The organism is Azospirillum halopraeferens DSM 3675 (assembly GCF_000429625.1).
Lineage (GTDB): Bacteria > Pseudomonadota > Alphaproteobacteria > Azospirillales > Azospirillaceae > Azospirillum > Azospirillum halopraeferens.
The window spans coordinates 1-57123 of the sequence record NZ_AUCF01000032.1 but is presented as its reverse complement, the minus strand read 5'-3'; the positions used below and the strand labels follow the sequence as shown (position 1 = coordinate 57123).

Annotated in this window: 50 protein-coding genes (1 of these 50 only partly in view); 30 read left to right on the top strand and 20 right to left on the bottom strand. The window is 70.5% G+C overall.

Features of this window, described 5'->3' with window-relative positions; genetic code table 11:
- From G472_RS0121510 to G472_RS34790, 14 genes are all read left to right on the top strand, one after another.
- Nucleotides 1-649, top strand: the 3' portion of a protein-coding gene (locus tag G472_RS0121510) for a branched-chain amino acid ABC transporter permease (RefSeq protein ID WP_029010026.1). The gene continues 425 nt to the left of window position 1, outside the view; 649 of the gene's 1074 nt are visible here — the last part of the coding sequence; its start codon lies off the left edge, out of view; its stop codon occupies nucleotides 647-649.
- Between the two features lie 58 nt (nucleotides 650-707).
- Nucleotides 708-1988, top strand: a complete 1281-nt coding sequence (locus G472_RS0121505; RefSeq protein WP_029010025.1) for an ABC transporter substrate-binding protein — start codon at nucleotides 708-710, stop codon at nucleotides 1986-1988.
- A gap of 73 nt (nucleotides 1989-2061) precedes the next feature.
- The gene (locus G472_RS0121500; RefSeq protein WP_029010024.1) at nucleotides 2062-2919 is read left to right on the top strand and encodes an ABC transporter ATP-binding protein; all 858 of its coding nucleotides are present in this window, start codon (nucleotides 2062-2064) and stop codon (nucleotides 2917-2919) included.
- A 33-nt stretch (nucleotides 2920-2952) separates the two neighbouring features.
- On the top strand, nucleotides 2953-4182 hold the full coding sequence (locus G472_RS0121495; RefSeq protein ID WP_029010023.1) for a phenylacetate--CoA ligase family protein: 1230 nt from the start codon (nucleotides 2953-2955) through the stop codon (nucleotides 4180-4182).
- A 36-nt stretch (nucleotides 4183-4218) separates the two neighbouring features.
- The gene (locus G472_RS0121490) at nucleotides 4219-5715 is read left to right on the top strand and encodes an aldehyde dehydrogenase family protein (RefSeq protein WP_029010022.1); all 1497 of its coding nucleotides are present in this window, start codon (nucleotides 4219-4221) and stop codon (nucleotides 5713-5715) included.
- 151 nt (nucleotides 5716-5866) lie between these two features.
- Nucleotides 5867-7039 carry an isovaleryl-CoA dehydrogenase gene (locus tag G472_RS0121485; protein ID WP_029010021.1) on the top strand — a complete coding sequence of 391 codons (1173 nt, stop codon included), beginning with the start codon at nucleotides 5867-5869 and terminating at the stop codon, nucleotides 7037-7039.
- A gap of 13 nt (nucleotides 7040-7052) precedes the next feature.
- A complete protein-coding gene (locus G472_RS0121480; protein WP_029010020.1) occupies nucleotides 7053-8234 on the top strand; it encodes an acetyl-CoA C-acetyltransferase in 1182 nt (393 codons plus the stop codon).
- A 65-nt stretch (nucleotides 8235-8299) separates the two neighbouring features.
- Complete coding sequence (locus G472_RS0121475) at nucleotides 8300-9436, top strand: acyl-CoA dehydrogenase (RefSeq protein WP_029010019.1); 1137 nt, start codon at nucleotides 8300-8302, stop codon at nucleotides 9434-9436.
- Nucleotides 9437-9455: 19 nt separating this feature from the next.
- Nucleotides 9456-11063 carry a carboxyl transferase domain-containing protein gene (locus tag G472_RS0121470; protein ID WP_029010018.1) on the top strand — a complete coding sequence of 536 codons (1608 nt, stop codon included), beginning with the start codon at nucleotides 9456-9458 and terminating at the stop codon, nucleotides 11061-11063.
- A gap of 10 nt (nucleotides 11064-11073) precedes the next feature.
- On the top strand, nucleotides 11074-11853 hold the full coding sequence (locus G472_RS0121465) for an enoyl-CoA hydratase/isomerase family protein (RefSeq protein ID WP_029010017.1): 780 nt from the start codon (nucleotides 11074-11076) through the stop codon (nucleotides 11851-11853).
- A 5-nt stretch (nucleotides 11854-11858) separates the two neighbouring features.
- Nucleotides 11859-13856, top strand: coding sequence for an acetyl-CoA carboxylase biotin carboxylase subunit (locus G472_RS0121460; protein ID WP_029010016.1), 1998 nt, complete (start codon nucleotides 11859-11861; stop codon nucleotides 13854-13856).
- A 1-nt stretch (nucleotide 13857) separates the two neighbouring features.
- Entirely contained in the window at nucleotides 13858-14757 is a 900-nt protein-coding gene (locus tag G472_RS0121455; RefSeq protein ID WP_029010015.1) for a hydroxymethylglutaryl-CoA lyase, read from the top strand.
- 23 nt (nucleotides 14758-14780) lie between these two features.
- Complete coding sequence (locus G472_RS0121450) at nucleotides 14781-15611, top strand: universal stress protein (protein ID WP_029010014.1); 831 nt, start codon at nucleotides 14781-14783, stop codon at nucleotides 15609-15611.
- Between the two features lie 118 nt (nucleotides 15612-15729).
- The gene (locus tag G472_RS34790) at nucleotides 15730-16056 is read left to right on the top strand and encodes a MoaD/ThiS family protein (RefSeq protein ID WP_035693339.1); all 327 of its coding nucleotides are present in this window, start codon (nucleotides 15730-15732) and stop codon (nucleotides 16054-16056) included.
- Here G472_RS34790 and G472_RS0121440 read toward each other — a convergent pair whose 3' ends face one another.
- Complete coding sequence (locus G472_RS0121440) at nucleotides 16057-17106, bottom strand: hypothetical protein (RefSeq protein WP_156927203.1); 1050 nt, start codon at nucleotides 17104-17106, stop codon at nucleotides 16057-16059. It abuts the gene before it with no gap.
- Between the two features lie 347 nt (nucleotides 17107-17453).
- On the opposite strand from G472_RS0121440, the gene G472_RS34785 reads away from it, so the two are divergent.
- The 5 genes from G472_RS34785 (at nucleotide 17454) to G472_RS0121415 (ending at nucleotide 24217) form a co-directional block, all read left to right on the top strand.
- Entirely contained in the window at nucleotides 17454-17900 is a 447-nt protein-coding gene (locus G472_RS34785; protein WP_035693336.1) for a MerR family transcriptional regulator, read from the top strand.
- Complete coding sequence (locus G472_RS0121430; protein ID WP_029010012.1) at nucleotides 17897-19033, top strand: thiolase family protein; 1137 nt, start codon at nucleotides 17897-17899, stop codon at nucleotides 19031-19033. The genes G472_RS34785 and G472_RS0121430 overlap by 4 nt, the downstream gene beginning before the upstream one ends.
- An 8-nt stretch (nucleotides 19034-19041) precedes the next feature.
- Nucleotides 19042-21381, top strand: coding sequence for a 3-hydroxyacyl-CoA dehydrogenase/enoyl-CoA hydratase family protein (locus tag G472_RS0121425; RefSeq protein ID WP_029010011.1), 2340 nt, complete (start codon nucleotides 19042-19044; stop codon nucleotides 21379-21381).
- A 16-nt stretch (nucleotides 21382-21397) separates the two neighbouring features.
- Complete coding sequence (locus tag G472_RS0121420) at nucleotides 21398-23188, top strand: acyl-CoA dehydrogenase C-terminal domain-containing protein (protein WP_029010010.1); 1791 nt, start codon at nucleotides 21398-21400, stop codon at nucleotides 23186-23188.
- Between the two features lie 369 nt (nucleotides 23189-23557).
- Nucleotides 23558-24217: a response regulator gene (locus tag G472_RS0121415; RefSeq protein WP_029010009.1), complete on the top strand. Its 660-nt coding sequence runs from the start codon at nucleotides 23558-23560 to the stop codon at nucleotides 24215-24217.
- A gap of 109 nt (nucleotides 24218-24326) precedes the next feature.
- On the opposite strand, the gene G472_RS0121410 is transcribed toward G472_RS0121415, so the two are convergent.
- The 4 genes from G472_RS0121410 to G472_RS0121395 form a co-directional block, all read right to left on the bottom strand.
- Nucleotides 24327-24761, bottom strand: coding sequence for a CBS domain-containing protein (locus G472_RS0121410; RefSeq protein ID WP_029010008.1), 435 nt, complete (start codon nucleotides 24759-24761; stop codon nucleotides 24327-24329).
- Between the two features lie 143 nt (nucleotides 24762-24904).
- Nucleotides 24905-25588: an OmpW/AlkL family protein gene (locus G472_RS0121405; RefSeq protein ID WP_029010007.1), complete on the bottom strand. Its 684-nt coding sequence runs from the start codon at nucleotides 25586-25588 to the stop codon at nucleotides 24905-24907.
- A gap of 168 nt (nucleotides 25589-25756) precedes the next feature.
- Nucleotides 25757-26203 carry a hypothetical protein gene (locus G472_RS0121400; RefSeq protein WP_029010006.1) on the bottom strand — a complete coding sequence of 149 codons (447 nt, stop codon included), beginning with the start codon at nucleotides 26201-26203 and terminating at the stop codon, nucleotides 25757-25759.
- Nucleotides 26200-27369 carry an NAD(P)/FAD-dependent oxidoreductase gene (locus tag G472_RS0121395; protein ID WP_029010005.1) on the bottom strand — a complete coding sequence of 390 codons (1170 nt, stop codon included), beginning with the start codon at nucleotides 27367-27369 and terminating at the stop codon, nucleotides 26200-26202. Before G472_RS0121395 ends, G472_RS0121400 begins: the two co-directional genes overlap by 4 nt.
- Before the next feature lie 139 nt (nucleotides 27370-27508).
- Between G472_RS0121395 and G472_RS39040 the strand changes: the two genes are divergently transcribed.
- Nucleotides 27509-28921, top strand: coding sequence for a matrixin family metalloprotease (locus tag G472_RS39040; protein ID WP_156927202.1), 1413 nt, complete (start codon nucleotides 27509-27511; stop codon nucleotides 28919-28921).
- A 14-nt stretch (nucleotides 28922-28935) separates the two neighbouring features.
- Nucleotides 28936-29883 (top strand): MBL fold metallo-hydrolase, encoded by a 948-nt coding sequence (locus G472_RS34775; RefSeq protein WP_084536822.1) that lies wholly within the window; start codon nucleotides 28936-28938, stop codon nucleotides 29881-29883.
- A 5-nt stretch (nucleotides 29884-29888) separates the two neighbouring features.
- Here G472_RS34775 and G472_RS34770 read toward each other — a convergent pair whose 3' ends face one another.
- From G472_RS34770 to G472_RS0121360, 5 genes are all read right to left on the bottom strand, one after another.
- Nucleotides 29889-30908, bottom strand: coding sequence for a 4-(cytidine 5'-diphospho)-2-C-methyl-D-erythritol kinase (locus G472_RS34770; RefSeq protein ID WP_035693335.1), 1020 nt, complete (start codon nucleotides 30906-30908; stop codon nucleotides 29889-29891).
- A gap of 3 nt (nucleotides 30909-30911) precedes the next feature.
- Nucleotides 30912-32666: a tetratricopeptide repeat protein gene (locus G472_RS34765; RefSeq protein WP_051341116.1), complete on the bottom strand. Its 1755-nt coding sequence runs from the start codon at nucleotides 32664-32666 to the stop codon at nucleotides 30912-30914.
- A gap of 73 nt (nucleotides 32667-32739) precedes the next feature.
- Entirely contained in the window at nucleotides 32740-33744 is a 1005-nt protein-coding gene (locus tag G472_RS0121370; protein WP_051341115.1) for a phosphotransferase, read from the bottom strand.
- On the bottom strand, nucleotides 33741-34280 hold the full coding sequence (gene moaB / locus G472_RS0121365) for a molybdenum cofactor biosynthesis protein B (RefSeq protein ID WP_029010003.1): 540 nt from the start codon (nucleotides 34278-34280) through the stop codon (nucleotides 33741-33743). The genes G472_RS0121370 and moaB overlap by 4 nt, the downstream gene beginning before the upstream one ends.
- Nucleotides 34267-36219, bottom strand: coding sequence for a lytic transglycosylase domain-containing protein (locus tag G472_RS0121360; protein ID WP_245593552.1), 1953 nt, complete (start codon nucleotides 36217-36219; stop codon nucleotides 34267-34269). Before G472_RS0121360 ends, moaB begins: the two co-directional genes overlap by 14 nt.
- A 287-nt stretch (nucleotides 36220-36506) precedes the next feature.
- Between G472_RS0121360 and G472_RS0121355 the strand changes: the two genes are divergently transcribed.
- On the top strand, nucleotides 36507-36863 hold the full coding sequence (locus G472_RS0121355; protein ID WP_029010001.1) for a Lin0512 family protein: 357 nt from the start codon (nucleotides 36507-36509) through the stop codon (nucleotides 36861-36863).
- An 18-nt stretch (nucleotides 36864-36881) separates the two neighbouring features.
- On the opposite strand, the gene G472_RS0121350 is transcribed toward G472_RS0121355, so the two are convergent.
- Entirely contained in the window at nucleotides 36882-37727 is an 846-nt protein-coding gene (locus G472_RS0121350) for a uracil-DNA glycosylase (protein ID WP_029010000.1), read from the bottom strand.
- A 148-nt stretch (nucleotides 37728-37875) separates the two neighbouring features.
- Here G472_RS0121350 and G472_RS0121345 point away from each other — a divergent pair, with 148 nt between their 5' ends.
- The 4 genes from G472_RS0121345 (at nucleotide 37876) to G472_RS0121330 (ending at nucleotide 41993) form a co-directional block, all read left to right on the top strand.
- On the top strand, nucleotides 37876-39519 hold the full coding sequence (locus G472_RS0121345) for an electron transfer flavoprotein-ubiquinone oxidoreductase (RefSeq protein ID WP_029009999.1): 1644 nt from the start codon (nucleotides 37876-37878) through the stop codon (nucleotides 39517-39519).
- A 275-nt stretch (nucleotides 39520-39794) separates the two neighbouring features.
- On the top strand, nucleotides 39795-40298 hold the full coding sequence (locus tag G472_RS34760) for a thioesterase family protein (protein ID WP_035693350.1): 504 nt from the start codon (nucleotides 39795-39797) through the stop codon (nucleotides 40296-40298).
- Nucleotides 40299-40375: 77 nt separating this feature from the next.
- A complete protein-coding gene (locus tag G472_RS0121335; protein ID WP_245593551.1) occupies nucleotides 40376-40858 on the top strand; it encodes a pentapeptide repeat-containing protein in 483 nt (160 codons plus the stop codon).
- A gap of 103 nt (nucleotides 40859-40961) precedes the next feature.
- The gene (locus tag G472_RS0121330; RefSeq protein WP_029009997.1) at nucleotides 40962-41993 is read left to right on the top strand and encodes a GGDEF domain-containing protein; all 1032 of its coding nucleotides are present in this window, start codon (nucleotides 40962-40964) and stop codon (nucleotides 41991-41993) included.
- A gap of 63 nt (nucleotides 41994-42056) precedes the next feature.
- Here G472_RS0121330 and G472_RS39035 read toward each other — a convergent pair whose 3' ends face one another.
- The 4 genes from G472_RS39035 to G472_RS34750 form a co-directional block, all read right to left on the bottom strand.
- On the bottom strand, nucleotides 42057-42905 hold the full coding sequence (locus tag G472_RS39035) for a hypothetical protein (RefSeq protein WP_156927200.1): 849 nt from the start codon (nucleotides 42903-42905) through the stop codon (nucleotides 42057-42059).
- A gap of 104 nt (nucleotides 42906-43009) precedes the next feature.
- Nucleotides 43010-45058 (bottom strand): molybdopterin-containing oxidoreductase family protein, encoded by a 2049-nt coding sequence (locus G472_RS0121320; RefSeq protein ID WP_029009996.1) that lies wholly within the window; start codon nucleotides 45056-45058, stop codon nucleotides 43010-43012.
- A 33-nt stretch (nucleotides 45059-45091) separates the two neighbouring features.
- Nucleotides 45092-46564 carry a tetratricopeptide repeat protein gene (locus G472_RS40670; protein WP_051341114.1) on the bottom strand — a complete coding sequence of 491 codons (1473 nt, stop codon included), beginning with the start codon at nucleotides 46562-46564 and terminating at the stop codon, nucleotides 45092-45094.
- Between the two features lie 60 nt (nucleotides 46565-46624).
- A complete protein-coding gene (locus tag G472_RS34750; protein ID WP_084536820.1) occupies nucleotides 46625-47839 on the bottom strand; it encodes a pentapeptide repeat-containing protein in 1215 nt (404 codons plus the stop codon).
- Between the two features lie 399 nt (nucleotides 47840-48238).
- On the opposite strand from G472_RS34750, the gene G472_RS34745 reads away from it, so the two are divergent.
- Together G472_RS34745 and G472_RS34740 are read left to right on the top strand one after the other, a co-directional pair.
- On the top strand, nucleotides 48239-48790 hold the full coding sequence (locus G472_RS34745; RefSeq protein ID WP_051341113.1) for a hypothetical protein: 552 nt from the start codon (nucleotides 48239-48241) through the stop codon (nucleotides 48788-48790).
- A complete protein-coding gene (locus G472_RS34740) occupies nucleotides 48787-49407 on the top strand; it encodes a hypothetical protein (RefSeq protein WP_051341112.1) in 621 nt (206 codons plus the stop codon). The genes G472_RS34745 and G472_RS34740 overlap by 4 nt, the downstream gene beginning before the upstream one ends.
- A gap of 29 nt (nucleotides 49408-49436) precedes the next feature.
- Here G472_RS34740 and mobB read toward each other — a convergent pair whose 3' ends face one another.
- From mobB to G472_RS0121280, 4 genes are all read right to left on the bottom strand, one after another.
- Nucleotides 49437-49943, bottom strand: coding sequence for a molybdopterin-guanine dinucleotide biosynthesis protein B (gene mobB / locus G472_RS0121295; protein ID WP_029009995.1), 507 nt, complete (start codon nucleotides 49941-49943; stop codon nucleotides 49437-49439).
- Nucleotides 49940-50545, bottom strand: coding sequence for a CDP-diacylglycerol--glycerol-3-phosphate 3-phosphatidyltransferase (gene pgsA, locus G472_RS0121290; protein ID WP_029009994.1), 606 nt, complete (start codon nucleotides 50543-50545; stop codon nucleotides 49940-49942). The genes mobB and pgsA overlap by 4 nt, the downstream gene beginning before the upstream one ends.
- 63 nt (nucleotides 50546-50608) lie before the next feature.
- Complete coding sequence (gene uvrC, locus G472_RS0121285; protein WP_245593550.1) at nucleotides 50609-52603, bottom strand: excinuclease ABC subunit UvrC; 1995 nt, start codon at nucleotides 52601-52603, stop codon at nucleotides 50609-50611.
- Between the two features lie 356 nt (nucleotides 52604-52959).
- Nucleotides 52960-53730, bottom strand: coding sequence for an SDR family oxidoreductase (locus G472_RS0121280; RefSeq protein ID WP_029009992.1), 771 nt, complete (start codon nucleotides 53728-53730; stop codon nucleotides 52960-52962).
- A gap of 63 nt (nucleotides 53731-53793) precedes the next feature.
- Here G472_RS0121280 and G472_RS0121275 point away from each other — a divergent pair, with 63 nt between their 5' ends.
- Both G472_RS0121275 and G472_RS34735 read left to right on the top strand, forming a co-directional pair.
- Entirely contained in the window at nucleotides 53794-54603 is an 810-nt protein-coding gene (locus G472_RS0121275) for a hypothetical protein (RefSeq protein ID WP_029009991.1), read from the top strand.
- A 387-nt stretch (nucleotides 54604-54990) separates the two neighbouring features.
- Entirely contained in the window at nucleotides 54991-56538 is a 1548-nt protein-coding gene (locus G472_RS34735; RefSeq protein ID WP_051341111.1) for a M10 family metallopeptidase C-terminal domain-containing protein, read from the top strand.
- Nucleotides 56539-56586: 48 nt separating this feature from the next.
- On the opposite strand, the gene G472_RS0121265 is transcribed toward G472_RS34735, so the two are convergent.
- Nucleotides 56587-57123, bottom strand: a 537-nt coding sequence (locus G472_RS0121265; protein ID WP_029009990.1) for a hypothetical protein, incomplete at its 5' end; no start/stop codon positions are given.

Sequence of the window (57123 nt, the reverse complement as noted above, 5' to 3'; positions counted from 1 at the left end):
CATCCTGCAGGACTTCTTCGCCCGCGCCGGCTGGTTCACCGGCGGCGTGGCCGGCACCATCGCCGAGCCGTTCTCGCTGTTCGGCTACGACTTCGACACCGACGCCAGCTACTTCTACGTGGTGCTGGCCTACGTGGTGGTGATGTTCCTGCTGGCCACCAACCTGATGCGCACCCGCGACGGCCGGGCGCTGGTGGCGGTCCGCGACCACTACCTGTCGGCCGAGATCATGGGCATCAACCTGACCAAGTACCGCACCATGTCGTTCGGCATCTCGGCCTTCTACGCCGGGATCGGCGGTGCCCTCTACGCCCATTACCTGCAGTTCGTGTCGGTGGAAGGCTTCACCATCCTCTTCTCGATCCAGTTCCTCGGCATGATCATCATCGGCGGCCTGGGCTCGATCATGGGCTCGCTGATGGGGACCGCGTTCATGGTGCTCCTGCCGGAGACCATGCAGGCGCTGACCGACAGCCTGTCGGGCACCGTCATCGACCGCGCACTGAACCTGAAGGACTCCGTGGCCTTCCTGCGTGAAATGGCCATCGGCGTCGTCATCATCCTCTTCCTGGTGTTCGAGCCCGACGGGCTGGCCCACCGCTGGAAGCAGATCAAGGCGTACTGGAAACTCTATCCCTTCTCCCACTGAGTTCCCGGGCATCGGGCGCTCCAACACCGTCAGACAGCCAACCGGAGGAAACGAGAACATGCTCACCAGGAAGACCGCGCTGCTCGCGACCGTCGCCGCGCTGACCTTCGCCGCCCCGGCGCTCGCCGCCGACATCCCGGTCGGCCACCTCGCCGACTATTCCGGCGCGACCTCCGACGTCGGCCAGCCCTTCGGCCAGGGCGTCGCCGACGCGCTCGCCTACATCAACAAGCAGGGCGGGGTGAACGGCAACCGTCTGGCGGTGGAGACGGTCGACTACTCCTACCAGGCGCCGCGCGCCATCAGCCAGTACAAGAAGTGGGCGTCGGGCAGCGGCAAGGCGGCGGCCATCCAGGGCTGGGGCACCGCCGACACCGAGGCGCTGACCGCCTTCGTCGCCAAGGACGAGATCCCCTACTACTCCGGTTCCTACTCCGGCCATCTGACCGACCCGACGGGCGCGGCCGGCCACGGCAAGGGCGCGCCGTACAACTTCTTCTACGGCCCCTCCTACTCCGACGCGGTGCGCGCCATGCTGATGTGGGCGGCCGACGACTGGAAGGCCAAGGGCGGGCAGGGCAAGCCCAAGTACGTTCACATGGGCGCCAACCACCCCTACCCCAACGCCCCCAAGGAGGCCGGCGAGAAGCTGGCGGCGGAGCTGGGCTTCGACGTGCTGCCGGCGGTGCAGTTCGCCCTGACCCCCGGTGACTACACGGCCCAGTGCCTGACGCTGAAGGACTCCGGCGCCAACTACGCCTATCTCGGCAACACCGCGGGCTCCAACATCTCGGTGCTGAAGGCGTGCGACACGGTCGGCGCCAAGGTGCAGTTCCTCGGCAACGTCTGGGGCATGGACGAGAACGCCATGAAGGCGGCCGGCAAGGCGGCCGACGGCGTGGTCTTCCCCGTCCGCACCGGCGCCATCTGGGGCGGCGACGCGCCGGGCATGAAGACGGTGCAGGAGATCTCGGCCGTCTCCGACTCCTCGGGCAACGCCTACCGTCCGGTGCACTATGTGGCCGGCATCTGCTCGGCCTTCTACATGAAGGAGGCGATGGACTGGGCGGTGCAGAACGGCGGCGTCAACGGTCCGAACATCAAGAAGGGCATGTACCAGAAGACCGACTGGGTGCCCGCCGGGCTGGAGGGCGTGTGCGTTCCCTCGACCTGGACGGACGCCGATCACCGCGGCACCAACGTGGTGAACCTGTACCGTGCCAAGGTCACCGGCCCGACCGAGGCGGCGGTGCCGGAGCTGATGAAGAGCGGCGCCACGGCCCTGGAGAAGATCGCCACCATCGAGGTGCCGCGCAAGGCCGAGTGGCTGGGCTGGTAATCCCGCGTCCCGTGGAACCGCCCGCCGCCGGGCGGGCGGTTCCACCCCTTCCGAGCAACGTTCCAGGTGCCGCATGACCCACGCCGCCACGGCCGTTCCGGCTGCCCCCAAATCCGCCGCGCAAGCCACCGTCCCGGCCAGGGCTCCGCTGCTCAGCGTCAACAACATCGAGGTCGTCTACAACGACGTCATCCTGGTGCTCCGCGGCCTGTCGCTGGAGGTGCCGGAGGGCGAGATCGTCGCCCTGCTGGGCGCCAACGGCGCCGGCAAGTCGACGACGCTGAAGGCCATCTCCGGCCTTCTCAAGACCGAGGACGGCGAGGTCACGCGGGGCGACATCACGTTCGCCGGCGAGCGCATCAACGGCATCGACCCCGACGCCATCGTGCGCCGCGGCATCTTCCAGGTGATGGAGGGGCGCCGCATCATCGGCGACATGACCTGCCAGGAGAACCTGCGCCTGGGCGCCTTCACCCGCTCCGACGGGGCGGTGAAGAACGACATCGACATGGTCTACCACTACTTCCCCCGCCTGAAGGAGCGCACGGGTCTGGCCGGCTACCTGTCGGGCGGCGAGCAGCAGATGCTGGCCATCGGCCGCGCCATGATGGCGCGCCCCAAGCTGATCCTGATGGACGAGCCGTCCATGGGCCTGTCGCCGCTGATGGTGAAGGAGGTGTTCTCCATCATCCAGCGCATCAACCGCGACCTGGGCGTCACCATCCTGCTGGTGGAACAGAACGCCCGCATGGCTTTGCAGGCGGCGGTGCGCGGCTACATCATGGAAAGCGGCAAGGTCGTGCTCGACGGCACCGCCGAGGACCTGAAGAACAACGAGGACGTGAAGGAGTTCTACCTCGGCGGCGGCAACGAAGAGCGCAAGAGCTTCAAGAACCTGAAAAGCTTCAAGCGCCGCAAGCGGTGGATCTGAGCCGCCGCGCCGGACAAGGGAAAACGAATACCCATGGGCGATTTCTACGACACTCTCGAAACGCGCACCCCGGACGAACGGGAGACCGCGCTGTTCGCGGCCCTGCCGGAGCAGATCGCCCACGCCAGGGCGAGCGCCCCCTACTTCGCGTCCCTGCTGGCCGAGGTGGACCCGGCCTCGGTGCGCGACCGGGCGGCGCTGGCGGCCCTGCCGGTGACGCGCAAGGCGGACCTGATCGCCCTGCAAAAGGCGGCGCCGCCCTTCGGCGGGCTGGCGGCGGTCGCGGTCGGTGAGCTGGCGCGCGTCTTCGCGTCCCCCGGCCCGATCCACGACCCGGAGCCCCACGGCCGTGACCCCTGGCGCACGGCGCGCGCCCTCTACGCCACCGGCCTGCGCAAGGGCGACCTGGTGCAGAACTGTTTCGCCTACCACCTCACCCCGGCCGGCTCCATGTTCGAGACGGGGGCGCACGCCATCGGCTGCGCCGTCATCCCCGCCGGCACCGGCAACACCGAGATGCAGGCGCAGGTCGCCGCGGCGTTGCGGCCGCGCGGCTACATCGGCACGCCCGACTTCCTCAAGCTGATCCTGGAGAAGGCGGACGAGCTGGCGCTCGACGCCTCCTGCCTCGCCGTCGGCCACGTCACCGGCGGCCCCTACCTGCCCGACGCCCGCGCCTTCTACCAGAGCCGCGGCATCGACGTGTACCAGAGCTACGGCACCGCCGACCTGGGCATCGTTGCCTACGAGACCGCCGCGCGCGCCGGCCTGGTGGTGGACGAGGGGGTGATCGTGGAGATCGTGCGTCCCGGCACCGGCGACCCCGTCCCGGACGGCGAGGTGGGGGAGGTGGTGGTCACCACCTTCAACCGCGCCTACCCGCTGGTCCGCTTCGCCACCGGCGACCTGTCCGCCGTGCTGCCGGGCACCAGCCCGTGCGGGCGCACCAACATGCGCCTGAAGGGCTGGATGGGCCGCGCCGACCAGACGACCAAGATCAAGGGCATGTTCGTCCACCCCGGGCAGGTGGCGGAGGTGGTGCGCCGCCACCCCGAGATTGCCCGCGCCCGCCTGGTGGTCGGACGGGCCGACGCCAATGACACCATGACGCTTCGTTGCGAGGTGCCGGACCCCGGCGATACACTGGCGGCGGCCGTGCGCGAGACGCTGGCCTCCGTCACCAAGCTGAAAGGGGTGGTGGAGTTCGTCGCCCCCGGTGGCCTGCCCAACGACGGCAAGGTCATCGAAGACGCCCGCGCCTGAACCAAAAAGACACGAACGACACCAAGGACGCACCCTATGACCGCCGATCTCGCCATCCAGCTCGACCCCTTCGCGCTGGCCCGCAGCCTGTCCGGATACAATCTGGTGGACGGCGCCTTCCGCCCCGCCGCGTCCGGCCGGACCTTCCCCGTCGTCAACCCGGCCACCGGCGAGGAGGTGGCGCAGGCCCCCTTCAGCGAGGAGGCCGACGTGGACGCCGCCGTCGCCGCGGCGAAGGTCGCCCAGAAGGCGTGGGCCAAGCGCCCGGCGCGCGAACGCGGCAAGTTGGTCGCCGCATGCGGTCAGGCGCTGATGGAGCGGGTGGAGGAGCTGGGGCGCCTGGTGGCGCTGGAGACCGGCAAGGCCCTGCGCACGGAATCGCGGGTCGAGGCGTCGGTGCTGGCCGACATGTTCGTCTTCTTCGGCGGTCTGGCGTCGGAGCTGAAGGGCGAGACGGTGCCCTTCAACCCCAACATGCTGACCATGACCGTGCGCGAGCCGGTGGGCGTGGTCGGCTCCATCATCCCGTGGAACGTGCCGCTGCTGCTGATGGCGATGAAGATCGCCCCGGCGCTGGTCGCCGGCAACGCCGTGGTGGTCAAGTCGGCCGAGGAGTCGCCGCTGACCGTGCTGCGCGTCGTGCAGATCATGAACACGATCCTGCCGGCCGGCCTCGTCAACATCCTCGCCGGCTACGGGCCGGAGTGCGGTGCGCCGCTGGTCGCCCACAGGGACGTGAAGAAGGTGACGTTCACCGGTTCGGTGGAAACCGGCCGGATCGTCTACAAGGCGGCCGCAGAGAAGCTGATCCCGGTGACGCTGGAACTGGGCGGCAAGAGCCCGATGATCGTCTGCGCCGATGCCGACCTGGCGCGGGCGGTGGACGGCGCCATCGCCGGCATGCGCTTCACCCGCCAGGGGCAGAGCTGCACGGCGTCGTCGCGCCTGTTCGTCCATGACAGCATCCACGACGCCTTCGTCGAGCGGCTGAAGGCCAGGGTCGACGCCATGAAGATGGGCGACCCGCTGGACGAGGCGACCGACATCGGCACCATCGTGTCGCCCCAGCAGCTCGACCGCGTGCGCTCCTACATCGCGCTGGGCAAGCAGGGGGCGGGCGTCACGGCGCACGAATGCTCGGCCATGCCCGACGACCCGAAGCTGGCCAAGGGGCTGTTCGTGCGCCCCGTCATCTTCACCGGCGTCACCAACGACGACCGCGTCGCGCGCGAGGAGATCTTCGGCCCCGTCTGCTGCGTCATCCGCTGGACCGACTACGAGGAGGTCATCGCCGCCGCCAACGACAGCGAGTACGGCCTGGCCGCCACCGTGTGGACCAACGACCTGAAGCTGGCCCTGGACGCCGTCCACCGGCTGGAGGCGGGCTTCGTGCAGGTCAACCAGAACCTGGTGGTGCAGCCCAACCTCAGCTACGGCGGCGTCAAGACCTCGGGCCTGGGCAAGGAGGCGTCCCTGGAGTCGATGCTGGAGCACTTCACCCACAAGAAGACGATCATCATCAACATGACGTGATGGCTGACCGTCGTTCCCTCCCCCGGCTTCGCCGGGGGAGGGAACGACGGATGCGGCACTTGTCCCGTGCCTGACCATACGGTACCGTATGGACCGTGTCGCCCCGGCGGTTCCGGGGCCAAGAACGTCCTTCGATGGGGAGGCCCTGCGCATGCTGTCCAACCAGTACCCGACGCTGAACTTCGATCTCGGCGAGACCGCCGACATGCTGCGTTCCTCGGTGGCGTCCTTCGCCGCCGACGAGATCGCGCCGCGGGCGGCCGACATCGACCGGGAGAACGACTTTCCCGCCGATCTCTGGCGCAAGATGGGCGACCTCGGCATCCTCGGCGTGACCGTGGAGGAGGAGTACGGCGGCGCCGGCATGGGCTATCTGGAGCATGTGGTGGCGATGGAGGAGGTCTCCCGCGCCTCGGCCTCCGTCGGCCTCAGCTACGGCGCCCACTCCAACCTCTGCGTCAACCAGATCCGCCGCAACGGCAACCAGGCGCAGAAGACGAAGTACCTGCCCAAGCTGATCTCGGGAGAGCACGTCGGCGCGCTCGCCATGTCGGAGCCGGGGGCGGGCTCGGACGTGGTCTCCATGCGCCTGCGCGCGGAGAAGAAGGGCGACCGCTACGTCCTCAACGGCACCAAGATGTGGATCACCAACGGGCCGGAGGCCGACACGCTGGTGGTCTACGCCAAGACCGACCCCGAGGCCGGCCCCCGCGGCATCACCACCTTCATCATCGAGAAGGGGATGAAGGGCTTCTCGGTGGCGCAGAAGCTGGACAAGCTGGGCATGCGCGGCTCCAACACCGGCGAGCTGGTGTTCGAGGATTGCGAGGTGCCGGAGGAGAACGTGCTGGGCGCCGTCGGCAAGGGCGTCAACGTGCTGATGTCCGGTCTCGATTACGAGCGGGCGGTGCTGGCCGCCGGACCCGTCGGCATCATGCAGGCGTGCATGGACGTGGTCATCCCCTACATCCACGACCGCAAGCAGTTCGGCCAGTCGATCGGCGAGTTCCAGCTCATGCAGGGCAAGATCGCCGACATGTACACGACCATGAACGCCTGCAAGGCGTACGTGTACGCCGTCGCCAAGGCGTGCGACCGCGGCGAGACCACCCGCAAGGACGCCGCCGGCGTGATCCTGTACGCCGCCGAAAAGGCCACCTGGATGGCGCTGGAGGCCATTCAATGCCTGGGCGGCAACGGCTACATCAATGAGTATCCGACCGGCCGCCTGCTGCGCGACGCCAAGCTCTACGAGATCGGGGCCGGCACCAGCGAGATCCGCCGCATGCTGATCGGCCGCGAACTGTTCAACGAGACGAAGTAAGGACGCCCATTCCATGACCGATCCCATCGTCATCGCCGGCGCCGCCCGCACGCCCATGGGCGGCTTCCAGGGGGACCTGCAGGCCCTGACCGCTTCGGAGCTGGGGGCGGCCGCCATCCGGGCCGCGGTCGAGCGGGCGCGCATCGCGCCCGAGGACGTGGGCGAGGTGATCATGGGCTGCGTCCTGCCGGCCGGCCAGGGCCAGGCCCCGGCCCGCCAGGCGGCGCTGGGCGCCGGCCTGCCGCAGGGCACCGGCTGCACCACCGTCAACAAGATGTGCGGCTCCGGCATGAAGGCCGCCATGTTCGCCCACGACCTGATCGCGGCGGGCAGCGCCGACATCATGGTCGCCGGCGGCATGGAGAGCATGACCAACGCCCCCTACCTGCTGGACCGGGCGCGCGGCGGCTACCGCATGGGGCATGGCCGGGTGCTGGACCACATGTTCCTGGACGGGCTGGAGGATGCCTACGACAAGGGCCGCCTGATGGGCACCTTCGCCGAGGACTGCGCCCGGTCCTATCAGTTCACCCGCGAGGCCCAGGACGCCTACGCCATCGCGAGCCTGGAGCGGGCGCGCCGCGCCACCCTGGACGGCGGGTTCGCGGCCGAGATCGTCCCCGTCACCGTCGCCGGCCGCAAGGGCGACACGGTGGTGGACCGGGACGAGCAGCCGCTGAAGGGCCAGCCCGACAAGATCCCGCTGCTGAAGCCGGCCTTCCGCAAGGACGGCACGGTGACGGCCGCCAACGCCTCCTCCATCTCCGACGGTGCGGCGGCGCTGGTGCTGATGCGCCGCTCGCAGGCGGAGCGGCGCGGCCTGCCGGTTCTGGCGGAGATCCGGGGCCACGCGACCCATGCTCAGGCGCCGGCCCTGTTCACGACCGCCCCCGTCTTCGCCATCCGCACGCTGCTGGAAAAGACGGGCTGGGACGCCCGCGACGTGGACCTCTACGAGGTGAACGAGGCGTTCGCCGTGGTCGCCATGGCGGCCATGCGCGACCTGGACCTGCCGCACGACAAGGTGAACGTCCACGGCGGGGCGTGCGCGCTGGGCCACCCCATCGGCGCTTCGGGTGCGCGCATCCTGGTGACGCTGCTGGCGGCCATGGAGAAGTACGGCCTGAAGAAGGGCGTGGCGTCGCTGTGCATCGGCGGCGGCGAAGCCACGGCCATGGCGGTGGAGCGGGTGTAACGCACGTCACTCCCTCCCCCGCCGGAGGCGGGGGAGGGAGAAGAAGAACAAGGGGGGAGGAAACCATGCGCCTCAGCGAAGAGCAGACGATGGTGCGCGACATGGCGCGCGCCTTCGCCACGGAGCGGCTGGCCCCGACCGCGGCGGAGCGGGACCGCACGCACGCCTTCCCGAAGGAGGAACTGGCCGAGATGGGCCGGCTCGGCCTCATGGGCATGGTGGTGCCGGAGGAGTGGGACGGGGCGGGGACCGACTACGTCTCCTATGCCCTGGCGATCGAGGAGATCGCCGCCGGCGACGGCGCCGTCTCCACCATCATGAGCGTGCACAACTCCGTCGGCTGCATGCCGATCCTCAGGTTCGGCTCGACCGAGCAGAAGCAGGAGTGGCTGCGCCCTATGGCGCGCGGCGAGAAGCTCGGCTGCTTCTGCCTGACCGAGCCGGCGGCCGGCTCCGACGCCGCCGCCATCAAGACCAGGGCGCGGCGTGACGGCAACCACTGGGTGCTCAGCGGCACCAAGCAGTTCATCACGTCCGGCCGCAACGCCGACCTCGCCATCGTCTTCGCGGTGTCCGACCCGGAGCGCGGCAAGAAGGGCATCACCGCCTTCCTGGTGCCGACGGACACGCCGGGGTTCCGGGTGGCGCGGGTCGAGGACAAGCTGGGGCAGAACTGCTCCGACACCTGCCAGATGACGCTGGACGAGGTGCGCATCCCCGCCGACCTGATGCTGGGTGACGAGGGGGCGGGGTACCGCATCGCGCTGGCCAACCTGGAGGGCGGGCGCATCGGCATCGCCGCCCAGGCCGTCGGCATGGCCCGATCCGCGTTCGAGCACGCCCGGCGCTACGCCCTGGAGCGGCAGAGCTTCGGCACCGTCATCGCCAACCACCAGGCGGTGGCCTTCCGCCTGGCCGACATGGCGACGCAGGTCGAGGCGGCGCACCAGCTCGTGCTGCACGCGGCGTCCTTGCGCGACGCCGGGGAGCCGTGCCTGAAGGAGGCGTCCATGGCCAAGCTCTTCGCCTCGGAGATGGCGGAGCGCGTGTGCTCCGACGCCATCCAGATCCACGGCGGCTACGGCTATCTCAACGATTTCCCGGTGGAGCGGATCTACCGCGACGTCCGGGTCTGCCAGATCTACGAAGGCACCAGCGACATCCAGCGGCTGGTCATCGGCCGCGCGCTGCTGGCCGAATGAGAAACGGGAGAGCAGGGGAATGACCGTCCTGAAGAGCGCCGTCAGCGTGCGCTCGCCCGAGTTCCAGGCGAACGCCGAGGCGATGGCCGGGCTCGTCGCCGATCTGCGCGCCACCGTGGCGCGGATCAAGCAGGGCGGCGGCGACAAGGCGCGCGACAAGCACCTGTCGCGCGGCAAGCTGCTGCCGCGCGAGCGCGTCCGCCAGCTCCTCGACGTGGGCTCGCCGTTCCTGGAGCTGTCGCAGCTCGCCGCCCACGGGGTCTACCCCGAGGACGTGCCGGCCGCCGGCATCATCACCGGCATCGGCTCGGTCTGCGGGCGCGAGGTGATGGTGGTGGTCAACGACGCCACCGTGAAGGGCGGGACCTATTTCCCCCTCACCGTCAAGAAGCACCTGCGCGCCCAGGAGATCGCGGAGCAGAACAACCTGCCCTGCGTCTACCTGGTGGATTCCGGCGGCGCCAACCTGCCCAACCAGGACGAGGTCTTCCCCGACCGCGACCATTTCGGCCGCATCTTCTTCAACCAGGCCACCATGTCGGCGAAGGGCATCCCGCAGATCGCCGTGGTGATGGGAAGCTGCACCGCCGGCGGCGCCTATGTGCCCGCCATGTCGGACGAGGCGGTGATCGTGCGCAACCAGGGCACCATCTTCCTGGGCGGCCCGCCCCTGGTGAAGGCGGCGACCGGCGAGGTGGTGTCGGCCGAGGATCTGGGCGGCGCCGACGTCCACTCCCGCACCTCGGGCGTGACCGACCATTACGCGCTGAACGACGCCCACGCCCTGGCCACCGCCCGGCGCATCGTCGGCAACCTGAACCGCGTCAAGTCCGTCGGCCTCGACATCCGCGCGCCGGAGGAGCCCCTGTACGACCCGCGCGAGCTGTACGGCATCATCCCCGCCGACCCGCGCAAGCCCTTCGACGTGCGCGAGGTGATCGCCCGCGTGGTCGACGGCTCCCGCTTCGACGAGTTCAAGCCGCTCTACGGCAGCACGCTGGTCACCGGCTTCGCCCACATCTTCGGCTATCCCGTGGGCATCATCGCCAACAACGGCATCCTGTTCTCCGAAAGCGCGCTGAAGGGCGCCCACTTCGTGGAGCTGTGCTGCCAGCGCCGCATTCCGCTGATCTTCCTGCAGAACATCACCGGCTTCATGGTCGGCCGCAAGTACGAGGCCGGCGGCATCGCCAAGGACGGCGCCAAGCTGGTGACGGCGGTGGCCTGCGCGCAGGTGCCGAAGTTCACCATGATCATCGGCGGCTCCTTCGGGGCCGGCAACTACGGCATGTGCGGGCGCGCCTACTCCCCGCGCTTCCTGTGGATGTGGCCCAACGGCCGCATCTCCGTCATGGGCGGCGAGCAGGCGGCCAACGTGCTGGCGCAGGTCCGGCGCGACAACCTGGAGGCCCGGGGCGAGACCTGGCCGGCCGGGGAGGAGGAGGCGTTCAAGGCCCCCATCCGCCGCCAGTACGAGACGCAAGGGCATCCCTACTACGCCTCCGCCCGGCTGTGGGACGACGGCATCGTCGATCCGGCCGACACGCGCATGGTGCTGGGGCTGGGCCTCTCCGCCTCCCTCAACGCCCCCGTTCCCGCGACGCCGTTCGGCGTCTTCCGCATGTGAGGAGTCGGGCATGAGCAACATTCTCGTCACCCGCGCCGGCGGCGTCGCCACCATCGCGCTGAACCGGCCGGAGCGGCACAACGCCTTCGACGACGTGCTGATCGCCGACCTCACCGGGGCCTTCGCCGGGGTGGGCGAGGACCCGGAGGTGCGCGCGGTCGTGCTGGAATCCGCGGGCCCCAGCTTTTCCGCCGGGGCCGATCTCGGCTGGATGAAGCGCATGGCCGGCTACTCCCACGAGGAGAACCTGCGCGACGCCATGGCGCTCGCCGCGCTGATGCAGACCATCGACCGCTGCCCGAAGCCGACGCTGGCGGTGGTGCAGGGCGCGGCCTACGGCGGCGGCGTCGGGCTGATCGCGGCCTGCGACATCGCCGTGGCGTCCGACGCCGCGGTGTTCTCCCTGTCGGAGGTGAAGCTGGGGCTGATCCCCGCGGTCATCAGCCCCTACGTGATCGCCGCCATGGGCGAGCGCGCCTGTCGCCGCTACTTCCTGACGGCGGAACGCTTCACCGCCGCCGAGGCGCACCGGCTGGGGCTGGTGCACGAGATCGTCGCGGCGGACGGGCTGGCCGGGGCGCGCGACCGCATCCTCAAGCGCCTGTTCGAGTGCGGCCCGGCGGCGCAGGCCGCGGCCAAGGACCTGATCGCCGCGGTGGCCCGCCGGCCGACCGACGAGGCGGTGATGGCCGACACGGCGCGCCGCATCGCGGCCGTCCGCGCCTCGGACGAGGGGCGCGAGGGCGTGGGCGCCTTCCTGGAGAAACGTGACCCGAAGTGGCGGAGCTGACCGGCATGTTCGACAAGATCCTGATCGCCAACCGCGGCGAGATCGCCTGCCGGGTGATCAAAACCGCCCGCCGGCTGGGCATCCGCACCGTGGCCGTCTATTCCGAAGCCGATGCCCGTGCCCGCCACGTGGAGATGGCCGACGAGGCCGTGTGCATCGGCCCGGCCCCGGCCGCCGAAAGCTATCTGCGCGGGGAGCGCGTGCTGGAGGTGGCGAAACGCACCGGCGCGCAGGCCATCCACCCCGGCTACGGCTTCCTGTCGGAGAACGCCGGCTTCGCCGAGGCGTGCGCCGCCGCCGGCGTCGTCTTCATCGGCCCGCCGACCGAGGCGATCCGCGTCATGGGCTCCAAGGCGGAATCCAAGCGCGTCATGACCGGCGCCGACGTGCCGCTGGTGCCCGGCTTCCACGGGCAGGCGCAGGACCTCGACACCCTGGCGGCGGAGGCGGAGCGCATCGGCTTCCCCGTGCTGGTCAAGGCGTCGGCCGGCGGCGGCGGCAAGGGAATGCGCGTGGTGCGCGAGGCGGCGGCCTTCGCCGACGCCGTGGCGGGCGCCAAGCGGGAGGCCAGGGCGGCCTTCGGTGACGACAGCGTGCTGCTGGAAAAGTACCTGACCCGGCCGCGCCATGTGGAGATCCAGGTCTTCGCCGACACCCACGGCAACTGCGTCTATCTGTTCGAGCGCGACTGCTCCCTCCAGCGCCGCCACCAGAAGGTGATCGAGGAGGCGCCGGCCCCCGACCTGCCCGACGCCCTGCGCACCCGCATGGGCGAGGCGGCGGTGGCGGCCGCCCGGGCCGTCGGCTACGTCGGCGCCGGCACGGTGGAGTTCCTCTACGAAGACGGCGGCTTCTACTTCATCGAGATGAACACCCGCTTGCAGGTGGAGCATCCGGTGACCGAGATGATCACCGGCCTGGACCTGGTGGAGTGGCAGATCCGCGTGGCCGCCGGGGAGCCCCTGCCGCTGACCCAGGACCGGCTGACCCGCCGCGGCCACGCCTTCGAGGCGCGCCTCTACGCCGAGGACCCGCAGCGCGACTTCCTGCCGGCCATCGGCCGGCTCGTCCACCTGCGCCCGCCGGAGGAGAGCGCCCATGTGCGCGTCGACACCGGCGTGCGCCAGGGCGACGAGGTGTCCATGTACTACGACCCGATGATCGCCAAGCTGATCGTCTGGGACGAGACGCGCGACGCCGCCCTGCGCCGCCTGCGCACCGCCCTGGCCGCCTACGAGGTGGTGGGGGTGACGACCAACGTCGCCTTCCTCGGCGCCATCGCCGGGCATCCGGCGTTCCGGGCGCGGGAGATCGACACCGGCTTCATCGACCGTTACCGCGCCGACCTGGTGCCGGCGCCGGCGCCGGTGCCGGCGCGCGGGCTGGTGCTGGCGTCGCTGGCGGTGCTGCTGGCCCGCGGTGCCACGGCGGTGCGCACGGCCGGCGACCCCTGGTCGCCCTGGCGCATGGTCAACGGCTGGCGGCTCAACGACGACAACCACCACGACCTGCGTTTCCGGGATAGCGACGAGCTGCGGGCGGTGACGCTGCACTTCCGGCCCGAAGGGTACGAGGTGGAACTGGGCGGCGCGGCGCCGGTCCGCGTCACCGGGGCGCGGTACGAGAGCGGGGCCCTGGCGGCGGTGATCGACGGGGTGCGGGTGCGCGCCACCGTGGTGGCGCAGGGGCATGACCTGACCATCCTCAGCGACGGTTCGGTGTGGCGCCTGACCCTGGACGACCCGTCGGCCCGCGCGGCGGACGCCGAGGGCGGCTCCGGCCGTCTCACGGCACCCATGCCGGGGACGGTGGTGCGGGTGCTGGCCGAGCCCGGACAGGCGGTGGAGCGCGGCACCCCGCTGATGCTGTTGGAAGCCATGAAAATGGAACACACCATCACCGCCCCCGGACGCGGTACGGTGCGATCGGTCAGCTACGCCGCCGGCGACCAGGTGTCGGAAGGCGTTGAGCTGCTGGTGATCGACATCGAAGAGGAGGGCTGAGGTGCGCATTCCCGCTCGCGTCCGCATGGTGGAGGTGGGGCCGCGCGACGGCCTGCAGAACGAGAAGACCATGGTTCCCACCGCGGTAAAGGTGGAGCTGGTCGACCGCCTGTCCGCCGCCGGCCTGCCGGTGGTCGAGGCCGGCAGCTTCGTGTCGCCCAAGTGGGTGCCGCAGATGGCCGACAGCGCCGAGGTGATGCAGGCCATCGCCCGGCGTCCCGGCACCCGCTACGCCGTGCTGACCCCCAACCTGAAGGGGCTGGAGGGAGCGCTGGAGGCCCGCGCCGACGAGGTGGCGGTGTTCGGCGCGGCGTCGGAGAGTTTCTCGCGCAAGAACATCAACTGCTCGATCGCCGAGAGCCTGGAGCGCTTCGCGCCGGTCATGGAGCGGGCGCGGGCGGCGGGCGTGCCGGTGCGCGGCTATGTTTCCTGCGTGCTCGGCTGCCCCTACGAAGGGGAGATCGCGCCGGCTGCCGTCGCCGGCGTGGCGGCGCGCCTGATGGAGATGGGGTGCTACGAGGTGTCGCTGGGCGACACCATCGGCACGGGCACGCCGGGCAAGGCGCAGGCGATGATCGCCGCCGTGGCCGAGCGGGTGCCGCCGGAGAAGCTGGCCGTCCATTTCCACGACACCTACGGCCAGGCGCTGGCCAACATCCTGGCGGCGCTGGAGATGGGGGTGGCGGTGGTCGACAGCTCGGTCGCCGGCCTGGGCGGCTGCCCCTACGCCAAGGGGGCATCCGGCAACGTGGCCAGCGAGGACGTGCTGTACATGCTGAACGGTCTGGGCGTGGAGACGGGGGTCGACCTGGACGCCCTGATCGCCGCCGGTGCCTTCATCGGCGAGGCGCTGGGCCGGCCGACCGCATCGAAGGTGGCGCGCGCCCGCGGGTGTGCCTGAACCGATAGGGAAGGGGGGAAGCGATGGCCTTGAAGAACATCCTGGTGCACCTCGACGACGGCGAGCGCAGCGCCGAGCGTCTCGATCTGGCGGTCCGGCTGGCCGGAGTCCACGGTGCCCGCCTGACCGGCCTGTTCGCGCAGAGCGAAACGCTGGGTCCGGGGCTGGTGGCCCGCCGCCCCAGCGACCGGCTGGTGGACGCGGCGGAGCGGGCGAAGGCCGCCTTCACCGCGCGCACGGCGGAGGCCGGCGTGCCGGCCAAGTGGTGGCAGCTCGCCCACGGGGAATACGGCCACGTCATCGGCGAAACGGTGATCTGCAGCCGCTATTGCGACCTCGCGGTGCTGGGCCAGCACGACCCGGAGGCGCCGGCCCGCGTCCCCTCGCAGTTGACGGAGGAGGTGATCCTGCACGCCGGGCGTCCGGTGCTGGCGGTCCCCTACGCCGGGACGTTCGCCCATGTCGGCCACCGCGTCGTCGTCGCCTGGAACGCCAGCCGCGAGGCGGCGCGCGCCATCAACGACGCCATCCCGCTGATGCAGGGGGCCAAATCGGTGCTGGTGCTGGCCCTGCACGGTCACCACGGCACCGGCGAGAAGGGGCCGGTGCCGCAGGTCGACATCGTCGACCATCTGGCGGCCCACGGCATCGCCGCGACGCAGGAGCGCATGACGGTGGAGGACATGATGCCCATGGACGCCGTGCTCAACCGCATCTCCGACGAGGGTGCGGATCTTCTGGTGATGGGCGGCTTCGGCGGCTACGGCAGCGGCCCGTTCGGCCTGTTCGGCCGCGGTGCCAACACCCGCCACATTCTGCGTCAGATGACGGTGCCGGTGCTGTTCTCGCACTGACGGCGGCGCGCGGCGGCGGGGCGCGATGTGCGAACAATCGGAAAGGCTTGACCTCAGTCAAGGCCGCCGCCCCGCCACCCGGCGATCCTGCACCGGTCCATAAGGAGGGGAGCAGGACATGCAGACCGCACGGGCCGCCATCGGTCACAATTCCCGCAGCACCCGGATCGCCGTGGAGGTCAAGCTGTTCAACAGCCTGTCCCGGCACGGCAACGGCAAGCCGTTCCACGCCCTGGCCCTGAGCGCCGGCGCGACGGTGGGGGACGTGGTCCGACATTTCGCGATCCCGGCGGATTCGGTTTATCTGGTCCTGGTCAACGGGCGCGACGTCACGCGCACGCTGGGCGACGGCGTCAACCTCGACCGGGAACTGGACGACGGCGACGTGGTGGCCCTGTCCGGACCGGTTCCCTTCTCCTGGGGCTATGGCGCGGCCGTGGTATGATCACCCGTTGGCGGCCGGCTTTTCCACCGGCCCGGCCTCGGCACGCGGTTTGGCCGTCGTGTCGCCGGGCGAGAAGGCCGTCACGGTGCGGTCCAGCAGGTTGAACACCATCTCGCTGCCATAGCCACCGACGAAGGACAGGGCGTAGCGCGACAGGTTGTGCAGGGCGTTCATCGTCGTGTCCTCCAGCCCGGCCCCGCCGGCCATGTCGGGCGAGCGGATGAACCAGTGGATGGCCAGCCCGGCGACCACCCCGATGCTGACCCGCAGCCCGAAGCGCAGGCTGGCGTCCTCGGCCAGGGAGCCGCTGCGCAGGTCGTCGGAGAACCGGCGCAGGATGAAGACACTGGCGCCCAGCGCCCCGTAGAGTGCCGGCAGGATAAACACCTCCACGAAATGGGTGGCGTTGACCAGGGCACCGTAGTCGGCGAAATGCTGCGCGGTGTCGATCTCCCGCACCTGGCGGAGCGCCTCGTAATCGGTCGCCCCATCGACCGGGTCGACGCCACCCGGCAGCACCGTCAGGTACGATTGCATGACATGATCGTAGCCCTGGAGCTTGCTCAGAGCCAACTGGTACTCCGTCCGGGAGACCCGGCGGGTCGGGCAGCCGTCCGGACCGATGGCCGCGGCCGCACCGGCGGAGGCGGAGGGGGTGGCGGGCACGCTCCGCGCGGCGGCGCCGGTCCCGTCCGGCCGGCACTCCGGGCTGTCGCCGATCAGGTAGGCGGTCACCGTTTCACGCTGGTTGTGCATCGCGGTGACGAGCCCGGACATCGAAATGAACAGGCCCTGAACCGCCATCACCAGTAAAAGCAGCGCGATGAATCCGAGGTTGTAGCGGTTGCGCAGGGTCGTGGCCGCGATCACGTTGGCGCGCAGATAGCGGTAGGCGTGCCAGAAGCGCACCTCCAGCTCCGCCGGAAGCCCGCCGCCGGCCAGGGCGCGTTCGGTGGCGATGATCGTCTGGACCGTGTCGTCGGGTATCGGCACGAAACGGTCGGCCGCCAGGTGCAGCAGGTTGCGCGCTTCCGCCAAACGATCACGCACGTGGACCGCTCCGTTGCCCCCGTCATCCGCCGGAGAACCGGCCAGCGCGGTTGAGCCCATCAAGGGGGCGGGCAGGGTCGCATCACTCATGACGGCCTCGCGGAAAGGGGCGGATACGCATGCGCACGTATGCGGAATGACTGCAAAATTAGTGTCGATTGCTTATCGATACGCGAGCATCGGAGCGGTTTCAACATCCATGCGATCCCCGACCGAACGTCGTTCGGTTGTCACGAACCGCGGACCTGCCGTGGCACGGATTATTCCGAACGCACCCTTGACGGGACCGGCCGCCCACTCTTACCTTTACGTAAACGTCATTGACGGTCCGAAAGGAGTCGGGTGTGATGTCGGACCTTCATGCGTCCCCGCCGGTCAGCGGCGAGCGCACCTACGGGATCGGCGAACTGGCGGCGGAGTTCGGGCTGACGCTGCGCACCATCCGCCATTACGAGGACGAGGGGCTGCTGGTGCCGGCCCGCGACGGGCAGGCCCGCGTCTACACCCACCGCGACCGGGCGCGGCTGGCCCTGATCTGCCGCGGCAAGCGCCTCGGCTTCAGCCTCGCCGAGGTCAAGGAGTTCCTGAACCTCTACGACGTCGACGATGCGCAGGCGGAGCAGATGCGCTACCTGCAAAAGGCTGCCCGGCAGCGCATCGCCGCGCTGGAACGCCAGCTTCAGGACGTGCAGCAGACACTGGCCGAATTGCGCGCCATCGACGCCGAGATCGACGACCATCTGAACCGCCGGAGCCGGCACGAAGCGACCTCCAGGGAGGACAGCAACCGATGAAATCCGTGGTCATCGCGGGCTATGCCCGCTCCCCGTTCACCTTCGCCACCAAGGGAGAGCTGGCGCGGGTGCGCCCGGACGATCTGCTGGCCGGCGTCATGGCGGCGCTGGTGGCGCGCACCGGCCTCAACCCCGACGATCTGGAGGACGTGGCGGTGGGCTGCGCCTTTCCGGAAGGGGAGCAGGGCCTGAACGTCGCCCGCCTCGCCTCGTTCCTGGCCAAACTGCCGGAGACCGCGGGCGCCACCACGGTCAACCGCTTCTGCGGGTCGTCCATGCAGGCGATCCATCAGGCGGCCGGCGCCGTCGCCATGGGGGCGGGCGACCTGTTCCTGTGCGCCGGCGTGGAGTCTATGAGCCGGGTGCCCATGATGGGCTTCAACCCCATGCTCCACCCCGGTCTGGCGGAGGGCTATCCGGAAGCCTACTGCTCCATGGGCATCACGGCCGAGAACGTGGCCCGGCGCTATGGCATCGCCCGGGCGGAGCAGGAGGCGCTGGCCGCCGCCTCCCACGCCAGGGCTGCGGAAGCGCGCCTGCAGGGTCGGCTTGAGGCGGAGATCGTCCCGGTCGACGCTCCCGGCGGCCGCATCGCCGAGGACGGCTGCATCCGACCGGAAACGTCGGCGGAGTCCCTGGCCGCCCTGAAGCCGGCCTTCCTGGCCGAGGGCACGGTGACCGCCGGCACCTCCTCGCCGCTCACCGACGGGGCGGCCGCCGTCCTGGTGGCGAGCGAGGAATACGCCCGCGCCAACGGACTGCCGGTGCTGGCCCGCATCCGCTCCATTGCCGTTGCCGGCTGCGCGCCCGACGTCATGGGGCTGGGCCCCGTCCCGGCCGCGCGCAAGGCATTGGCGCGCGCCGGCCTGACCATCGGCGACATGGGCGTGGTGGAACTGAACGAGGCCTTCGCCTCCCAGGCCATCGCCTGCATCCGCGAACTGGGCGTCGACGAAGCGACCCTCAACCTCGATGGCGGTGCCATCGCGCTCGGCCATCCGCTGGGGGCGACGGGCGCGCGCATCACCGGCAAGGCGGCGGCGCTGCTGAAGCGCGAGGGCAAGCCGTTCGCCCTGGCCACCCAGTGCATCGGCGGCGGGCAGGGCATCGCCACCGTCCTCGAAGCGGTGTGAGGTCCGTCATGCAGATCCAACGCGCCGCCGTGATCGGGGCGGGCGTGATGGGCAGCGGCATCGCCGCCCACATCGCCAACGCCGGGGTGCCGGTCGTCCTGCTCGACATCGTGCCCAAGGGGATGCCGGCGGGCGCCGACCGCAGCGCCGTCGCCCGGGGCGCGGTGCAGAAGCTGCTGAAGGCCGACCCGGCCCCCTTCATGCACCCGAAGAACGCCCGGCTGGTGACGCCCGGCAACCTGGAGGACGACCTCGGCCTGCTCGCCGATTGCGACTGGATCGTCGAAGCGGTGATCGAGGACCCGGCGATCAAGGCCGACCTCTACCGGCGCATCGACCCGGTGCGCAAGGCGGGCTCGGTCGTCTCGTCCAACACCTCCACCATTCCCCTGGCAGCCCTGGTGGAGGGGCAGTCCGAGGCGTTCCGCCGCGACTTCCTGATCACCCACTTCTTCAACCCGCCGCGCTACATGCGCCTGCTGGAACTGGTCACCGGTCCGGACACGCGGAGCGATGCGGCGGACGCGCTGGCCGATTTCTGCGACCGCCGCCTGGGCAAGGGGGTGGTGCGCTGCAAGGACCGGCCGGGCTTCATCGCCAACCGCATCGGCGCCTTCTGGATCCAGGCGGCGATCAACGCCGCCTTCGACCTGGGCCTGAGCGTGGAGGAGGCGGACGCCATCGCCGGGCGCCCCATGGGCATCCCGAAGACCGGCATCTTCGGCCTGATGGACCTGGTCGGTATCGACCTGATGCCGCACATCGCCCGCAGCCTGCTGGCCACCCTGCCCGAGGGCGACGCCTATCGCGCCGCCTATCGGGAACACCCGCTGATCGCCCGGATGATCGCGGAGGGGTTGACCGGCCGCAAGGGCAAGGGCGGCTTCTACCGCCTGAACCGCGACGGCGGCGGCAAGGTCAAGGAGGCGATCGACCTGAAGACCGGCGCGTACCGCCCGGCGGAACGGCCGAAGCCGGAGAGCCTCGCGGCGGCCGGCCGGGACCTGCGCGCCCTGGCCGACCATCCCGACCGCACGGGGGCGTACGCCCGCACCGTGCTGGCCGGCACCCTGGCGTATGCGGCGTCGCTGGTGCCCGAGATCGCCGACGACATCGTCTCCGTCGATGAAGCCATGCGGCTGGGCTACAACTGGAAACAGGGCCCGTTCGAGCTGATCGACCGGCTGGGCTCCGACTGGTTCGCCGATCTCTGCCGCCGCGAGGGGATTCCGGTGCCGGCCCTGGTTGAGCGTGCCGCCGGCCGGCCCTTCTACCGGGTCGAGGGCGGCCGGCTGGAGCACCTGACGGTCGATGGGGCGTACACGCCGGTGCCGCGGCCCGACGGCGTGCTGTTGCTGTCCGACGTCAAGCGGGCGGGCAAGCCCGTGTGGAAGAACGGGTCGGCCAGCCTGTGGAACATCGGCGACGGCGTGATGTGCCTGGAGTTCACGTCCAAGATGAACACGCTGGACGCCGACACCATGGCCGCCTACGGCAAGGCCATGGCGCTGATCGGCGACGGCCGGGGGGCGTGGAAGGCGCTGGTCGTCCACAACGAGGCGGACAACTTCTCGGTCGGCGCCAACCTGGGTCTGGCCCTGTTCGCCCTGAACATCGCCCTGTGGCCGCAGATCGAGGAGATGGTGGAGGCCGGCCAGCGCACCTACCGGGCGCTGAAGTACGCCCCCTTCCCGGTGGTGGGGGCGCCGTCGGGCATGGCGCTGGGCGGCGGCTGCGAGATCCTGCTGCACTGCGACCACGTTCAGGCCCATGCGGAAACCTATGTGGGGCTGGTCGAGGTGGGGGTGGGGGTGATCCCCGGCTGGGGCGGCTGCACCGAGCTGCTGGCCCGCCACGCCGCCGATCCCAAGCTGCCCAAGGGACCCATGCCGGCCATTGCCAAGGCGTTCGAGACCATCAGTCTGGCCAAGGTCGCCAAATCGGCCGCCGAGGCGAAGGATCTGAAGTACCTGCGCGCCACCGACGGCATCACCATGAACCGCGCCCGCCTGCTGGCCGACGCCAAGGCGAAGGCGCTGGAGCTGGCGGACGGCTACACGCCGCCGCAGCCGGCCACATACACGCTGCCGGGCCCCGGTGGCCGGACGGCGCTGGACCTGTTCGTCGAAGGTGTCCGCCTTCAGGGCAAGGCGACCCCCCACGACGTGGTGGTGTGCCGCAAGCTGGCCGAGGTGCTGACCGGCGGCGACGCCGACATCACGCAGCCGGTGGATGAGGACGCGATCCTGGCGCTGGAGCGCAAGGCGTTCATGGACCTGGTGCACGAGCCCGACACGGTGGACCGCATCGAACACATGCTGACCACCGGCAAGCCGCTGCGCAACTGAAGGCGAGGAGACGGGAATGCCGATCTACAAGGCTCCGCTTCAGGACGTGCGCTTCGTCCTGGAGAGCATCGTCGGCGTGGAGCGGTTGTCCGCCCTGCCGGGTTACGAGGACGCCACCCCGGACCTGATCTTCCAGGTGCTGGAGGAGGGGGCGAAACTGTGCGAGGAGGTGCTGTTCCCCCTCAACCAGCCGGGCGACGCCGAAGGCTGCCGGTTCGAGAACGGCGTGGTGCGCACGCCGGCCGGCTTCAAGGAGGCGTACGACACCTATGTGGGTGCGGGCTGGCAGGGATTGTCGTGCGATCCCGCGTACGGCGGCCAGGGCCTGCCTAAGCTGGTCAACACCATGCTGGAGGAGTTCGTCTGCTCCGCCAACCTCAGCTTCGGCATGTATCCCGGCCTGTCCCTGGGGGCCTACAACGCGCTGGCGCTGCACGCCGGCGATGACCTGAAGGACCGTTTCCTGCCGCGCCTGGTGGACGGCACCTGGGCCGGCACCATGTGCCTGACCGAACCGCACGCGGGCACCGACCTCGGCATCATCCGCACAAGGGCGGTGCCGAAGGATGACGGCAGCTATGCGATCACCGGCACCAAGATCTTCATCTCCGCCGGCGAACACGACCTGACGGAGAACATCCTGCACCTGGTGCTGGCGCGCCTGCCCGACGCGCCGGCGGGGACGCGCGGCATCAGCCTGTTCCTGGTGCCCAAGTTCCTGCCCGACGCCGACGGCAAGCCGGGGCCGCGCAACGGCGTCGCCTGCGGCTCCATCGAGCACAAGATGGGCATCAGGGCGTCGTCCACCTGCGTGATGAACTTCGACGAGGCCACCGGCTGGCTGGTGGGCGAGCCCAACAAGGGCATGCGCGCCATGTTCGTCATGATGAACGCCGCCCGCCTGGCCGTCGGCATCCAGGGGCTGGGCATCGCCGAGGTGGCCTATCAGAACGCCGCCGCCTATGCGAAGGAGCGGCTCCAGGGGCGCTCGCTGAAGGGGCCACGCCATCCCGACAAGCCCGCCGACCCCATCATCGTGCACCCCGACGTGCGGCGCAATCTGCTGACGGCGCGCGCGTACACCGAAGGGGCGCGGGCGTTGGGGGCCCTGGTCGGATATCACCTCGACGTGGCCGAGCGGCACCCCGACCCCCGGCAGCGTCGCGAGTCGGACGAGTTCGTGCAGTTGATGACGCCCATCGTGAAGGCGCTGTTCACCGACATCGGGTTCGACGCGGCCAACATCGCCGTGCAGGTGCACGGCGGCCACGGCTTCATTTGGGAAACCGGGGTCGAGCAGTACGTGCGCGACGCCCGCATCACCCAGATCTACGAAGGCACCAACGGCATCCAGGCGCTCGACCTTGTCGGGCGCAAGTTGGGGCAGGACATGGGCCGGCTGCTGCGTCGCTTCTTCCATCCGGTGTCGGCGGAACTGGCGACCGACATGGAGAACGACGACCTGGCGGAGTTTGCGCTGCCCCTGGCCAAGGCGTTCGCCAAGCTGCAGCAGGCCACGGGGCTCATCGCTCAGAAGGGGCTGAAGGACCCGGAGGAGGCCGGTGCCGCGGCCACCGACTACCTGCGCCTGTTCGGCCTGGTGGCGCTGGGGTGGATGTGGCTGCGCATGGTCAAGGCGGCGCGCGCCCGCCTGGCGAGCGGCGAGGGCGATGCCGCCTTTCTGGAGGCGAAGGTGAAGACCGCCCGTTTCTACATGGCCAAGCTGCTGCCGCAGACGGGTGCCCTGTTCATCACCATCGCGGCGGGGGCCGGACCGCTGATGGAGTTGGAGGACACCGCGTTCTGACGGGGCCGGCGCCGTTCATTCTCCGGCGGATGTATGGACCCCGGGGCGCTTCCGGCCTATATAGGTTGGCCGGAGCGCCCTTTCCTTTGGCTTTGGAGGGATTGCGGTGCCGGATCGCCGTCACGGAGTCCGGGTCCTCCCTTCGCGCCGACTGATTGCACCGAAGGCATAGCGAGCGTGACAAAAGGGGAATAGCGGTTGTTCGGGGGTGCCGGTCCGTGCTACATGTCAATTCAGGATAGACTGGTTAATATTCAATTATACCTTTTGCAGCGGGCATAGGCCGATCGACGGAATATGCTGCAATGCGGTGCCGGTCAAAGCTCCGGCATGCGGTTGAGCCCTGGGGCTTGAGTACGGGAGAGTATGATGAGGATCCTGATCGGCGACGACCATGTGCTGTTCCGCGAGGGACTGCGCAGGCTCCTCGAGCAACTCAAGGAAGGCAGCACCTTCGAAGAGGCGAGCAGCTTCGACGAGATGCTGGAGATGTGCGCCGGCGACACCACTTACGATCTCGTCCTGACCGACCTGCGGATGCCGGGCTGGCCCGGGTTCTCCGGCATCCAGACCCTGCGTGATCGCCAGCCCGGCGCCAAGGTCGTGGTGGTGTCGGCGTCCGAGGCGCACCACGACGTGCGCGAGTCGCTGGAATACGGCGCCGCCGGCTACATTCCCAAATCGTCCAGCGTCAAGATCATGCTGAGCGCGCTGGACCTGATCTTCTCCGGCGGCGTCTACGTTCCGGCGACGGTGCTGCGCGACAGCGGCGGCGAGGCGGAGGTGCGCAACGCTCCTTCCGGCGGCATGATGCCGCCGGCCGACCCGGCGCTGGAGCAACTGCTGACCCAGCGCCAGCGCGAAGTGCTGGATCGCCTGCGCGAAGGCAAGTCCAACAAGCAGATCGCGCACGAACTGGGCCTGTCCGAAGGCACCGTGAAGATCCACATGACCGCGATCTTCAAGTCGCTGGGCGTGCGCAACCGCACCCAGGCCGCCATGGCCTTCCCCCAGCCTACACAGCCCTGAACCGTTCCACCCGTATTGCCCCACCGGCATTGCTTCGGCAGGCGCGCCATCCCGACGGGGGCGCGCCTTCAGTGCCTTTTCGTGCCATCCGTCGGGCGGGGGTGCGGCCTTATCCGATGCCCGCCACGTAGCCGCGCAGGCTCTCCACCTCCAGTTCGGCGCCATCGAGGCGGGCCTTGACCACGTCGCCGATGCTGATCAGACCGACGAGCTTGCCGTCGTCGATCACCGGAAGATGACGCACCCGGCGTTCGGACATGAGCGCCAGGGCTTCCGCGTCGGTTGTGTCGGGGCCGATGGTGACCAGGTCGCTGGTCATCAGCGCCGACACCGGCTTCGCCAGCACAGCCGCCCCGTCGGCCGCAACATGGCGGACGATGTCGCGTTCCGACAGGATGCCGGCCGGCATTCCGTCCCCGTCGCTCACCAGGACGGCACCGATTCGGTGCTGCGCCAGCACCCCGGCGGCAGCGGCGGCGGTATCGTCCGGCCGAACGGTGACGACGTCGCGGCCTTTCCTCTTCAGCAGGGCGGACACATGCATGGGCGGGCTTCCCTCTCGTGAACGACGCGGGCGCGGCGGTACGCCTTCAGGCTCCCATTGCCGGCTCGGAAAGGGAAGGCCCGAAAACGGCAAGGGCCGGATACCCTGTTGAGGGTATCCGGCCCTTGAACGAAAGGGAAGGATCAGAAGCGGTAGCCGATGCCGACGCCGATCAGCCAGGGGTTCAGCGTCACGTCGGAGCGGAGCTGGTTCGCCGGGGCGCCCAGCGCGGTGGTGACGTCCAGCTTGGTCTTCAGGAACAGCTTCTTGACGTCCATGTTGACGAACCAGCCGTCGGCGACCTCGATGTCCACACCGGCCTGCAGGGCCCAGCCGAAGCGGTTCTTATAGTTGGTGCTCAGGATGGCGCCGCCGGCCGCATCCTCGTTGTAGAACAGGGTGTAGTTGACGCCGGCGCCGACGTAGGGGCTGACCCGGTTCTTCGGCAGGAAGTGGTACTGCAGCGTCAGGGTCGGCGGCAGCAGCGACACCTTGCCGACGTCCAGGTCACCCAGGCCGGGGACGCTGGCGTCCACCGTATGACGGGTGGTGCCGGCGATCAGTTCGGCCGCGATGTTGTCGGTGAAGAAGTAGGTGAAGTCGACTTCCGGAGTCCAGCCGTTGCCGACGTGACCTTCGCCGATGCGCACGCCGTTCGACATGTTGATGTCGGCCTTCTCCTGCGGGATCGCGCCGACGACGCGGGCGCGGACCAGGATGTCACCGGCCGACTTGCCCTTGAACTCCTGGGCGATGGCGGGGACGGTCAGGGCCGCCAGGGCGGTGGAAGCCAGCAGGATGGTGGCGGCGCGCTTCAGCATGGACATGGGGCAGCTCCCGGGGATGATGTCGTATTGACCGCAGTTATGTTGCGGTTATTGCCTGCCCGCATCACTAGCAGAACCGGACGAGGGCGCCAAGGGGGTGCGACACCATCCTGCCGCACTGCGACGTTTGCGCAACAGCGACGCCATGCCGCAGAGACAAGCCCTCGGTCAAGGACCCGCAGCGAGGCAGTTTTGCACGATGTAGTAGCATTGGCCGATGCCGGCGCCGCCGCCGGGCATGCCGCTGTAGACCACCTGCCGCACCGCGCCGTTCTGCAAGGTGAAGGTCGCCTCGCAGGCGTAGCTGCGGATGTCGTCGGCGTACGCGGGCCAGCCGCCCCAGCCGTAGCCGTAGCCGGGCCAGCCGTAATAGCCGCGGGGCGACGGGTACGACACCACCTGGTCGCTGCGGTAGGTGAAGAACTCCATCCCGCCGGCGGTGGCCTGACGCTGCGGGACGCCGGCGCAGGACAAGAGGCGTTCCTTGGGCAGGCCGACCAGGGCGGTGCGGGCGGTCATCGCCTGCTCGGCCATGGGGTTGGCACAGCCGCTCAGCACGCCGGCGGCGAGAACCGCCGACAGCGCGGCCGGGAGAACGGAACGGCGGATGGTCATGGCATGGGCTCCTTCGCTTCCCTGACGAGGCGCGCCGGGGCCAGATCCCCGGCGGTGACCCCGAGTGCCGCCACATCGTCCGGAATGGCACCGCCGGTGGCCAGGGCGGCGGCCGTGCGCGACAGCGCCGGTGCCGTCTGGATACCGTAGCCACCCTGGCCGGCCAGCCAGAAGAAGCCGTCGGCGTCCGGGTCGAAGCCGGCCACCGGCACCTTGTCCGCAACGAAACTGCGCAACCCCGCCCAGCGGTGGGCGATCCGGCGAACGGCGAAACGCGCGGCCTCCTCCACCCGTTCAACAGCCACGGCCACGTCCCATTCCTCCGGCTGCACGTCGCAGGGCTCCACCGGCGTCTCGTCGGCGGGAGAGGCCAGGAGGCGGCCGGCGTCGGGCTTGGCGTAGAACCGCTCGTCCACGTCGACCACCATCGGCCAGGAGGCGATGGTGGCCATGGTGCCGGCCTCGCCGGCCGGGAAGGCCGGATCGAAGACGACCGCCGTACGCCGTTTCGGCACCACCCCGAGTGGGCGCGCGCCGGCGAGCGCCGCCACGCGGTCGGCCCAGGCGCCGGCGGCGTTGATCACCACCGGTGCGGCGAAGCGCCCCGCCGCCGTCTCCGCCTCCCACTGGCCGGCGCGGCGGTGCAGGGCGTGCACGCCGGCGTCGGTGACCAGCCGGCCACCATGCGCCTTCAGCCGGCGCAGATAGCCGGCGTGCAGGGCGTGCACGTCGATGTCCATGGCTTCGGGCTCGGCCACGGCGCCGGCGGCGTAGCCGGGGCGCAGCCAGGGTGCGCGGGCGGCGGTCTCGTCCGCGTCGAGCCGGGACACCGACGGCGTCAGCCGGCGGGCCTGCGCGAAGGCTGCGTCCAGGGCCGCCGATTGGTCGGCGCGGCCGACCAGCAGCACGCCGCGCGGAGTCAGCAGCGGGTGCCCGGCAAAGCCGGCGGGCGGGTCGTCGAAGAAGGGCCGGCTGGCCACCGTCAGCGCCCGCACCACGGGCGGGCCGTAGGTCTGGGTGTACAGCGCGGCGGAGCGGCCGGTGGAGTGGTAGCCCGCGCGCTCCTCGCGCTCCAGCACGACGACGCGCCCGAAGGCGGCCAGTTCGCATCCCGCCGAGGCGCCGGCGATGCCCGCACCGATGACCAGGAAATCCACCCGCTCCACCGCTTCGCCTCCATTCCCGTCCTGCCTGAAAGCATGCGGCGACGGACAGGGGTTTTCAATCGGCCGCAGCGCCCGGCAGCCGATTGAAAAACACAAACCGGAAATGCGATAAAGGATATAGGCGATTCGGAGGGGTCCCATGCCGCTTTCTGTCAGGTGCCTGTGCGCGCAGTGTTCCGGCTTCGGCCGGGCGGATCTGGACACCGCCTTTGCTGCGCCGGTGCGCGTGGCGCCCGAGGCGCTGATCTTCCCCTCGTCCGGCGTGTACAACGTCGACGCCCTGCTGGCCGGAAACGATGCGCGGTGGAACGCCGGCGGTCCCTACGGCATGCCGGTGACGGTGACGTACAGCTTCATGCAGTCGGTGCCCGGCTATTACGCCTCCGGGGAGGTGAACGGGTTCCAGCCCTTCAACGCCGCAATGGTGACCGCGGTGCGAGCCGCGCTGTCCGCCTACCAGGCCATCGCCGACATCACCTTCGTGGAGGTGTCGGACGCCGGTGCCGGCGGCCAGATCCGCTTCGGCTCCTCGATGCTGAGCGGCAACATCGCGGGCTATGCCTATTACCCCTCGCGCAGCGAGTTGGGCGGCGACGTCTGGCTCGACACCGGCGACGCCACCAACCTGAACCCGGTCCCCGGCAGCTACGGCTACCTCACCCTGCTGCACGAGGTGGGGCACGCGCTGGGGCTCAAGCATCCCGGCAACTACGGCTCCGGCGATCCGCCCTATCTGTCGTCCCACCTGGACAACACCGATCAGACGGTGATGTCCTACAACACCGGCACCGTCAGCCATCCGTCCTGGCTGGGTCCCCTCGACGTGCAGGCGATCGAGTTCCTCTACGGCCCGAAGACCGCGAAGACGATCGGCGTGCTGCAAGCGGGGACGGAAGGGCCGGATCGGCTGGTCGGCGATGCTGCGGACAACTCCCTGCACGGACGCGGCGGCGACGACGTGATCTTCGGCGGCGGCGGCAACGACGGCGTCATGGGCGGTGCCGGCAACGACTGGATCCAGGGCGATGGCGGCAACGACACGCTGTACGGCAACCAGGGAATGGACACCATCCTTGGCGGCGACGGTGCCGACACGGTGTTCGGCGGGCAGGGCGACGACTGGATCGAGGGGAATGCCGGCGCCGACGTGCTGTACGGCAACATGGGCAACGATCTGATCGTCGGCGGCAGCGGCTCCGACACCCTGTTCGGCGGCCAGGGGGACGACGTGCTCTACGGCGGCGATCAGGTGGACTGGCTGTTCGGGAATCTGGGCAACGACACCATGGTCGGTGGCGCCGGCAATGACTACTTCTATGCCACGCCGGGTGGCGGACACGACGTGATCACCGATTTCCAGGTCGGCGGGGACTGGCTGATGATTGCAAGGAACATCAACGGCAGCGGCATCAACGGCATCTCCGATGTGGTCGCCCGGGCGACGGACATCTCCGGAGGCGTCGTCATCGACCTGGGTGCCAACAACACCATCACCCTGCTGGGCGTGTCGCGCAGCGCGCTCAGCGGGTGGGACATCGTGGTCTACGGGTAGGGTCGGCGCGCCGGATGTCCGATCACTGGGACGGCAAGCGGTTCTTCAACCCGCACGCCGACACCGACAAGCGCCTGTCCGATCTGCTGCGGTATCTCTGGTTCAGCCGGTGGGATCCATGGCCGGAGGCCGGGCCCGCGTCGGACGGGCCGTTCCCGGCCCCGCCGCCCGCCGGCGGGCCGTCGCTCACCTTTCTCGGCCATGTCACCTTCCTGATGCGGCTGGGCGGGTGCACGCTGCTGACGGATCCCGTGTTCTCCCGCCGCGCCGGGCCGGGTGGCGTCATGGGGCCGAGGCGGGTGCGGCCGCCGGCAATGGCGCCGGACTCCCTGCCGCCCGTCGACGCCGTCCTCATCAGCCACAACCATTACGATCATCTGGACGTCGCCTCGCTGCGGGCGCTGGCGCGGCGCGGCGCCCGGCGCGCCATCACCGGCCTCGGCAATGAACGCCTTCTCGCCCGTGCCGGGCTGCGTGACGTGGTGGCGCTGGACTGGTGGGAAAGCGCGGAACTGCCCGGCGGCGTGCGCGTCACCTTCGTGCCGGCCCAGCACTGGTCGGCGCGCGGCCCGTTCGACCGCCGCCGCTCCCTGTGGGGCGGCTTCGTCGTTGAGGCGGCGGACGGCCGTGTCCACTTCACGGGCGACAGCGGCTACTGCCCCCATTTCCGGGAGATCGGCGCCCGATTTCCCGGCCTGGACGTCACCCTGCTGCCGATCGGTGCCTACGAGCCGCGCTGGTTCATGGCCGCCCAGCACATGAACCCGGAGGAGGCGGTGCGGGCCTTCCGCGATCTCGGCGCGGCGCGGGCGGTGGCCATGCATTTCGGAACGTTCCGCCTGACCACCGAGGGGTTCGATGCGCCGGCGGCGGCCCTGCGGTCGGCGCTGGACCGTCACGGCGTCGATCCCGCCGCCTTCCGTCTGCCCAGTCACGGCGAGACGATCGCCGTGCGCGGGTAGCCTGATCAGCCGACGCCCCAGCCGCCGGTGTCGGGGAACGGCACGGGCGGCGGCGGGACGGCCGTGACGGTGCGGTCGGGCACCGTCAGGCCGTGCGGCAGGGGCGGGGCGTCATCCGGTACGGGCAGCAGGCGGGCCGCCGTGACCCACCACCCCGGCTGCCGGGCCGCCAGAGTGGCGGCGGCGGCTTGCGCCCGGGCGGCGGTGGCGTAGAGGCCGAAGCCCGTGGCGCCGCTGCCCGACAGGCGGGCCAGCAGGCACCCGTCGGTGGCGTCCAGGGCGGCGAGAACGTCGGCGATGACCGGTGCGACGGTCAGCGCCGGCTCGGCCAGGTCGTTGCGGCGCTCCGCCAGCAGGGCGGCCAGCGCGGCGGCGTCCGCCGGGGCGTGTGCGAAGCGTGCGGGAGCGGAGAAGGGGCCGCGGCGCGCCCGGAAGACGGCGGGGGTCGGCACGGCGACGCCGGGGTTGGCCAGCACCGCGTGGCAGGCGGGCAGGGCGGGGGCAGCGTCCAGCCGTTCGCCGATGCCGCCCATGAAGGCGGGGCGCCCGGCCAGGCACACCGGCACGTCGGCGCCCAGCGTCACCGCCACCTCGTAGAGTCGCGGGTCGTCGAACGGCACCTCCCACAGGCGGGCCAGCGCGCGCAACGTCGCCGCCGCGTCGGCCGAGCCGCCGCCGATCCCCGAGGCCACCGGCAGCCGCTTTTCCAGATGGATCATCACGTCGGCGTCGCGGCCCAGCCGCGCGGCCAGGGCGTGGGCGGCGCGGTTGACCAGGTTGTGCGCCGGGTTCTCGCCCAGCAGGACCGGGGCGAAGGGGCCCGACACCGCCAGCCGCGGGCCGGCGGGCGGCAGCCCGGCACCGCGCAGAGCCACCCGCGCGGGTGCCGGCTGCACCGTCACCGTATCGCCCGCGTCGGCGAAGACGGCCAGACTGTCCAGCTCATGGTAGCCGTCGTCCCGGCGGCCGAGCACGTGGAGATAAAGGTTCAGCTTGGCCGGGGCGGCCTGCGTGACGGCGGGCATGGGTCAGCGCGGTTCCGCCTGCGCCGCCCGGCGAGCGGGAAGCCCCTTGTCGAGCTTGGCCCGGATCGTCTCCCGCTCCTCGTCGCTTTCGGCGGTGCGCAGGGCGCGCTGCCACTGAAAGCGCGCTTCGGCGCTGCGGCCGACCTGCCAGTAGGCGTCGCCGAGATGGTCGTTGATGGTGGGGTCGACGGGGCGCAGCTCCACCGCCCGCTCCAACTGGACCACCGCCTCCTCGTACTCGCCCATGCGGTAGAGGGCCCAGCCGAGGCTGTCGATGATGTAGCCGTCCTTGGGGCGCAGTTCCACCGCCCGCTCGATCATCTTGCGGGCGCGCTCCAGGTTGATGCCTTTGTCGACCCAGGTGTAGCCGAGATAATTGAGCAGGTACGGCTCGTCCGGGCGCAGCGTCAGCGCCGCCTCCAGGTCGGCCTCCGCCAGGGGCCACCGGCCGGTCTGGTCATAGGCCATGGCACGGGCGTAGTGGATCGGCCAATGGCGCTCCAGCGCCGGTGTCCCGGCCCGCTCCAGCGCCCGGGTGTAGGCGTCCACCGCGTCGTCGTAGCGCTTCATGGAGCGGTAGAGGTCGCCGAGGCGCACCAGCGGGTCGAGGCGGCTCGGCCGCTCCGCGGCCAGAGCGGTGTAGCGGGCGATCGCCTCGTCATGGCGCTTCAGGCCGGCCAGCGCCTCCGCCATGCGCATGCGCACCGGCCAGCCGATCACCGGGCTGTCTTCCAGCGTGGCGTATTCGTCCAGCGCCGCGGCGTGGTGGCCGCGGTCGTCCATGATGTCGCCGATCATCAACCGCGCCAGCGCCAGGTCGGGGCGCAGGTGCAGGGCGATGCGGCCGAACAGCAGGGCGGTTTCCGCCGCCCCCTCGTGGTGCAGCGCGCTGCCCAGATCGAACAGGGCTTCCGCCAGACCCTGCGTGGGGTCGCCGACCAGGGCGGCGGGGGTCGCGCCATCGTCCAGTGCCTTCAGCGCGGGCTCGATCATCGTCGCGTCGGCAGCGGCATCGGCGAAGCGGGTGTAGAGGGCGCGCGCCTCGTCGCGGCGCCCGGTGCGCTCATAGAAGTTGCCGGCGATCTGAACCACGCGCAGCGGCGGCTCGGCCGCGGCGACGCGGGCGTAATGCTCCGCCGCCGCATCCGCCTTCCCGCCGAGGTCGAGCACGAGGGCGGCGTGCAGATCATAGAGGGCGGCGAAGCCGGCTGCCGAGCCCAGCGGCTGCAACGCCGCCAGCGCGTCGTCGGTGCGTCCGGCTGCGGCGGCCAGCCAGGCATCGGCCAGCGGCGCCACATAGCGCGCCAGCCCGTCGCGGGGCATCCGCGCCGCCAGCTCCCGCGCCGCGTCGGCACGGCCCTGCTTCAGATGATCGCCGATCAGCAGCGTCAGCGCGATCTGGTCGGTGACCTGCCGTTCGGCCAGCCGGCCCGCCAGGGTCACCGCCGTATCCAGGTCGCCGCCGCCCAGCTTCAGCATGTGGGTGCGCCGCAGCAGCGCCACGTCCTCCGGATCGGCGGCCAGGGCATGCCCCATGAACTGCGCCGCTGCCGCCCAATCGTCGTGCTGCTGGGCGAAGCGTCCGGCCAGATAGCTTCCCGTCGCCGACGTCGCCGCCGGCGGCAGGGCGTGGCGCGGCGGATCGCCGGCCGCGCCGGTCGCCAGGACCGGAACCGGCGCGGACAGCGCGGCGGCGAGGAGGGCGGCGGCAAGCAGGCGGCGGCGCGCGCGGGGGTGGCGGATGGGAAGGTTCGTCATACCGCGTCCAGATGAGGTGCGTGACCGAGGGTGCAAGGCTACGGCGGAATACCTTAAGCCTTCAATAACCACGTCACCGCTCCGCCCGCCAGTCCCGCCGCACGCGCTCGATCGCCTCCGCCCGCAGAACGTCGGCGGCGCGTGCGTCCAGGTGGGCGCGCAGGCGGTCGGGCATGCCGGGCGACAGGGCGGCGCCGTCCGCCGTCCAGCGGGCCATCCACGACAGGGTGCGCAGCCAGGTCAGGCGCCGCATCGGCTTCAGCCAGGGGCGGGTGGCGACCGCCAGTTCCGGCGGCACCGCGGCCGCCCAAGCGGCGAGGAACGCCTCCACCGCGTCGGGCGCCAGTTCCGCCGCCACGTCGGGGTCCCACAGGGTGGAGGTGGGCAGGCTGGCGTGCGCCAGGTCGATGGCGGGATTGCCGTACTGCGCCTTTTCCAGATCGGTGAACCACGCCTTGCCGGCGGCGTCGATGAGGAAATTGCCGGGATGCACGTCGGTGCCCGCCAGCACCACCGGCTGCGGAGCGGCGACGCGGACCGCGGCGGCGGCGGACAGTTCCTCCGCGATGGCCGCCGCCGCCGCGGGGGCCAGCCCGGTGCGGGCGAAATGGACGGACTGGCGGTGCACCAGGTCGAGGGTCGCCGCCGCGGGATCGGCGGGGCTGGCCAGCGGCGGGCGCGCGTCGGTGTCGGGCAGGGGCAGCCGGTGCAGGGCGGCCAGCGCCTGCGCGATGGCGGGCATGTCTGCCGGCAGGCGCGGCGGCCGACCGACGATCTCCCCGACCACCAGCGCCCCCATGGGCAGGCCGGGCTGCGGCTCCAGCACCGCCGCCGGTTCCGGCGTGTGACCGGAAGGGGCGGCGCGCCGGAAGGCGGCGGCCTGGTAGGTGAGGTTGGCGGCGGCGTCCAGCCCCTGCTGGCTCCACCGCGGGATGCGCACCACCAGCCCGCGCCCCTTCAGGCGCACATGGTCGTGGGCGACGCCCTTCAGCGGCATCGCCTCCAGGTCGTCCGCGGCCAGCGCGGCGAGGCCCGGCAGGCGGCGCAGCGGTGCCAGGATGAGGGACGGATCCGTCACCCCGCCTGGTGCTCCTTCAGGCGGGGCATCAGTTCCACCAGGTTGCAGGGGCGGTGACGGTTGTCGAGCTGGGCCTGCAGGATGCCGTCCCAGGCGTCGCGGCAGGCGGAGGGGGAGCCGGGCAGGGCGAAGATGTAGGTGCCGTTGGCGACGCCGCCGGTGGCCCGGCTCTGGATCGTCGAAGTGCCCACCTTTTCGTACGACAGCCAGCGGAACAGTTCGCCGAAGCCGGGGATGGCCTTCTCGTACAGGGCTTCCACCGCCTCCGGCGTGACGTCGCGGCCGGTGACCCCGGTGCCGCCGGTGGTCAGCACCACGTCGATCTCGGGATCGGCGATCCACGCCCCGACGCGGGTGCGGATGGCGTCGATGTCGTCCTTCACGATCGCCCGCGCCTTCAGCGCATGGCCGGCGGCCGTCAGCCGCTCCACCAGCGCCGCCCCCGACCGGTCGTCCTCTTCGGACCGCGTGTCGGAGACGGTGAGCACGGCGATGTTGACGGGAAGGAACGGGCGGGTGTCGTCAATCCTGGGCATTCTGGGCGACCTGCGTCGGGGCTCCGTCCAACGGCATATAGACCGGCCACCCGCCGGCCGCAACGGTGCCCAGCGACGCCGGTACCTGGCCCAGCCGCTCGCGGTAGATCCAGAAATTGGCCAGCACCTTCTTCACATAGTCGCGCGTCTCGCCGAAGGGAATGCTTTCGATGAACAGCAGCGGGTCGGTGACGTCGGCCATCTCCTTGCGCCAGCGCAGCAGGTGGCCGGGGCCGGCGTTGTAGGCGGCGGTGACCAGGACCAGATTGCTGCCGATGTCCGGCATCGCCAGCAACTCGGCGATGTAGCGTTGCCCCAGTTCCATGTTGGTCGTGGGGTCGAGCAGCGCGGAGCGGCCGGCGTCGTCGATGTCGTCGTTGCGGTCGCGCACGTGCACCGCCGTGGCCGGCATGATCTGCATGAGGCCCGTCGCGCCGGCGGAACTGACGGTGTTGGGATCGAAGCGCGATTCCTGCCGCATCACCGCATAGACCAGGGCGCGGTCGACGGAGAAGCCGTCGCGCGGCTCCCAATGGGGAATGGGGAACAGGGCGGCATCGTAGGGGGCGCCGTCGGGACCCGCCACGGCGTTGCCGACCCGCAGGGCCAGCGCCGGCAGGCGGCCGCGGTCGGCCAGCACCACCAGTGCCTCGGCCATCAGCTCGTTGCCCCGGGGGTCGACCCGGCGCAGTTCCTCCTCCGCCGCGTCGTTGCGGCCGGCCTGCAGCAGGGCCACCGCCCGACGGCCGGCGGGGACGCTGGCCAGCTCGGTCAGGTGGCCGGCGGTCAGCGCCGGCATGTGGAACCGAATCGGGTCCTCGATCCCCAGAACATGGCGCGCCAGCAGCCCGTAGAAGGTGTGCGGGAAGCGGGCGGCCAGGGTGAGCTGGCGCCGCGCCTCGTCGTCGCGGTCCTTGCGGTCGTGGGCGCGCGCCGCCCAGTAGGCCGCGGCCGCCAGCCGCCAGGGCGAGCGCGGCGCCGCCGCGGCCATGGCGTCGAAATGGCGGGCGGCCCGGTCGGGCTGTCCCAGCCGCCAGGCGGCGAGGCCGGCGATCCAGTGGGCGTCGGTCACCACGTCGCCGGAGCGCGCGGCGCTGGCCGCGGCGAGCGACAGCGACTCCCGGACCTGACCGGCGTAATAGAGCGCCGAGGCGATGCGCGCCCGCGCCGCGTCGTATTCCACGGGGTCGAGCTGGCGGGAGAAGGAGTCATCGCCGAGCAGGGCCAGGGCGGCGCCCGGCTTTCCGGCCCGCAGCAGATCCTCGATGCGGCCGGACACGGGGACGCGGGTTGCCTGCCGGGTGCGGCTGCGCGGCGCGACCGCCACGGATTCCTGCGCGGCGCCGGTGGTGGCCGCCTCGTCTTCCGGATCGGTGGTGTCGGGGCCGGGGCTGGGGTCCGGGCGAAAGCCGCCGAGCCGTTCCAGCGAACCGGTCAGACGGACGCTGCGGTCGTCCGGGGCCCGGAGCGGCTTGGTGCCGGCCGGCGCGCGGCGCGTGGCCAGGGCGTGCAGGCGCTCGGCACCGGGATGGTCGCCGTAGCGCTTCAACCAGTCCGCCAGTTCCTCGTACCCGGCCCTGCGATCGGGATGCAGGTAGCGCTGGCGCAGCACATGGCCCAGCAGGACGGTGTCGCCCAGCCGCGCGATCTCCCAATCGGCGGCGTCCCACCGACCCTGCTCCTGCAAGGCGAAGATGCGGCGGTACCGGTAGGCGTCTTCGGCGGAAAGCTGGACGGAGCGGGCTTCGGCGTCGTCCGGCACCAGCACCAGCGGCCGCTCCGGCGTGTCGACGCCATGGGGGATCACCGGACGTCCGTCCGGCGCGTGGATCACGAGGGCGGCCCGTGCGGTCCCGAAGGAGCCGCCCGGAACGGCCACGGCCACCAGGGCGACGGCCGCGCACAGTGCCCTCAGGAGATGGGGGCGCAGCCGGGTCACCCCGCATGCTGCATTGCAACACATCCTGAGCATTTTTCCTGAATAGCTGTGCAACCATCAAACCGCAAGTGCGCGTTTTGTTCGTATGCCGGTTCTTCCTGGTTAATTCCATGTGTCTCAAGAGCTTGAAATACCGAATTAATTCGCTCTAGGCCGTCAGGCTTAGGCTGGCCGTGGCCCGGCAAGCCTTCCGCCATACGGAATGATACGGAGGCAGGGCTTCCCGGTCCGGCTCCGCGTTCCCATGACGGGAATCGGGTGAGTCCGGTGATGAAGGGAGCGGGGGTATGGACCGTGTGATGTTCGTCGAATTGGGCATGGGTGTGGACCTGCACGGGCAGGACGTCACCAAGGCGGCGGTGCGCGCCGTGCGCAACGCCATCGAGCGCAACTCCATGCCCGGCATGCGGGCGCTGGTGGACGGTGACACCGACCGCATGCGGGTGCACGTGCGCCTGGCGGTGCCCGCCGATGCCGACCGGCTGGACGTGGAGGTGGTGCGCGCCGTGTTCCCCTACGGCCGGGTGACCGTGGAGGTCGGCCCCGGCGGCATGCTGGCGCCCAGCGGCATCCATCTGGCGGACAAGGGCGACTCGAGCGAGATGATGTACATCGTCAACGCCGCCGTCGAGGTCGGACTCTGACGGCCGGCCGGCGGCCGATCATCCCGCCAGCCTCTCCTTCAGGGTGAGCAGATCGCGCCACGCCTCGCGCTTGGCGATGGGGTTGCGCAGCAGGTAGGCGGGGTGGAGCATGGGCATCAGCGGCAGCGGGCGCCCGGCGCCCTCCGGGGTGTACTCGTGCCAGCGGCCGCGCAGACGGGTGATCCCGGCGGTGGTGTTGAGCAGCGTCTTGGCCGAGGTTCCCCCCAGCGCCACCACCACCGCGGGCCTGACCAGATCCACGTGGCGTTCCAGGAACGGCAGGCAGGCGGCGATCTCGGCGGCGGTCGGGTTGCGGTTACCGGGCGGGCGCCAGGGCAGGATGTTGGTGATGTAGACGCCTGTGCGGTCCAGGCCGATGCAGGCGAGCATGCGGTCGAGCAGCCGGCCGCTGGCGCCCACGAACGGCTTGCCCTGGCGGTCCTCGTCCTCCCCCGGCGCCTCGCCCACCAGCATGACGCGGGCCGCCGGGTTGCCGTCGGCGAACACCGTGCTCATGGCCGTGGCCTTCAGCGGGCAGCCGTCGAAGGCGCGCACGGCAGCCTCCAGCTCCTCCAGGGTCTGCGCCGCGCGGGCACGGTTGCGGGCCGATACGCCGGCCTCGCTGGCGCCCAGCGGCGTGCCGGGCGCCGGGACCGGCGGCGGCGCGCGGCGCGGCGCGGCCGGCGCCTGCGCCGCCGGCCTGCCGGCCTGGCCGCCGGGACCGCCACCCCCCTGCGGCGCACGGGCGACGGCCGGGCGGGCGGCCAGGCGTGTCCAGTCCGTCGGCTCGTCGGCGATGGCCTCGTCGCTTCCGACGTCCACATGCCAGCGCAGGGCATCCAGCATATCGTAAGGGTCACTCATGGTTTGACCTTAGCACGGGACCTGTGGTCATACATGGGTTCGCTTTCTCCTGAGGGATCGCTAAGCCGGGCACCGCCGGCACGGTGGCCGGGCAAGGGGCCGCCGGGGAAACGCTGACGCACCAATCAATAAGGAAAGGCAAGGGACCATGGAGCGCGCACCGCGGGAAGTGATGGAATACGACGTGGTGATCGTCGGTGCCGGTCCCTCCGGCCTGTCCGCGGCCATCCGCCTGAAGCAGCGCGCTGCCGAGGCGGGCTCCGAGCTGTCGGTCTGCGTCATCGAGAAGGGCTCCGAGGTTGGTGCCCACCTGCTGTCCGGAGCGGTGTTCGAGCCGCGCGCGCTGGACGAGCTGTTCCCCGACTGGAAGGACCGGGGCGCCCCCCTGCACACGCCGGCGCGCGAGGACCGCTTCCTGTTCCTGACCGAGTCGCGGGCGACCCGCCTGCCCACGCCGCCGCAGATGCACAATCACGGCAACTACATCATTTCGCTGGGCAACCTCGGCAAGTGGCTGGCCGAGCAGGCCGAGGCGCTGGGGGTGGAGATCTACGCCGGGTTCGCCGGCGCCGAAGTGCTGTTCGACGACACCGGTGCCGTGCGCGGCGTCGCCACCGGCGACATGGGCATCGGCAAGGATGGCCGGCCCACCGACGCCTACACCCCCGGGGTCGAGCTGCACGCCCGCCAGACCATCTTCGCCGAAGGCTGCCGCGGCTCCCTCACCAAGGGGCTGATGCAGACGTTCCACCTGCGCGACGGCGTCGATCCGCAGACCTACGGCATCGGCATCAAGGAGGTGTGGGAGATCGACCCGGCGAAGTCGCAGCCCGGCCTGATCGTCCACACCATCGGCTGGCCCATGGATCCCAAGACCTATGGCGGGTCGTTCCTCTACCATCTCGACAACAACCTGGTGTCGGTGGGCTTCGTCATCGGGCTGGACTACCGGAACCCGAACCTCAGCCCGTTCGAGGAGTTCCAGCGCTACAAGACCCATCCCGCCATCCGCACGACGTTCGAGGGCGGGCGGCGCATCGCCTATGGTGCCCGCGCCCTCAGCGAGGGCGGCTTCCAGTCGATCCCGAAGCTGACGTTCCCCGGCGGCCTGCTGGTGGGCGATGCCGCCGGCTTCCTGAACGTGCCCAAGATCAAGGGCAACCACACCGCCATGAAGTCGGGCATGCTGGCGGCCGAAGCCGTGTTCGATCATCTCACGTCCGGCACCGCGGACCGCGAGGTGACGGACTATCCGGACCGCCTGAAGCGATCCTGGGTGTGGAGCGAACTGCACGCCGTGCGCAACATCCGCCCCGGTTTCCAGAAGGGGCTGTGGGCCGGGCTGGCCAACGCCGCCTTCGAGACGGCGATGAAAGGCCGGTCGCCGTGGACCCTGCACCACCGCCACGCCGACCACGCCACCCTTCTCAAGGCCGGTGAAGCGCCGAAGATCGACTATCCCAAGCCCGACGGGAAGATCAGCTTCGACCGGCTGTCCTCGGTGTACCTGTCCAACACCAACCACGAGGAGCACCAGCCGGCCCACCTGCGCCTGAAGGACCCGGAGACGCCGATCCGCGTCAACCTGGCGCTCTACGACGCGCCGGAGACGCGCTACTGTCCGGCCGGCGTGTACGAGATCGTGCGCAACGAGGACGGCACCAACCCGCGGCTGCAGATCAACGCCCAGAACTGCGTGCACTGCAAGACCTGCGACATCAAGGACCCGACGCAGAACATCGAATGGGTGGTGCCGGAAGGCGGCGGCGGCCCCAATTATCCGGGGATGTGATGCGGCTTCCGGCAGATCCGTAGGATCTGTTGGAAGCCGTCGAACCCGACAGATCAATGCTTGGCATTGATCGACAGGGTCATACGACGGCATCACTCCGGTGCCGTCGTATGATACGGCCGGCCCTTGATGCCGGGTGATCGGTCGACGATCGTGTGAGGCCTGTGCCCCGGCCCGTTCGCGGCACCGGGGCGGCGCCGGAGACGGCTCAGGCGATGTCGACCCGGCGGCATACGCTGTTCCCCCGGCACCGCCGCTGGCGTATGCTCGCGGCCATGACCGACACCGCCCCCCTCGAGCTGCACCGGGAGACGGTTCTCCCCGAATGGATCGACTACAACGGCCACATGAACGTGGCCTATTACCTGCTGGCGTTCGATCACGCCACGGACACGGTGCTTGATCATTTCGGGGTGGGGCGGGCCTACGCCGAGTCCGGCGCGGGGTCGATGTTCGTGGTCGAGGCGCATCTGTCCTACCTGCGCGAAGTGACGCAGGGGGACCGGCTGCGATTCGCCTCGCGCATCCTGGGCGCCGATGCCAAGCGGGTGCACCTGTTCCACGCCATGCACCACGCGGACGAGGGATTTCTTGCCGCCACCGCGGAATTCATGCTGCTGCACGTCGACCTGGCCGACCGCCGGTCCGCACCGATCCCCGAGGGGCCGCGGGCGGCGCTGGCGGCCGCCGCGGCAGCCGATGCCGCTCTGCCCCGGCCGCCCCGTTCCGGCCGGGGCATCGCCATGCGCCCGCCGGCCGCCGTGCCTCCGGCGCGGTGAGCCGGAAGAGTTACCTTTTCGGATTGGCATCGGCGGTTTCGCCCCCTATCTCTTGCGGCATGAACAGGATTCTATTCATGGCCGCGGCTCTGGTTGCCGCACTGCTCACGGCGGCTCCGGCGCTCGCGGAATGCACCGATCCCGCCCAGCCCAACGTCAATTGGCGACGCTGCTATTTCGACGGCCGCGACCTCGGCGGCGTCGATCTCAGCGGCGCCATGCTGCGCGACGCCACGTTCCAGCGGGCGCGGATGAAAGGGGCCAACCTCGGCGGCGCCGACGGCTATCGCGCGAAGTTCGTCAGCGCCGAGATGCCGGAAGCGGACTTCAGCGGGGCGCGGCTGATCGAGGCGGACTTCACCCGCTCCGACCTGACCGGCGCGCTGTTCCGCGAGGCCGACCTGCGCAACGCCAAGCTGGTCAACGCCGTGCTGCGGGGAGCCGACTTCACCGGTGCCCGCCTGGGCGGCGCCGACCTGCGCCACGCCGATCTGTCCGGAGTGACCTGGATCGACGGCAAGCGGGTCTGCGCCGACAACTCGATCGGGCAGTGCAACTGATCGGCACACCGGGCCTGCGCGGAAAGGACTCTTGCCGGACGCGTCGTTGCTTCGCTACCGTCACCGGGCGTCGCGGCGTCGGCGCTCGACGGGGGAAGCAGCCTTGGGCAACAGCGACGATTTCGAGCGGGCGACCACGCTGGCCGGGCACGCGATGGATCGCTTGCAGGCCGAAGGGCTGGCGCCGATCCCCGAGAATTTCACCCTGTTCTATGCCTATTATGGTGGCCAGTTCCCGGACCTGACGCGGGCGGTGGACATCGCACGCCGCGACGGCGGCGGGCTCAGCCAGGCGCACTGCGACGAACTGTTCAAGCGCTTCTTCACCCTCGACGCCGAGGCCCAGGCTATCCGCGAAGCCAGCGAGCGCGCCCGCATGGCGCTGGGCAAGATCCTGGAGATGCTGAACTCGGTCGGCACCGAGACCAACCGCTACGGCACCGCGCTGGCCGGCTTCCAGGGGGAACTGGAGCAGCCCATGTCGCTGGAGGACCTGCGCGCCATGGTCGCAGCCATCGCCGCCGAGACCACGGCGATCGTGGAGCGGCAGACCCGCCTGCAAACCCAGCTCCTCGATTCCAGCCAGCAGCTTGCGGAGATGCGCGTCAGCCTGGACAGCGCCCGGCGCGAGGCGATGACCGACGGCCTGACCGGCATCGCCAACCGCAAGGCGTTCGATCTCGCCCTGTCCGAGGCGGCCCGGGAGGCCGTGGCCGACGGCCAGCCGATGGCGCTGCTGATGGTGGACATCGACCATTTCAAGGCGTTCAACGACACCCACGGCCACCTGGTCGGCGACCATGTGCTGCGCCTGGTGGCCAAAGTGCTGACCGAGTGCATCAAGGGCCGTGACACCGCGGCGCGCTTCGGCGGCGAGGAGTTCGCCATCATCCTGCCACGCACCGGTCTGCGCAATGCCCTGACGGTTGCGGAACAGGTGCGTGTTTCCGTCGGCACCCGCCAGATCATCAACCGGGCGCGCAACGTCAGCTACGGCACGGTCACCCTGTCCGTCGGTGTCGCCGAGTACCAACCCGGTGAAACCCTGACCGACCTGATCCGCCGCGCCGACGCCGCCCTCTACGCCGCCAAGCGCGGCGGCCGCAACCGGGTGAGCGGCGACGTGCAGACCTGACTGCGTGACGGCCGGCGCAGAGGCGGCAGTCAGGATTGATGGTTGGTCGCCATCTGAATGCGATTATGTATCGGAACGGGCCAAGTAGTTTCCGGAATCATAGAGCATCCCGGTCGACCGATAATCAACCCGCGCTGACTGCGCCAAATGAAGTATATGTATCCTCTCATTGGGAAATGCGAACGGTGTTCTCCAAAACCCATTCTCATCCCTGTGCGGAAGTGTAAAGGCGCAGATCCAGTTGAAGGTCGACGGAAGGTGGTATGACCGGTGACCATCAAGAACCGCTTCAAGGAGAGCGACCTGATCGATCAGCCGGACAAAGGGGTTCTTTGCCATTCTTTCCAGCGACGCGGAGTAGGCACGCCACAAGCCGGATGTAGCGTGTGCGGCGAACATTCCCGAATTCAGCCACGGGAGATACCGGATGCGTTTCCATAAATCGTCCCCGCCCAGCTTGGCGGCGGCGTCGTGTCGCTCCCTGGCATAGTAGTGTGAATGATCAACGGATGTCAGGTGGAGATAGGCATGATGAATCTCCGGGCAGACAACCAGCGCCTTCGTGGAATTCGCGATCCGGACGATCCAGTCGATTGACTGTGGCGTTTGCACCCATATGTCGGAGTCAAGCCAGAGATAGGTGTCATAACCGCGAACGATTTCGGGCAGGTAGGGACGGCAGGTCTGGGCTCGTGCGCTTGCCGGTGCACCATTCGGCAGCGGAAGCCAGGTCGGCATTGGAACGACCGATGCACCGTTATGGGAAAGCCATCCGATTTGTTCAGCCGCCAGCCCGATGTCGAGCACGACGACATCATGCAGCGAAAGGCATTCTTTCACTGAAAGAATAAGTCCTTGCAGAAGCCAGAAATATCTATCATCAGATGAAGTGACAATTACCGATTTCTTCACTTCGGGCCTCGGCGGCAAACGTCTGTCCGCACCCTGATTACCCGAGTGCGACCGGTCCTGTCACCTGTATCGGCAACCGGGGTATTGGACGCCCCATGGTCTGCCTAGGCCGCCCGCACCCACACCGCCGTGTCGTGGAAGGCGGCTCCGCCGGCCGGCGGCACCGGAGCCGGGGAGGTGAGGGCGTTGATCCCCAGGCCGTCGGGAAAGCTGGCGTTGTCCCAGATCCCTTCCACCACCACGACGCCGCGCTGCACCCCGTCGAACGGCCGGGCGTGCAGGCGGACGGAGCCGCGGGCGTTGCCCAGCCGCACCGGCGTGCCGTCGCCGAGACCCAGGGCGGCGCAGTCGTCGGGGTGAAGGAGAGCGGTCGGCCGTCCCTCCCGCGCCCGGGCGGTCGGCGTCTCGTTGAAGCTGGTGTTGAGGAACTGGCGCGCCGGCGGGGTGATCAGGCGGAACGGGTGGTCGGCGTCGGCGGGGCTGCCGGGCTCCATGTGGTCGGGCAGGTCGGGACAGCCGCCCACCGGCCCCAACGCCGCCCAATCCGGCGTGAAACGGAAGCGTCCGTCGGGGAAGGCGAAGCCGTTCAGGAAATGGGACGTCTCGAAATCGGGTTGGACGTCCAGCCAGCGGTCGGCGTGCAGCGTCTGCGCATCGGGCAGGCCGGACGCCCGCAGCATGGCGTCCACCACCTGCCACGCGGTCATGGCGAAGCCGGGATGCTCCGCCCCCACGCGCCGGGCGATCTCGCCGTTGACCCACTGGTTCTCGCGCGCCTCGCCCTGCGGTTCGATCACCTTGCGGCCCACCAGGATGTGCATCTGGCCGCCGCCGCGGTAGAGGTCGTCGTGCTCCAGGAAGGTGGTGGCGGGCAGCACGAGATCGGCCAGACGGGCCGTGTCGGTCATCACCTGCTCGTGCACCGCGACGAACAGGTCCTCGCGCTTCAGTCCCTGCACGACGCGGCCGAGGTCGGGGCAGATGGCGGCGGGGTTGGTGTTCTGCACCAGCATGGCCGTCACCGGCGGTCCGCCCTTCAGGGCGTCGGCGTCGCCGGTCAGCACCGCGCCGATGGCGGTCTGCCCCAGTGCGCGCACCGACGGGTCCAACCGGTCCAGCCCCTCCGCCAGGGTGCGGTCGATGCGGTAGATGCCGCTGGAGCAATAGAAGGCGCCGCCGCCCCGGTGGGCCCAGGCGCCGGTGACCACCGGCAGGCAGGACACCGCGTGCATCTGCGCCGCTCCGTTGATCGCCCGCGTCAGGCCATAGCCCATGCGCAGGAAGCTGCGCTTCGTCCGTCCGTACATCCGGGCGAAGGCGACGATGGCCTCGGCCGTCAGGCCGGTGATCGCCGCCGCCCACTCCGGCGTGCGGCCGGCCAGGTGGGCTTCCAACCGCTCGGTCCCGGCGGCGTAGCGCGCGAGATAGGCACGGTCGGCATACCCCTCGGCGAACAGAACGTGCATCACCGCGCAGGCCAGCGCCCCGTCGGTGCCCGGCCGCGGCATCAGGTGGAGGTCGGACACCTCCGCCGTGCCGGTGCGGTAGGGGTCGACCGTCACCAGCGTTGCCCCGCGCGCCTTGCGGGCGCGAGACACATGGGTCATCACGTTGACCTGCGTCGCCACGGGGTTGCCGCCCCAGTTCACGATCAGGTCGCTTTCGGCCATCTCCCGCGGGTCGGCGCCCCGGATGTCGCCGTGCCCGGCCAGCCAGCCCATGTTGGCCGGCGTGTCGCACACCGTGGAGTACTGGCGCGAATAGCCCTTGGCGTGGCGCAGCCGCTGGATCGAGCCGCGCTGCACCAGCCCCATGGTGCCCGCGTAGTAATAGGGCCACACGGCCTCCGCCCCGAACCGCCGCTCGGCGTCCAGGAACGCCTCGGCGACGCGGTCCAGCGCCTCGTCCCAGCCGATCGCCCGCCATTGGCCGGAGCCCTTGGGGCCGGTGCGCAGCAGCGGCGTCCGGATGCGGTTCGGGTTGTGCACCCGCTCGGCGTAGCGGGCCACCTTGGCGCAGATGACGCCGGCCGTGTAGCTGTTGCCGGCGGCTCCCCGCACCTTGCCGATCCGGTCGGGCGCCAGGCGCTCCACCTCCAACGCGCAGGTGCTGGGACAATCGTGCGGGCAGGCGGTGGGCAGGTATTGGCTCACGGTCGAACACTCCGGCGTCGGGGCCGGATCACTCTATGTCCGACCGCCGCGCTCGGCAACCGTGCGGCGCAGCGCGGCGGCCACCACGGCGACGGGCGTCGCCCAGTCGCCCGGTGCCGGCTGGCGGTGCAGCCGGGCGGACGGGTACCAGGGGGTGGTCTCGCCCGTCAGCCCCCAGCGCCATGCCGGCACGAACGGCAGCAGCACCCGCACCGGCACCCCCATGCCCCCGGCCAGATGGGCCGCTGCCGTGTCCGACGTCACCAACACGTCGAGCCCCGCCAGGATCGCCGCGGTGTCCCCGAAGTCGGCGATCTCCGGTCCCAGATCCGTGAAGGCGGCGGGCAGGGGGGCGCTCTCCAGGTCCCGGCGGCCGGGGCCGAGCTGCAAACCGACGAGCGTGACGCCGGGTAGCGCCGCCAGAGGCAGCAGCGGCGCCAGCCCCGGCGTGCGGCCCTGGTTGGTGGCACCGTCCGGTGTCCCGGCCCACACCAGGCCGACCTTGAGGGCGCCATCCGCCACCGCATCCAGCCGCCGCCGCCACTCCGCCGCACGCGCCGGGTCCGCCGACAGGCAGGGCAGGGCGGCGGCCAACTCTTCCGGAGCGGCATCGACCAGATGAGGCAGGCTGTGCAGGGGCACCACGGCGTCCACCGCCGGTCGCTCCGCTCCCGTGGGGATCGCGGCGGTGACTCCCCCGGCCCGTACGGCAACCGGCAGCAGGGCGGGCTGGCATTCCACGAAGACCCGGTGTCCGCGGGCGGCGAGCCACGGCGCGTAGCACAGGAACTGCAGCGTGTCGCCGAAGCCGGAGTCCGCCACCAGCAGCACGCGCCCCCCCGGCGGCAGCGGCGCCACCGGACCCGGCACCCGCAGCTTGGCCAGCCAGGCCGTATCGGCCCCCTGATACCGGTGGAACCACGCCGCGCCGGCGGCCCGGTCGCCGGCCAGATGCAGGCACTCCGCCAGGGCCTCCATGGCGGCGAGCAGTCCGGGCTGCGCGGCCAGCGCGGCGTGCAGCGGCGCCACCGCATCGCGCACGCGACCGCGGCGCTGTCGGGCGCGGCCGAGCCGGTAGAGGGTGGCTGCGGTGCCCGGCTGCACCGCGTCGGCACGGGCCAGCCAGCGCTCCGCCTCCTCCGGCCGGCCGGCGGCCAGCAGCCGGTCGCCCAGGTTCAGCAGCGCGCCGGCGTGGTCGGGTCCGAGCGTCAGGGCACGGGCGAAAGCGGCAGCGGCACCGGAATCATCGCCCAGCGCCCGGCGGGCGTTGCCCAGGTTGAACCAGGGGGCGGGACTGTCCGGGGCACAGCGGGCGGCGCGGACGTAGGCCGCCGCCGCCTCGGCAGGGCGTCCGGCCGACTCCAGGACCGTGCCGCGGTTGCCGAGCAGGCCGGCATGGGCCGGTGCCACCGCCAGCGCGCGGGCGTAGAGCGCCGCCGCCTCGTCCCGCGCGCCGTCACGGTGCCGGGCCAGCGCCCGCTCGACCAGGATGCGAAAACCGTCCATGGGCGCCACCCTACGGCACCGGTGCCCTCGGGGATAGGGGCAGCCGCCGCTGTGCGCCCGTCAGGCCGGCTCGGCGCATGCCACCGCCGCCTTGCGCGCCGGCGCCGCCGCGGAGGTCTGCGGCATGGCCAACAGGGTCGCGCCGTTGCGCTTGCAGGCGCCGAGGTCGGCGCCGCGCAGGATGGCGCGGCTGAGGTCGACGTCGCGCAGGTCGGCGCCGGTCAGGGTGGCGCCCTGAAGGTTGGTGGGCCACAGGCGGGTGCCGTCGCCGGACAGGTCGACCGGCCGCATGCGGGTGCGCCACAGCTTGGCACCCGCCAGGTTGGCGCCCAGCAGGTTGCAGCCCGACAGGTCGGCGCTGGTGAAGTCCGCCTCGCGCAGGTCGCAATAGGACAGGTCCGCCATGGCCAGCCGCGCGCCCGAGAAGTCGGCGCCGCGCAGGCCGCAGTACCGCATCACCGCCCCGGACAGGAGCTGGTTGGAGAAGCAGCAGCCGCGCAGGTCGGCCCGGTGGAGTTCCAGCCGCGCCCCCGCCCTGCCGGCGCGGTCGATCCACAGCATGTGGGCGTCGATGCGGTCCGACAGGCGGTTGGCCGATCCCACCATGCCGGCCCCGTCGATGTCGACGCCCCGCCGCTCAAGGTGGTGGCGGAGCCGCTCGTCCAGGCGGGCGCCGCACAGCAGCACGCCATCCAGGCATGCCTTGTCCAGCACCGCATCGACCATGTTGGCGGAGATCAGGACCGCCCCCGACAGGTCGGCCCCCGACAGGTCGGCGCCGCCGAGGTCGCAGCCGGAGAAGTCGGTCAGGCTCATGCGGCAGCCGGCCATCAGGGCGTTGCTCAGGCTGGCACCCACGAACGTGGTGGCGCCATCCAGATTGCCGGCGGGCCGGAAGCCTTCGATGGGGGCGATGGCGCCGCGGCGCAGGTCGGCGCCCCGCAGGTCGGCTTTGACCAGGGTCGCGCCGTCCGCCCGCACGCCGCGCAGATCCGCCCCCGCCAGGCTGGCGCCGCTGAGGTCGGAGCGGGAGAGGTCGGCGCAGAACAGGTCGACGTCGCTGAGATCCGCCCCGATCAGCCGGGACCCGGCGAGGCTGGCGCCGGCCAGCTTGGCCCCGCGCAGGGTGATGCGGCTCAGCCCGAGTCGGGACAGGTCGAAGAAGCTGAGGTCGGCCCGCCGGCCGCGCCCCGCCGGATCGCGGGCCAGCCACTGCTGGTGTTGCACCAGAGCGTCGCGGATGGCTCGGAGATCGTTCTCGTCGCGCCCGGACATGGTGTCCCCGCCTCGGCGTGCCCCGATGCCGATGCGCAACGGCCGGGCACAGTGTCGGACCGGAGAGTACAGGAATTGCGATGGAAAGGAAAGATCGTGGCGTTTCCGTCCTTGGCCATCGGGTGAATGGATAGGGGATCGGGGACGTGCCCGGCATTCCCGGTCCGCGGATCTCATCGGATACCCACCGCCGTCCCGTTCCGTCGTCGCGCCGCAGCCGACCCCTGCGAAACCGGAGGCATTGTCCAAATCCTGCCCCGAGCGATCATCACAGCGGGAGCCGCGGTCCGGGATCCGACGATCGCGCGCAAAATGTCGCGTAACGCAATTTTCCTTTGCCAGGGAACGCCGGATTGTCCCTGATGATAAGGATCAATCACCCGTTGCGGGGTGGCGGGCATGCCGTTCTCCGGGGAGTTCCTGGGTCTGCTTTTGCTGGTGGCGAGTGCGGCCGCGCTGGGGCTGTCCATCGTCGTGGACATCGGCCGGCTCGGCGCTGAGCGGGCGCGCATGCTGGCGCTCCAGCATAAGGTGGACCGCAAGCGGGTCGCGCTGAAGGAGTGGCGGGCGCGCTCCGGCCGGCACGGTGCCGAGTTGGAGTCCTACCACACGCGCGCGGCGAATGGGCTGGCGCGCCGGCGCCGCGCCCTGGCGGAGATCCGTGCGGTGGAGTTCGGCCGAATCGAGATGGTCCATGAGGTGGAGAGCGACGGCGCCGGCACGCTCTACCGCTCACTGCTGGCGCTGCGGCCGGACTTCGCCGAAACCGACCGCCGCAACATCGTGTTCGCCCGGCCGATCTGGGACTTCCGCAACGTCGCCCACATCCGGGCGACAAGCCCGGAGCAGGCGATCCTGCTGGTGCGCGCCGCCTTTCCGCAGCGCTGCGGCGTCCAGCCCACGACGGTGGAGTCGCTGGACGCGGTGCTTTCGGGACGGGGCGCGGCATGACTCTGACCGGCCTGCTGCTGTACTGCTCCCTGGGGCTGATGGTGCTGACGGTCGTGTCCAACCGCTATTGGCGCTCCCAGATCCGCCGCGCCCGTGCCGCCTTGCGCCGCGCCGAGGAGGAGGCGGCGACCGTGGCCTCCGACCTGGCCGACGAGGCGCGGGCCTGCCAGGCGCTGGGGGAGCGGGTAGCCGACGCGGAGCAGCGCGCCGTCCGGGCCGAACGGGAGGCCGAACGGGCGGAGGCCGAACTGGCCGCCATGCAGCATGCCGCCGTGGAGCGCTACTACATCTTCGATCGGCTGGAGCCGCGCCCCGGCCGCTTCTGGGAGGCGGTGGTCAGCCGCACCCTGCCGGGCCGGGCCATCGAGCCGCCGCGCCGCTACCTGGTCATTGCCGACAACGAGCGGGATGCCCGCGACCGTGTGGCGGCCCGCTTCCCGGCCAAGGCCGGATACGCCGTCGTCGGACCGCTGCCGTGCCGACTCGCCGGCCTGACCGCCCCCGACCAGCCGGAGGACGGGCCCCGGCGAACCCGCGCGCTGCCCCGCCGGGCGGCAACCGCCCGGACGGCGTCGGCGGGGGAGGAGGAGGCGTCGGCCGTGCCGCCCGCCGGGTGAAGGCAGCCGTTTGAACGTGGCGGCGGCGATCAGCCCAGCCCGCTGTGGCGCAGCACGACATCGGCGACGCCCTCCAGGTCGTCCAGCGCCAGCACGGGCACGGCGACGTCGGGCACCGTGCCGTCGCTCGCCACCGCGACGATGGTCGGGTCGTCGCTTGCGATCAGCGGTTTGCCGACCGAAGGGCGCCAGACCTCCAGCTTGGGATGGCGGTCGCGCTTGAAACCTTCGACGATCACCAGGTCCACCGGGACCATGCGGTCCAGCAGATCGGTCAGCGTCGGCTCCGGCTCGTCGCGCAGTTCGTGGATCATGGCCCAGCGCCGCGGTGATCCGACGACCACCTCGGTGGCGCCGGCCTCCCGGTGGCTGTAGCTGTCCTTGCCGGGGTGGTCGATGTCGAACCCCTTGTGGGCGTGCTTGACGGTGGAGACGCGCAGGCCGCGACCGACCAGAAGCGGGATCAGCTTCACGATCAGGGTGGTCTTGCCGCTTCCGCTCCAGCCGGTGAAGCCGAAGATCGCCTGCCCGCTCATGCCGAGCGCACCGGCTTGCCGGCGGGCGCCCGGGCCTCGGCCTCCGCGTCGGCCATCATGTGGCGTATGCCCACGCGCGTGTAGTCCCAGCCGGTGACCAGGGTCAGGATGGCGGCGGCCCACAGGCCCAGCGTGCCGATCATGGTCACGGGGACGGCGGCCGGGCCGAAGTCGCCGACGATCAGGAAGCCCAGCGCCACCATCTGGATCGTGGTCTTCCACTTGGCCAGCCGGGTGACCGGCACGCCGACGTTCAATCCCGCAAGGTATTCGCGCAGTCCCGACACCAGCACCTCGCGCAGCAGGATGACCACCGCTGCCACCACCGAGATGCCGCTGAGGCGATCGACGGCGACGAGCATGAACAGGACCGCCGACACCAGCAGCTTGTCGGCGATCGGGTCGAGGAACTTGCCGATCACCGATTCCTGTTCCCAGGCGCGGGCCAGGTATCCGTCGATGTAGTCGGTGATGCAGGCGGCGCTGAACAGGGCGCAGCCCGTCCAGGCGGCCCACGCCTCCGGCACGTAGAAGAGCCCGATCACCGGCGGGATGATCGCGATTCGCGACAGGGTGAGGAGGTTGGGCAGACTGGTCAGCATGGGCCTTCGGCTCGGACACTCGGTCGCGGGTGTGGGATGGCGTGCTCCCGGAATGCCGCCATACTAACCATCGGGGTGGAAATGATCGTAGATCTTTTTGGCCACCGCCCGATTGATTCCGTCCACCGCCTCCAGGTCGGCGAGGCCGGCGCGGGATACGGCGCGGGCGCTGCCGAAATGGTGCAGCAGCGCCTTCTTGCGGGCCGGCCCGATGCCGGGGATCTCGTCCATGGGCGAGGCGCCGATGGCCTTGGCGCGGCGCGCCCGATGGGTGCCGATGGCGAAGCGGTGGGCCTCGTCGCGCAGGCGCTGCAGGAAATACAGCACCGGATCACGCGGTTCGAGCTGGAAGGGCGCACGCCCGTCCATGAAGAACCGCTCCCGGCCGGCGTCGCGGTCCGGCCCCTTGGCGATGGCCACCAGCGTCACGTCGTCGATGCCCAGTTCCGCGAACACGTCGCGCACCGCGTTGAGCTGCCCCTGGCCGCCGTCGATCAGGACCAGGTCGGGCCAGGTGCCGCGGGCCCGGTCCGGGTCCTCCTTCAGCGCCCGGCCGAAGCGGCGGGACAGCACCTCGCGCATCATGGCATAGTCGTCACCGGCCGCGTCCTCGTCCCGGATGTTGAACTTGCGGTAGGCGTTCTTCACGAAGCCGTCGGGGCCGGCGACGATCATGGCGCCGATGGAGAAGGCGCCCTGGACGTGGCTGTTGTCGTACACCTCGATTCGCTGCGGCGGTCCGTCCAGCCCGAAGACCTCCGCCACCCCGTGCAGCAGCCGCGCCTGGGAGGCGCTTTCGGCCAGCCGGCGGCCGTGCGCCTCGCGGGCGTTGGTCAGCGCGTGCTCGACGATGCGGCGCTTGTCGCCGCGCTTGGGCACCGCCAGCTCCACCCTGTGCCCGGCGCGCACGGCCAGCGCCTCGGCCAGCAGGTCATGCTCGGGCAGGTCGTGGCTGACCAGCACCAGGCCGGGGGCGGTCTTGTTCTCGTAGAACTGGGCGACGAAGGCGGCCAGCACCTCCTCCACCTCGGCCGCCTTGTCGTGGCCGGGGAAATAGGCGCGGTTGCCGTAGTTGCGGCCGCCGCGGAAGAAGAACACCTGGACGCAGGTGCTGCCGCCGTCGGCGTAGGCGGCGATCACGTCCGCGTCTTCCACCACCCCTTCGAAATTGATGTCCTGGTGGGCCTGGATAGCGGTCAGGGCGCGGATGCGGTCGCGGTACTGGGCCGCCGTCTCGAAGTTCAGCGCCTCCGCCGCGGCGGCCATGGCGCGGGCCATCTCGCCCTGGATGTCGCTGCTCCGGCCGGACAGGAAGGCGCGGGCCTGATCCACCTGTGCCCGGTAGTCGGCCGGGCTGACCCGCCCCACGCAGGGCGCGGTGCACCGCTTGATCTGGTGCTGAAGGCAGGGGCGGGTGCGGGTGCTGAACACCGTGTCGGCGCAGTTGCGCAGCATGAAGGCGCGCTGCAACGCCGTGATGGTGCGGGTCACCGCCGCGCCCGATGCGAAGGGGCCGAAGTACCAGGCGTCCTTCGTCCGGCTGCCGCGGTGCTTGAGAAGCTGGGGATAGTCGCCTTCCTTGGTGATCATGATGTAGGGGAAGGACTTGTCGTCGCGCAGCAGGACGTTGTAGCGCGGCATCAGCCGCTTGATCAGGTTCGATTCGAGAAGCAGCGCCTCGACCTCGGTGTGGGTCGTGACGAATTCCATGGTCTCGGTCTCCGAAACCATGCGCTGAAGGCGCACCGGCAGCCGATTGACCTGGGTGTAGTTGAACACGCGCCGCTTCAGGTTCTTCGCCTTGCCGACGTACAGCACGGCGCCGTCCCCCGCCAGCATCCGGTAGACGCCGGGCGTGGCCGGCAGCGTCTTCAGGTGGTCGCGGATGACCTCGACACCGCGCGCCAGATCGGCCGGCCGGCGGCGCGGACGAGGGGTGTCCGGCGCAGGGGGCGGCGGCGCAAGGGGGGCGGTGTCCGCAGGGGCGGGTATGCCGGTTTCGGTCAGGGGATCGGCCATGGCGGGAATGTCGTGGACGGGGTGCCTGCGGTCAACCATCCCCTCCCCGATAGCGTTAATACCATCGACTCAGGCGCCAGGGGACTATCCACGAATCTTGTGGATAACTCTGTCGGTAAGTGGTAGCCGATGCGCGTTCGAGTGAGGGGCGGCAAGGGATCCAGCGAGGCTGCCTGATTTTTGGGCATATTTGCCAACTAATTGATTTTGCTATGAAAACTAGTTGTCAAGACGCTTCCCGGCGGGGGTGCCACCATTTTGTCACACCTTGGAATTCCCCTCTTGCGCCGGCACGCCCGCCTGTGTAAAAGGCTCGGCCCGCGGCTCCGTCCGGGGTGCGGGGAACGTTAAAATTCCGTGACATTACCGGGCGATACGCCCTGGCAGGGGGTTCGCTACTCCACCGGCACGAAGCCGCGTCCGGGCTGTGCCCAGCCCAGGTGCTCGCCCCCGTCGAGCGCCAGCATCTGGCCGGTGATCGCCGGCGACTCCACCAGGAAGCGGATCGCCGCGCAGATCTCCTCCGGCGTCGTGCCGCGTTGCAGCGGAACGCTGTCCCACTGGGCGCGGAAATGGTCTTCCGACTGCCGGTCGTTGCGCAGCGTCGGCCCCGGACCGATGGCGTTGACCCGCACCCGCGGCGCCAGGGCCATGGCCAGGGTCTGCGTCAACGTCCACAGGCCGGCCCGCGACAGGGTGTAGGAGATGAAGTGGGGCGTCAGGTTCCACACCCGCTGGTCCAGGATGTTGACCACCACCCCGCGTTCCCGCTCCGGAAGCTGGCGGGCGAAGGCCTGCGTCAGCACGAAGGGTGCCCGCAGGTTGGTTTCCATATGCATGTCCCACGACGCGCGGGTCACCGTATCGGCCTCGTCCCGCTCGAAGCAGGAGGCGTTGTTGACCAGCAGCGTCAGCGGCCCCAGCCGTTCCACCGTCTCGGGAACCAGATCGTCGGTGCTTTCCTCGTGGGCCAGGTTGGCCTGCACCGCCGCGGCGCGGCCACCCTTGCGGACGATCTCGTGCACCACCTCCTCGGCGTGGTCGCTGGACCGGAAGAAGTGCACGCCCACCGCCCAGCCGTGCGCCGCCAGGTCGAGCGCGACCGCCCGCCCGATGCGCTTGCCCGCGCCCGTGACGAGGGCGGCTTTTCGCTTGATCTCAACCATGCCGTCATAGGTACTTTCCGACCGCCGCCGGTCAAGTGGAACAAGCGGGGAGCGGGTGGAACGATGCTGCGCGAGGTGTGGGAGTACATGGCCGCCCGCGCCGGCCGGGACGCGCGGGCCATGGGATATCTGGCGGAGGCGGTGGCGCTGGCGGCGCGCCACCGGCGCCAGCGCCGCGCCTGGGCGCCCCATGTGGCGGCCGCCCGCCGGTTCGTCGCCGACTCGGCGGCCCTGGCGGCGCCCGGCGGCCGGGCGCTGGTGGCCGGCTCCGGCCTGCTGATCGAGATCCCCCTGGACACGCTGGCCGACCGGTTCGACGAGGTGGTGCTGCTCGACCTGGTCCACCTGCACCCGGTGCGCCGCGCGGTGCGCCGCTTCGCCAACGTGCGTCTGGTGGAAGCGGACGTCACCGGCGTCCTCGGCCCGCTGCGCGCCGCGCTGGCGGCGGGGGCGCCGCTGCCGCAGCCGGAGGCGGACCGCGGTCCGTTCCCGGACGGCGGCTTCACCTTCGCCGTCTCGTGCAACCTGCTGTCGCAGATCCCTCTGATGCCGAGGGACGCCATCGAGCGCCGCCGGCGCGACGACGGCGATGCCTTCGCCCGCGCGCTGGCGTCGGCGCATGTGGCGTGGCTGCGGCGGGTGGCGCCGGTGGCCGGGCTGTTCACGGACATCGAGAGCCTGTGGCTGAAGGACGGGGCGTTGGCCGGGCGCGAGGACTCCCTGTGGGGCGCCGCGCTGCCGCCGCCGGACCGCACCTGGACGTGGGACATCGCCCCGGCGCCGGAGGAGGACCGCCGCCTCGACCTGCGCCACACGGTGGGGGGCTGGCTCGATCTCAACGGCACCGCAACGCCGCCGCCGCCACCCTGTTGAGCCCTGGAGCGCAACCGGAAGAGACCGACGGGGAGACCGACATGGACCGGGAAGACACCGACAAGCGGGGCCGCCCCCCTGCGAAGCCCGATGCCACGGACCCCGGGGATGGCGGCGCGCCGGCCGGCGGCGGTCCGGGTGCGGGAGCCACCGAAAGCGGCCCCGGGGGAACACTGGGGATGGGCGGCTCACGGTCGGGGCGGCGGACCGCGGGACCGGACGTGCGCACCGGGACGAACGACAGCGGGGCTGGCGGAGCCGGCGGCGCATAGCGCAATGAGGGGTATATGACATCCTGTTGACAGCCCATCGTTGCGTAGCGCAGGACCGGTGAGCGGAATCATTCCGCCCCCTCCCGAGCCGGAGGATCAGCCCTGGAGCCGCGCGATGGCCATTCCGGTTGTCGAAACCAATCTGTCGACCAGCACCATCATTGCGTTGACCGGCAAGTCCGGAAACATGTTCATCGATTCCCTTCTTGAAGGGACGAAGTGGAAAGTCTCCACTCTCACCTATACGTTCCCCACCGCCGGGGCGGACTGGACCGGTTACAACCCGGCCGATCCGGACGCGAACCATCCCTTCAACGGTTTCGTTCAGCTCACCGCGGACCAGCAGGCCGCCGTCGTCACGGCGCTGCAGAGCTGGGCCAACGTGGCCAATCTGAACTTTGTCGCTCTGCCGTCGTCGGCTTCCACGGCGCACCTGCGCTTTTCCGGCTCCAACACGCCGCAAACGGCGGAGGCCGCGCTGCCGTCGGCCGGGGACCCGACCGGCGGCGATGTGTGGTTCGGCCCGAACGACTACAACACGGCGCTATGGCAGCCGCGGGGCGAGGTCTACTGGGGCGCCGTCCACGAGATCGGGCATGCCCTCGGCCTCAAGCACCCGCATGAACCGGCCGGCGACCTGTCCCTCGGCGGCGGCGTCCTGCCGGCCCATCTGGACAGCATGGACGTCACGGTGATGAGCTACCGGTCCTATCCCGGCGGTTCGGCCACCGACGGGCTGACCATCGCCGAGGGCTCGTACCCGATGGGGCCGATGGTGTACGACGTCGCCGCCATTCAATGGATGTACGGCGCCAACTACAGCTACAACGGCGCCGACACCGTCTACACCTTCTCCCCCGGGACCGCGAAGATCTTCGAAACCGTGTGGGACGGTGGCGGGATCGACACCTACGATCTCTCGGCCTACGGCACGAACCTGGTGGTCAACCTGGCGCCGGGGGCGTGGAGCATCTTTTCCACCGCCCAGCTCGCCGACCTGGGGAACGGCTTTCTTGCCCGCGGCAACGTGGTCAACGCCCTGCTGCACAACGGCGACACCCGCTCGCTGATCGAGAACGCCATCGGCGGGACCGGCAACGACTCCATCACCGGCAACGAGGCGACCAACACGCTGTTCGGCGGTTTCGGCAACGACACCCTGTCGGGGGTGGGCGGCGACGACGTGCTCTACGGCAACCAGGGCAGCGACGCGCTCTACGGCAACCTTGGCAACGACACGCTGTTCGGCGGCCAGGGTGATGATTTCCTGTTCGGGGGACTCGGCCACGACGTGCTCTACGGCCAGATCGCGGCGGACGTCGTGTACGGCGGTGCCGGGCACGACACGCTGTTCGGCGGCCAGGGAAATGACACGCTGCTGGGCGAAGACGGCGACGACTGGATCTACGGCAACCGCGGCGACGACGTGATGACCGGCGGGTCGGGCGCCGACCGCTTCGTGTGCACCGGTGAGAGCGGCAACGACATCATCACCGATTTCAACGCGGCCGAAGGCGACCGCGTCGTCATCTCCGCCGGCACGGCCTACGCCACGGCCAACACCGTGGACGGGCTGGTGATCGTGCTGGGCGGCGGCCATTCGGTGAAGCTGCTGGGTCAGAACATCGCGCAGTTCTCCGACGCCTGGCTGGCCTTCGCGTAGCGGCGAGCACCCGGCGGTGCGCCCGAAGGGCACCGCCGGGTTGCGGGCTTACGCCCTGAGGATGCCCTTGCCGGCGAAGCGGGCGGCGGCGCCGAGCTGCTCCTCGATGCGGATGAGCTGGTTGTACTTGGCCAGGCGGTCGGAACGGCTGAGCGAGCCGGTCTTGATCTGGCCGCAGTTGGTGGCCACCGCCAGATCGGCGATGGTGGCGTCCTCGGTCTCGCCGGAGCGGTGCGACATCACGGCGCTGTAGCCGGCCTTGTGGGCCATGTCGACCGCGTGCAGCGTCTCGCTCAGGGTGCCGATCTGGTTGACCTTGACCAGGATGGAGTTGGCGATGCCCCCGCGGATGCCCTGCTCCAGACGCCCGGGGTTGGTGACGAACAGGTCGTCGCCGACCAGTTGCACCTTTGAGCCGATGGCGTCGGTCAGTGCCTTCCAGCCCTCCCAGTCATCCTCGGACATGCCGTCCTCGACGGAGATGATCGGGTAGCGCCCCACCAGGTCCTGCCAGTACTTCACCATGCCCTCGGGATCGAGGGTCTTGCCCTCGCCCTCCAGGTGGTACTTGCCGTCGCGGAAGAA

Coding starts and splice junctions, on each gene's coding strand:
- G472_RS0121505 (WP_029010025.1), top strand. CDS start 708: ATGCTCACCAGGAAGACCGCGCTGCTCGCGACCGTCGCCGCGCTGACC.
- G472_RS0121500 (WP_029010024.1), top strand. CDS start 2,062: ATGACCCACGCCGCCACGGCCGTTCCGGCTGCCCCCAAATCCGCCGCG.
- G472_RS0121495 (WP_029010023.1), top strand. CDS start 2,953: ATGGGCGATTTCTACGACACTCTCGAAACGCGCACCCCGGACGAACGG.
- G472_RS0121490 (WP_029010022.1), top strand. CDS start 4,219: ATGACCGCCGATCTCGCCATCCAGCTCGACCCCTTCGCGCTGGCCCGC.
- G472_RS0121485 (WP_029010021.1), top strand. CDS start 5,867: ATGCTGTCCAACCAGTACCCGACGCTGAACTTCGATCTCGGCGAGACC.
- G472_RS0121480 (WP_029010020.1), top strand. CDS start 7,053: ATGACCGATCCCATCGTCATCGCCGGCGCCGCCCGCACGCCCATGGGC.
- G472_RS0121475 (WP_029010019.1), top strand. CDS start 8,300: ATGCGCCTCAGCGAAGAGCAGACGATGGTGCGCGACATGGCGCGCGCC.
- G472_RS0121470 (WP_029010018.1), top strand. CDS start 9,456: ATGACCGTCCTGAAGAGCGCCGTCAGCGTGCGCTCGCCCGAGTTCCAG.
- G472_RS0121465 (WP_029010017.1), top strand. CDS start 11,074: ATGAGCAACATTCTCGTCACCCGCGCCGGCGGCGTCGCCACCATCGCG.
- G472_RS0121460 (WP_029010016.1), top strand. CDS start 11,859: ATGTTCGACAAGATCCTGATCGCCAACCGCGGCGAGATCGCCTGCCGG.
- G472_RS0121450 (WP_029010014.1), top strand. CDS start 14,781: ATGGCCTTGAAGAACATCCTGGTGCACCTCGACGACGGCGAGCGCAGC.
- G472_RS34790 (WP_035693339.1), top strand. CDS start 15,730: ATGCAGACCGCACGGGCCGCCATCGGTCACAATTCCCGCAGCACCCGG.
- G472_RS34785 (WP_035693336.1), top strand. CDS start 17,454: ATGTCGGACCTTCATGCGTCCCCGCCGGTCAGCGGCGAGCGCACCTAC.
- G472_RS0121430 (WP_029010012.1), top strand. CDS start 17,897: ATGAAATCCGTGGTCATCGCGGGCTATGCCCGCTCCCCGTTCACCTTC.
- G472_RS0121425 (WP_029010011.1), top strand. CDS start 19,042: ATGCAGATCCAACGCGCCGCCGTGATCGGGGCGGGCGTGATGGGCAGC.
- G472_RS0121420 (WP_029010010.1), top strand. CDS start 21,398: ATGCCGATCTACAAGGCTCCGCTTCAGGACGTGCGCTTCGTCCTGGAG.
- G472_RS0121415 (WP_029010009.1), top strand. CDS start 23,558: ATGAGGATCCTGATCGGCGACGACCATGTGCTGTTCCGCGAGGGACTG.
- G472_RS0121410 (WP_029010008.1), bottom strand. CDS start 24,761: ATGCATGTGTCCGCCCTGCTGAAGAGGAAAGGCCGCGACGTCGTCACC.
- G472_RS0121405 (WP_029010007.1), bottom strand. CDS start 25,588: ATGTCCATGCTGAAGCGCGCCGCCACCATCCTGCTGGCTTCCACCGCC.
- G472_RS0121400 (WP_029010006.1), bottom strand. CDS start 26,203: ATGACCATCCGCCGTTCCGTTCTCCCGGCCGCGCTGTCGGCGGTTCTC.
- G472_RS39040 (WP_156927202.1), top strand. CDS start 27,509: ATGCCGCTTTCTGTCAGGTGCCTGTGCGCGCAGTGTTCCGGCTTCGGC.
- G472_RS34775 (WP_084536822.1), top strand. CDS start 28,936: ATGTCCGATCACTGGGACGGCAAGCGGTTCTTCAACCCGCACGCCGAC.
- G472_RS34770 (WP_035693335.1), bottom strand. CDS start 30,908: ATGCCCGCCGTCACGCAGGCCGCCCCGGCCAAGCTGAACCTTTATCTC.
- G472_RS34765 (WP_051341116.1), bottom strand. CDS start 32,666: ATGACGAACCTTCCCATCCGCCACCCCCGCGCGCGCCGCCGCCTGCTT.
- moaB (WP_029010003.1), bottom strand. CDS start 34,280: ATGCCCAGGATTGACGACACCCGCCCGTTCCTTCCCGTCAACATCGCC.
- G472_RS0121355 (WP_029010001.1), top strand. CDS start 36,507: ATGGACCGTGTGATGTTCGTCGAATTGGGCATGGGTGTGGACCTGCAC.
- G472_RS0121350 (WP_029010000.1), bottom strand. CDS start 37,727: ATGAGTGACCCTTACGATATGCTGGATGCCCTGCGCTGGCATGTGGAC.
- G472_RS0121345 (WP_029009999.1), top strand. CDS start 37,876: ATGGAGCGCGCACCGCGGGAAGTGATGGAATACGACGTGGTGATCGTC.
- G472_RS34760 (WP_035693350.1), top strand. CDS start 39,795: ATGACCGACACCGCCCCCCTCGAGCTGCACCGGGAGACGGTTCTCCCC.
- G472_RS0121335 (WP_245593551.1), top strand. CDS start 40,376: ATGGCCGCGGCTCTGGTTGCCGCACTGCTCACGGCGGCTCCGGCGCTC.
- G472_RS40670 (WP_051341114.1), bottom strand. CDS start 46,564: ATGGACGGTTTTCGCATCCTGGTCGAGCGGGCGCTGGCCCGGCACCGT.
- G472_RS34750 (WP_084536820.1), bottom strand. CDS start 47,839: ATGTCCGGGCGCGACGAGAACGATCTCCGAGCCATCCGCGACGCTCTG.
- G472_RS34745 (WP_051341113.1), top strand. CDS start 48,239: ATGCCGTTCTCCGGGGAGTTCCTGGGTCTGCTTTTGCTGGTGGCGAGT.
- G472_RS34740 (WP_051341112.1), top strand. CDS start 48,787: ATGACTCTGACCGGCCTGCTGCTGTACTGCTCCCTGGGGCTGATGGTG.
- mobB (WP_029009995.1), bottom strand. CDS start 49,943: ATGAGCGGGCAGGCGATCTTCGGCTTCACCGGCTGGAGCGGAAGCGGC.
- pgsA (WP_029009994.1), bottom strand. CDS start 50,545: ATGCTGACCAGTCTGCCCAACCTCCTCACCCTGTCGCGAATCGCGATC.
- uvrC (WP_245593550.1), bottom strand. CDS start 52,603: ATGGTTGACCGCAGGCACCCCGTCCACGACATTCCCGCCATGGCCGAT.
- G472_RS0121280 (WP_029009992.1), bottom strand. CDS start 53,730: ATGGTTGAGATCAAGCGAAAAGCCGCCCTCGTCACGGGCGCGGGCAAG.
- G472_RS0121275 (WP_029009991.1), top strand. CDS start 53,794: ATGCTGCGCGAGGTGTGGGAGTACATGGCCGCCCGCGCCGGCCGGGAC.
- G472_RS34735 (WP_051341111.1), top strand. CDS start 54,991: ATGGCCATTCCGGTTGTCGAAACCAATCTGTCGACCAGCACCATCATT.